Source organism: Ligilactobacillus saerimneri (assembly GCF_036689625.1).
Taxonomy (GTDB): Bacteria; Bacillota; Bacilli; order Lactobacillales; family Lactobacillaceae; genus Ligilactobacillus; species Ligilactobacillus saerimneri.
The window spans coordinates 650514-708184 of record NZ_CP144759.1 but is presented as its reverse complement, the minus strand read 5'-3'; the positions used below and the strand labels follow the sequence as shown (position 1 = coordinate 708184).

Below are 57671 nucleotides of genomic sequence, written 5' to 3'. Positions count from 1 at the left end.
CTGAATCACCATCAATCGGTGGTCAAACACCAATTACCGGGGCTTTAGGGATTATTGGGGCAACGGTTATGCCACATAATCTTTACCTGCACTCTGCTATTTCACAGACACGGGCCATTGACCACAACGATGAAGAAGATGTCGCAACAGCTGTACGGTTCTCTGCATGGGATTCCAATATCCAGTTAAGTTTTGCATTTATTGTTAACTCCCTTCTTTTGATCATGGGGGTAGCCGTCTTCAAGACTGGGGCTGTTAAAGATCCATCATTCTTTGGTCTGTACGAAGCTTTATCTAACACTTCAATGTTGAGTAACGGGGTCTTAATTGCCGTTGCTAAATCAGGTATCTTGTCAGTCCTCTTTGCCGTTGCTTTATTGGCTTCTGGTCAAAACTCAACGATTACAGGGACTCTGACAGGACAAGTTATCATGGAAGGCTTTATTCATATGCGGATGCCGCTCTGGGCACGGCGTTTAATCACTCGGTTACTATCCGTTGTTCCTGTGTTGATCTGTGTTGCGTTAACTTCGGGTGAATCAACTATCCAACAACACGAAGCAATTAATAACTTGATGAACAATTCCCAGGTATTCCTTGCTTTTGCATTACCATTCTCTATGTTACCGTTATTATTAATGACTAACAGTGAGCACGAAATGGGAGCACGGTTCAAGAACTCTCTATGGGTTAAGGTTGTTGGCTGGATCTCAGTTATTGGGCTAACTTTCCTCAACCTCAAAGGATTGCCAGAAAACATCACTGATTTCTTCGGCGATAATCCTTCTGCTCATGAGATTGCTTTGGCTCATAACATTGCATATTTCTTGATTGTTTTAATCTTGGCTTTACTTGTCTGGACTGTAATCGATATCATCCACGGAGACAGAAAACTAGCCGCTAAAAAGCAAGCAGCTATGCAAGCCCAACATTTAGCTGAATAATTGATACGATAAGATTAGTAAACAAAAATCGGACTGCGAGTTTAATCTCACAGCCCGATTTTTTATATTGATAATGTTTTTACAGACGTCCCTGTTTTAACAATTCTATTTCATCATGCTTTAATTCCCGGTACTCACCAGAAGTTAAACCCTTAAGCGTAAGGAAACCATATGTTTCTCGCTTCAGCTTCTTAACTGGATGTCCAATTGCTTGAAGCATTTTTTTCACTTGGTGATTTCGACCTTCATGAATTGTCAACGATACAATAGCTGTTTGCTTCTTCATGTCAGTACTCAATACCTTACTTTTAGCTGGGGCTGTCTTGCGCCCATCAATGATTATCCCATGCCGTAACTTCTCTAACTCGTCATTGGTAGGAATTCCCGCAACCTTAGCAACATAGGTCTTGTTAACCTTATACCGTGGATGCATCAACTTATTAGCTAAGTCGCCATCATTGGTCATCAAAAGTAGACCTGAAGTATCATAATCTAGACGTCCTACTGGGTAAAGGCGCTGCTGATAAATATCTTTAAAAAAGTCAGTTACTACTTTCCGCCCCTTATCATCTTTAGCTGCGGAAATGACCCCGCGTGGCTTATAAAACAAGATGTATACTTTTTGTTCGCGCTCAATTAACTGCCCATCGACAAGCACCACGTCCGCACCAGTTACTTTTGTACCTAGTTCCTTGACTACTTGTCCGTTAACTTGTACACGCCCTGCCTTGATCATCCGTTCGCTTTCACGCCGTGATGCCACACCGGCTCTAGCCATTACTTTCTGTAGTCTCTCTGCCATTCTTTTCTCCTTCTGTTTGTTCCAAAGAACTATTGAATAACTTCATAAAATCAGTAGAATTATTCCCCTCAGTCTGTAAAACTTGTTCCTCATCAATTGCTGGTAAATCACTTAGACTTGTGAGTCCAAAAAAATCTAAAAAATGATCTGTTGTCCCGTACTTAAAAGGTCGTCCGGGAATATTTAATCGTCCCTGTTCGGTAATCAGATCATATAATAATAACTTTTGAATCACACCTGCAGACTGTACTCCACGAATTTCTTCAATTTCCACCCTGGTAACAGGTTGTTTATAGGCAATGATCGCTAATGTCTCCAACGCCGCCTTAGATAAAGTCGTCATTGCTGGCGATTCAAAATATTCTTTAACTACTATTGCTAAGCTTTTTTTAGTTGCTAGGCGGTAGGTTTCTCCCGCAGTTAATAGACACAAGCTTGTGTCAGGATCAGCGGCATACTTCGCCTCTAACGCCGCTAATTGCTCCTTGACTGCTGGCTTCATCATATTGGTGAGTTGGGCTAACTGTCCTAACGTTATCCCTTCACTCCCACTCACAAACAGCAAACTCTCAATTTTTGCTTTATTCGATAACATTATTACCCTCACTAGTAATCATAATCGGTTCAAAGTTTGCCGCCTGTTGTACTCCAGCTTCACCTATTTTTACCAACTCCAGCAACGCCAAGAAAACCGTTACCAGGTGTTCGACAATATTATCTGGAAACAACCCTTCAAAAGCGACAACACGCTCCACCTTCAGACGTTGTCTAATGGTATTCATCTCAGATTTAATATTGTAACGTTCTGGATGTACCTGTGGTTGTGCAAACTTCACGAACTTTTTTCGTTGTAAGATTTTAACAAAGGCTGTCTGTAACTGTTCAACTGTTGTTGACTCTGGGCGCAGTTGCCCTAATTGAGCATCAAGAGGTGGCGCAGCCTGTTCACGCGAATAACTAAGTTCTCGTTCAGATGCCAAATCAGCCAACTTAACGCCTATTTCCTGATATAACTGGTGCACTAATAATTGTTGAACCAAATCATTCCGTGGATCCTCCTCATCTACATCAGCAGATGACGCCTCTTGCTCCTGCGGTAATAAAAGCCTACTCTTGATATTCATTAAAGTAGCTGCCATTACCAGATATTCACCTGCAATATCCAGACGTAATTCCTTCATTTGGTGAAGATAATCCATATATTGCGATGTGATCGCCGTCATTTGAATATCATAAATATTCATCTCGTTTTGGCGAATCAAATGTAATAGCAGATCTAATGGTCCTTCAAAACTGGTTAATTTGAAGGTTAACTTCTTTTCGTGGGATTCCAGTTTATTCACTACGCTTCTGCTCCCATTTAGTAACAAACGATGCTGTCTCCATATTACCCATCAATTTTAAATTAGGGAGACGTTCGCTCAAGGCAGTTAACATCTTATAAGTTACCCCTTCATTCCGTTGTGCTGGTGAAACAGCGATCTGCCGCACAATAATAAATTCATCGTTTAATTCGACCCCAATAATCCCTGTGAAATCTTCATCTTCGTTTTTCCACAAAAACAATGCCCGATTATCTTCAGCCTGATACCAGTCGATTTCTTGCTTTAGTCGTGCAAAATCTTTCAAATCTGGGATAAATGACAATAACCCCATCGCAATTTTTTGGTAGTCATTTTTATACTTATACAGCATTTTGACCTCCATACCCCGTTCATTAGTCAATATATAGTAATGTAACATAACTTTGCATCTCGAACCAGTTAAGCTCTGGGATGCGTCTCTTTATAAATCTCTGCTAGTCTCTTATGCGATAAGTGTGTATAGATCTGAGTAGTTGAAATATCAGCATGTCCTAGAAGTTCTTGAACAACCCGCAAATCAGCTCCATTTTCTAAAATATGTGTTGCAAATGAATGTCGCAACGTATGTGGTGTAACATCCTTCGTTATGCCAGCTTGCTGTGTATACTCCTTTATTTTTTTCCAGATTCCCTGCCGACTTAGCTTATTACCATGAAAATTAACAAATACGTATTCACTATTTTTGTTCTTCAATAGCTGCGGGCGCGCATCCTGTAAATATTTTTCAACCCAAGCACAAGCAGCATCTCCGATGGGAACGATTCTTTCCTTGTTCCCCTTTCCTAACGTTTGCAGTAATTGTAACGGCAGGTGCAAATCACTGAGTTTGAGATTAACTAACTCGCTTACCCGTAAGCCGGTTGCGTACATCAACTCCAAAAGTGCACGATCACGCATGCCTAATGTTCGGTTAACATCCGGCATTGCTAATAATTTATCCACTTCATCCGGTGATAATACAGCTGGCAAATGTTTTTGCTTTTTAGGCAAGTCCACTAGTACCATCGGATTAGTGGTAATTTTTTCTTCCTGAATCAAATACTGAAAAAAGCGTCGCAGACTGGTTGTACTCCGAATAATAGAAGAATTAGCCTTTCCTTGTTCTTGTTGCCTTTGCATGTAATCAACCACATTATGGTTGGTCACTGCTTCGAAAGTAGTTATTTTTTGCTGCTGTAAATAAGTAGCAAATTCTGCTAAATCATTCCCATAACTAGTTACAGTGTTGGTAGTTAATCCCCGTTCAACCAGTAAATAGTGCAAGTAATCTGCAATAACCTCTGTCAGCGCATCATTGTTGCTCATTAAGAATCAACTCGCCTTCACGTTGCTGAACCAATCCAGCTTTCATCAGGTGACCAACACTCCGCTTAAATTGCCCCTTACTAATACCAAAGTAAGCTTTGATAGCAGCAGGAGTACTCTTATCTGTATACGGCAGATGTCCTTGATTTTGCTTTAAGGCAGCCAGTATCATCTGTGCATCTTCACTAATCGCCTCATAAGCCCGGGGTTGAAGTGATAAATTGAGCCGCCCGTCAGCATGAACATCAATTACCCGTGCCTGAACAACTTGCCCCAAATACGGCTCTTGTTCCCGTTCTCCATGATAAATAAAACCTAAGTAATAATCACTAGTCAACACCAGGGTCCCTGCACGCTTAAGCCGGTATACCGTCGCTGTAACTTCACGATTCATCATCCGTTTATCGGCCTGCACACTTACTTGGCGGATCAAATCATCCATTGCCAGTTTACCCCAAATACGATCCTTGTCATCAACTGTCAATGCTAACAGTAACCGACTCCCCTTCTGAGGCCATAAATGCCGTAGAAGGGGCAAATCATCACTAGAAATAGCAATATCCTTATCAGGTAAACCAATATCAACAAAGACACCCAAGTCACCATGGCTTCCTACAACTGTTCCCCAAGCATATTGGTCACGCCCAACTTTAGGAACCTGTTTAGTCATCACCAATTGGTGGTGTTCATTTTGATAAGCAAATCCTGAAATAACTGCTCCCGGTCGTGGAACTTTCTTTAGTTCTTTTTTTGCAATTCGAAAAGTATGCCCATCAACCTGGGCGAAAACATAATTATCATTTTCATCCGTCACAGTTGCCCGGACCGTTCGTGCCAAATAATCTTTTAGCATCTTATCCTCCCTATGTAAAGCTCAAATGTAAAAAAGTAACAATATAGTAGGTGATTCCCGCTGCGATAATTGGTCCAGCAGCTACTCCCTTTAAAAAGACTACCCCAATGATAGTCCCTAAAACCAGGGCCACGGTCACTTGCGGTGTATCAGTTAATAGGTTTACTCCATGCCGTGAGAGAATAGCAACGGCAATGCCACATCCCACCGCAATCCATCCCGCTGGTGTTTTCATTGCATGCAAAAGATCAATAAAACGAATCTTTCCCGTTGCAATTGGAATTAATATTGCTATTGAAATTAACGTCACACCCCAGTTAATACCCTTACTTTGAATAAGTGGAAATAGCTTAGAACTTAACGGAGGTAATAACTTAATCCCCAGTACAATAAATGTGGCAATCAATAGGGAATTATTACGGCCAACAAAAGCTATCCCTAATATTGCCAGCAAAAATAACCAACTCTCCATATTTTTCCTCGCAATCATAATACATATGTTTTTATCATACCAAAAATATCCCTTAAAATCAGCTATCCAGTGCGGATATAAATAAAAATGGATGGCAGATAAATCTACCATCCATTTATTTTTAGTGTTGCTAATGAGCCAAACTCATTGATTCACTTCTAAAAATTAAAGTGTGTTAGATACACCGTTGTAAACAATACCACGACGACTATCAACAGTGATAGTTTCACCGTTACCGATCAAGCTAGTAGCGTTCTTTGCCCCAACGATAACAGGAATACCCATGGAAATACCTACAACTGCAGCGTGAGAAGTCAAGCCACCGTTTTCAACAACTAAAGCAGCGGACTTTTGAATAGCTGGAGTGTAGTCCTTATCAGTTGTTTCAACAACTAATACGCCACCCTCAACAGCATTTTCGTTAGCTTCTTGTGCTGAATGTGCAATAACTGCCTTACCAATAACAGTTTCATCACCAACACCTTGACCTTCAGCAAGCTTGGAGCCGATTAATTGGATCTTCATGATGTTAGTAGTGCCCTTTTCACCCACAGGTACACCAGCAACGATCAAGATCAAATCGCCTTCCTTAGCGAAACCAGACTTCTTAGCTTCTTCAGTAGCTAATTCGAACATGTCGTCAGTAGAAGCTGGAGTTTCAGCGATAACAGGGTGAACACCCCAGTTAACAGTCAAGCCACGTTGAGTCCGTTCATCGAATGTAACTGCTAAAATGTTAGCATTTGGACGATACTTGGAAATCATCCGTGCAGTGTGACCAGACTTAGTTGCAGCAACAATTGTCTTGATGTTCAAGTTGTCAGCAGCTTCAGCAACAGCACGACCGATGGCTTCAGTAACATCAGTCTTGTCAAAGTCGTTCAAGCTGATCCGTTGGTTGTGACGCAAAGCATTTTCAGCCTTGATGTCGATCCGTGCCATAGTAGCAACAGACTTAACTGGGTAATCACCGTTAGCTGATTCACCAGAAAGCATCGTTGCATCAGTACCATCCCAAACAGCGTTGGCAACGTCAGAAGCTTCGGCACGAGTTGGACGTGGGTTTTCTTGCATAGAGTCTAGCATTTGTGTTGCAGTGATAACTGGCTTACCAACAGCATTACACTTTCTAATCAATTCCTTTTGTACCAAAGGAACGTTTTCAGTTGGAATTTCAACACCCATGTCCCCACGAGCAATCATCAAACCATCAGAAACCTTAATGATTTCATCAAAGTTGTTGATACCTTCTTGTGATTCAATCTTAGGGAAGATTTGCACGTGTTCCATGTGCTTTTCTTCTAAGAGTTCACGAATATCTAAAACGTCTTGAGGCTTCCGTACGAATGAAGCAGAAATATAGTTGATTTCGTTGTCCAAACCGAAGCGAATATCACTAGAATCTTTTTCAGTGATACCAGGCAAGTTGATGGAAACGCCAGGAGCGTTAACACCCTTACGTGAACCTAAAGTCCCTTCATTAAGAACCTTAACAACTAATTCACGATTAGCTTCGTCCTTTTCTTCAACTTGCATATCAAGCAAACCGTCATCAAATAAAACGTGGCCGCCTACATGAACGTCATCATAAAGACCTTCATATGTAACAGCAATCTTTTCCTTAGTAGTTTCAAGGGATGAGTCCATTGAAATACGTACTACATCACCAATAGCATAAGTTACATTACCATTAGCTTGCTTAGTAGTCCGAATTTCAGCACCCTTTGTGTCAAGCATCAAACCTACAGTCTTGCCTGTCACTTTTTCAGCTTCATGAACTAACTTCATCCGACCTAAATGTTCTTCGTGGTCACCGTGTGAGAAGTTAAAACGGAATACGTTAGCACCTGCTTCAATCAGTTTAACAATTGTATCAAGATCGGAACTAGCTGGTCCTAATGTACTAACAATTTTGGTTTTCTTCATGAGTAAAACCTCTCCTTTGAAAAATATTAAAGATGACTTTTATGTCGCTCTTTACAAAAAATTAAAAACGTTAATCAAACCGTTGTTTATTTAAAACGTAAACGGTCATTCAAGTCTAACAGAGTTGTATCTGTATGATGTTTGTGATTTTCAAGCGTATCGATAATATCATGTGCTACAAGTTGGTTATCCTTGATACCAATTGCTAAACCACCCTTGCCTTCAAGTAATAACTTGATAGCATAGTCGCCTAAACGAGCAGCTAATACACGGTCCTTAGCAGTTGGTACACCCCCACGTTGAACGTGAGCCAAAGTGATTGCCCGACTATCGAAATCACCGTATTGGTCAAGTTGTTCCTTGAAGTCAGCAGCAGACATCACACCTTCTGCAATGACAATGATACCATAATCCTTACCGTGCTTACGGTTTTCTTCCAAGTGTTCAGCAATTGCTTTGATATCATATTCACGTTCTGGGATAACAATTGCATCAGCAGCTGTGGCAACCCCAGCCCATAAAGCAATATCGCCGGCCCCCCGACCCATCACTTCAACAACGAAATGACGTTGGTGAGAACGAGCAGTATCAGTAACCCGGTCCAATGCATCAACACAAACGTTAACAGCTGTATCGAAACCGATAGTAAAATCAGTCCCTGGAATATCATTATCAATAGTCCCTGGGATCCCGATAGAGTTGAACCCTAACTTAGTAAGCTTTTCAGCACCGTGGTATGAACCATCGCCACCAATCACAACTAAGGCATCAATTCCAAATTTCTTTAACTGTTCGATCCCTTTCAATTGTGTTTCTCTTTCAGCAAATTCAGGGAACCGTGCAGAGTATAGAATTGTACCACCACGGTTAACAATTGTATCTAAATCCTTTAAAGAATTCATGTTAAAGATATTACCTTCAACTAAGCCCTTGTAACCGTAGTTAATCCCAAATGCTTCTAACCCTGCATCCATTGCAGCCCGTGCGATCGCACGAACAGCTGTATTCATACCAGAGGAGTCGCCACCGCTGGTCATAATACCAATGCGTTTCATATTGTCCACCTCAAAAATTATTATTCTCTAATTTCTTTTCTTGTTCAAAAGTAATATTATCACTTTTATACGGAATTGTCTTGTATTTTTTATTCATAGTAAGCAGTTTTTCTGATTTATCTATCATTTATCCTTATTTCAAGACAACATTAGTTTCTCCTAAGATTTCTCTAAGCGCTTTCTGGGTTAAATGACTGGGATTCAACCATAATTTTCGCGCTAAAACTTGTTGCCGTTTACTTTGCTGGTCAACAACAATAACTGGTGTTTTCCCCCTATTTTCCTTCATCTTTGCGAATAGATATTGCCGTTGCTGCAAGCTGAAATCGGCTGGAAGCCGTAAATAATATACTTGTGGAACAACATTAGCTGCTAATTGAATATCATTAGCCACTAGCTTAAGACCATAATGTTGTTCTGCTTTACCTTCTATTAGATACACTTGATTAGCTTGCAAGTTCATCCCGATTCTTCGGAACAAATTAGGGAAAACTGTCACTGAAATATTGCCACTGCTATCACTTGCAGTTAAAAAGGCCATTTTCTCCCCCTTTTTAGTCAGAATTGTTTTAATTTGTTGTACATATAACAAAACCGACTGCTTTTGACCTACTATCAACTCAGTAATTGATACCAATGGATAAAATAAGCCCAAACGTTTGAACTCATCAACTGGATGTGCTGAAAGATAGACACCAAGATAATACTGCTCCTTAGCTAACTTTTCATTCAATGATAGGCGTTGGAAATCGGTCCGTTCTTTAGGACGCAAAGTTTGACTGTCAATTCTTTGCGCCTGAGGACTACTTTTATCGTGAATCATAATACTGCTGTTATCGACCAATTGTTGCAACCGTACTAGGAGCTTTTCACGTAGTGGTTCATTACTATCAAATGCTCCACTGTAAATCAGTGGCGTTATTGTCTCAACTTTCTGAAAATTCTGGTTAATTCGGTGGAAAAAGTCATCAAAATCACGATACATTCCCCCTGCTTTTCGCTGGCTAATGATTTCGGTAATAAAATCACGACGCAACCCCTGAATTGCTCCTAAACCAAAATATACTTGCTGGTTACGAATCACAAAATACATTTGCGATTGATTGATATCTGGCCCGTGCAATGGCACTCGTTGCTTACGCGCGGCAGTCACATATTCACGCATCTTTGGCCCTGAACCAAGTGCCGTATTCATAATTGAGGCATAGAAAGCCTGGGGAAAATGTGCTTTAATGTACGCTAACTCAAATGCCATCTTGGAGTATGCCAAGGCGTGGGACTTATTAAACCCATAATTAGCAAATTGTTCAATATATGAATATACATGTTCTGCTTCAGTGGTTGAGTACCCTTTTTTAGTTGCTCCCTCAATAAATTGGTTTTTCATTTGCGCAATCAAGTCTTTGTTCTTTTTGCTCATTGCACGCCGCAAAATATCCGCCTGACCTAAAGAAAAACCACCCATTGTGGCTGCCACGAGCATTACTTGTTCTTGATAAACAATAATGCCATATGTTTCACGCAAGATTGCTTCCAAACTAGGAGCAGGATAAGTTATAGGTTTTTGCCGGTGCTTACGAGCCACAAATTCTCCGATGTTTTCCATTGGTCCAGGACGATAGAGTGCATTAACGGCAACAACATCCTCAAAACTTGTCGGATGAACTTGACGTAAAACACTCCGAATACCATTCGACTCAAACTGAAAAACTCCGGTCGTAGCTCCCGCTTGGAACAAGTCCAGCGTTTTTTCGTCGTTGAAGTCAATCATATTCAAATCGAAATCAGCTTGGTAATTTCGTTTAACTAATGTCAGAGCATTATCCAAAATGCTCAAGTTCTTCAAACCTAAAAAGTCTATTTTGAGCAAACCTACCTGTTCAACCCCCAGCTTGGTATACTGGGTTAACAAAATGCCATCACTGCCCAGTTGCAAAGGAACTGATTGCGTTAGCGGATAATCACTCAAAATCACTCCGGCAGCATGTGTTGAGTAGTGTCGTGGAAGTCCTTCAATCATCATTGCCACCGTATACATCAGTTTATTTTTGTCGGTAGCGTTAACTAAATTTTGTAACGCTTGCGAATGCTGATACGCTGTTTGTAAATCTGTTGCGTTACGTACAGGTACTGCCTTGCTCCACGTTGCTAACTCGTCATTGGTCATTCCCATCACACGTCCAACATCGCGTAAAGCCTGCTTTACCCCGAATGTCCCAAAGGTAATAATTTGTGCAACATGGTCATGCCCATACATTTGATGAACATGGTCGATTATCAAACTCCGCTTCATATCAGGAATATCCAGATCAATATCCGGCATTTGCGCTCGTTCTTCGTTCAAAAAACGTTCAAACAGCAAATGATAACGTAAAGGATCAACATCCGTAATCCCTAGTGCATAAGCCACCAATGATCCTGCAGCCGACCCCCGGCCGGGACCAACCATAATTTGATTTTGGCGTGCAAAAGCCGTAACTTCCCAAACGATGAGAAAATAATCATCAAAACCCATACGATGAATAGTTGCTAACTCTTGTTCCAAACGTTTTTGATATACTGGGCTTTCTGTATTAGCAATAGCATTTTGGCGTAGCCGTCGGGCTAACCCTTGTTCTGCCTGCTGCCGTAAATATGACGTGGCTGTTTGTTTATTTGGCACCGGGAAATGTGGCAGTTGTGTTGGAGGAAAAGCAAGTTTCAGCTCTATGCCTTGAATCAACTTATCCGCCTGAGCATATTCACTGGCCAACCCATTAGCCTGATAAATTCGTTGATATTCTGCACTAGTCTTGAGGTAATCCAATCCTGCTGCCCGTTTACTCAGCTGTTCTTTCGTCAATTTTTGATCGTTTTTAACAGCTTGCAAAACTTCAACACTGAAATAATCGGTACTTTTAAGGTAACGTACTTGTGAACATGCCACCGTTTTAATCTCGGCTTGAGCACTTAGCGTCCGTGCTTCTGCCAATAAATCTGGATGGACTCGCTCATCTATTCCCAAAAATAATTGCGCACGTGCCGTTATTTTTTGCAAATCTGGTAAAATTTGCCGTGCATACATTAGTTGTGCTCCAGCAAAAATCCCGTCTTCCCGATTAGCATCAGGTAATAAAACGATTGCTAACCCCTGCAAAAAGCCACCGATATCTGCCACAGTTAACTCTCTAGTTGGGGTTTCTTCTTTGGTAATCATTTTCAGTGAAGATAACTCAAGTAAATTCTGATAACCTTGCTTATTTTTGGCTAAAAACAATAGGCGTTTGTTTCCTACTGAGTCCATTTCTAGTTCAAGTCCAAGTATTGGCTTGATTCCATAACGATGACACTCTTGATAGAAAGCTAACGCTCCATACATGACATTAGTATCGGTCAGCGCTAACGCCTGATATCCCATTTTTTTGGCTGCTTGCACGTACTCTTTTATGCGGAGAGTACTTTCCAATAAACTAAAGCAGCTTGTGACTTTTAATGGACTAAACATTTTTTCACTTCCTATCTTACCGAATGTTCTCTCCAACATTAATTATACAAAAACCTGTTCCTTCTTCAAAACAACGCTATTTTTTGAAAGCGTTATCTAATTATTATAGGGAATTCATTTATCCCTTATTATATACTCACGTTAAACAGCAAACTATCATTGTTATCAAGGCTTAAGATATGCTAAACTAAAGTTAATGTGAGGTGTTTCCACATGGGAAAACAAATTATTATTTTAGCTTGGAGTGTAATTTACGGTGAAGTTATGGGCTATGTTGCCGCTGCTTTAGCCGGATTCACTTTCGACGCCAAAATGTCAGCTATTGTTTCTGGGATTGGCGGTCTTGTTTTGATCAATGCTTTATTAGCATTCGTTAAGGATCCTAAGAAAGCTAAGAACTAAAACATCCTATTCCCAGGTAAACACAAAGCGGGGCAAGATCTTAATGATCTTACCCCGCTATTTTTTACTCTTGATGCTGTGCCGTTAGCTTAGCAATCGCAACAATTACATCACAAGCTTTCTCCATTACTTGTGTGGAAACAAATTCAAACCGTCCGTGCATATTTTCGCCACCAGCAAAGATATTCGGAGTTGGTAAACCCTTAAAGGAGATGATCGAACCATCAGTCCCACCACGAACTGGGAATATAGCTGGTTCAATATCCAATTGCTTCATTGCTTGCTCTGCAATTTCAACTACTGTCATATCTTTAGCAATGACTTCACGCATGTTGTAGTATTCATCCTGAACATCCACAATCACTCGCGGTGTTGGATACTTAGCATTCATTTTTTGTGCAATATCCAGCAGCATCTGTTTACGGTCTTCAAAGGCTTGTCGATCATGATCTCTAATGATATACATCATTTGCGCCTCTTCAACAGTTCCATTTAAACTTAATAGGTGGAAAAAGCCTTCCCGGCCATCCGTTTTCTCGGGAACCTCATTTGTTGGTAATTGACCATCAAATGCTTCTGCTAATTTAAGTGCATTGATCATAATCCCCTTAGCAGTTCCAGGATGCACATCTTTCCCCAGTAATGTAACTTTTGCTTGTGCAGCATTAAAAGTCTCGTACTGTAATTCACCTAGCGGACCACCATCAATAGTATAAGCAAAGTCTGCACCAAATTCATTAACATCAAAATGTTGTGCTCCTTGCCCAATTTCTTCATCAGGCCCAAAACCAATTCTAATCAGACCGTGCTTAATTTCTGGATGAGCAAGTAAATAAGCCGCTGCTGAAACAATCTCAGCTACACCCGCTTTGTCATCAGCCCCTAACAAAGTTGTTCCATCCGTCGTGATCAGATCATGCCCGGCATAGTTCTTGAGGTTAGGAAATTCTGCTGGATCTAAATGATATTTCCCGTCAGCATCAAGAGAAATAACCGCTTGCCCATCATAATTCTTCACGATTTGTGGGTTAACATTATGCGCATTAAAGTCTGCTGTATCAATATGAGCGATAAAACCTACAGTCGGGACATTGACATTCGGTGATAGGTTACTTGGGATACTTGCTAAAACATATCCACTTACCGGCGAGATTTTAACGTCGCTTAAACCCAGATCACGTAATTCCTGCGCTAATGCTTTGGCAAATTCTACCTGACTAGGCGTTGAAGGAACTGTATTTGAATCTTCATTTGACCGTGTTTCGGTTTTGACATATTTAATAAACCGTGTCACTAAATCTTGATATTTTTCCATTTTTACCACCTCTGTGATTTATTTAAATAAAGCTAAATGGATCAGTATTAATTTTAGATGAGACAACTTGAATTTGCCAATCATTCTCATCACTCCACTGCTCAAACATGCTTTGAAGATGTGATTTGCAAATGGCCTCAAAATGATGTCCTGGGTCAATTACACTCAGCCCTGAAGCAATAATATCATGTCCTGTATGATAAGTTACATCTGCTGTCACATATACATCAGCCCCTTGCCGCAATGCCTGCGGATAAAAGCGACTGCCACTTCCCCCTAAAACAGCTACTGTCCGTACTAAACGTCTAGGATCTGAAGTCACCAACCGTACATGATCCACTCCTAAGACGTTCTTGCAGAACTTCGCATACTCAGTCACTGTTGTTGCTTCAGCCAATGTACCAATCCGCCCCATTCCGTACGGAGTACCAAAATTTTCTAACCGATATAAATCAAATACTGGTTCTTCATAAGGATGGCTAGCATACATCGCTTGTAAAACTTTATTCTTGTCACGTGCTGCGACCACCACTTCAACTTTGATTTCAGATACTGCAGTTGCTTCATTTATATTGCCAATTGTCGGCTGCGCATCTTTTCCTGGCACAAAATATCCGGTTCCTGGTGCCGTATAGGCACAACCTGTATACTCGCCGATACAACCTGCGCCAGCAGCATTCAAAGCTTGACGAACATGATCTTCTGCTTTTACAGGAACATACACTGCCAGCTTATAGTAATCAGGATACCTCAGGGGCATCAAAGGCTTAGTATGCTCAATTTGCAAGAGTTCTGCAAGCCAGTCATTCATCCCGCCGTTGGCATTATCTAAATTAGTGTGTGCCCCGTATACGGTAATATCATGTTTGATTAATTCTGCATACATTTGATTTTGCGGAACACTTAAATCAAATTTTGTTATTGGCTTAAACATTGCGGGATGGTGAGCAAAAATGAAATCTACATCTTCTGCAATCGCTTCTGCAACTACTTCAGGACGCACATCCAATGTCACCATTACTTTATGAACTTCTTGCTCAAGACTTCCTAACTGCAAGCCAATGGGATCTCCCTTTTCTGCCCACGCTGGCGGAGCAAACTGTTCGAATCTTTGTACAATATCTTTGACTTTAATCATCGGTTCCGATCACCTCTGTTATTTTAGTCATCTCTTGTTCAAGTTCTTGAATACGCACACTATAATCCTTTGGTGCTGCTTGAAGTTGAGCAATGATCTTCTGTAATTTTTCCCTTTCTTTTTGCCACTTAGCAATAAAAGCAGCATTTTTATCCTTTAAAAGATACGGGCCAAAGGTCAATTCATCCGCGCTTAACTCCTGACGTTGTGGAACAAACCGCGCTACCAAGATTTCGTAAATATGTCCATCTTCCGCTAATATCTCTTCACTGATAAGTTCATATTGATTAGTCTGCAACCACAGCCGCACATCCTTGGAGCCAACATTGGGTTGTAAAATCAACAATGGATGATTAACAAGCTTGTCCTTGCCTTTTTCCAAAATATTAGCTATTAACGGTCCTCCCATCCCACAGATAGTTATAGTATCAATTTCATCATCTAGGTTAATTGCGGCCAACCCATCTGCCAAACGGGCCTCAACCAAGTCTTGCAATCCTTCTTGAAGAATCTCATGACGAGCGTTCTCATATGGTCCCTTAACAACTTCACCTGCAATCGCAAATGAGATCTGTTTTTGAAGTGCTAAATAAGCAGGCAAATAAGCATGATCTGACCCAATGTCCGCCAAACGTGCTCCCTGAGGAACATAGTTTGCAACCCGGATTAATCGTTGTGATAACTTATGTGCATCCATCTATATAAGTGTCCTTTCTATACCATCATATTTTCTTTACAATCAAGTATTAATAAAAAAGAGTAGAAAATATTGTTGCATCAATACTCTCCACTCCTTTATCACCGCGATCTTTTATTGTGAAATAAAGTTCAGCCTAAAGTTTTCATTAGCAACGGCTATGACAATCTTATAGGAAATCCTTCAACTGCTTAGAACGTGATGGGTGACGCAATTTTCTCAAAGCTTTAGCCTCAATTTGACGAATCCGTTCCCGAGTAACACCAAAGACTTGGCCGACCTCTTCTAGGGTCCGAGTCCGACCATCATCTAAACCAAAACGCAAACGTAAAACATTTTCTTCACGGTCAGTCAGTGTATCCAACACATTTTCTAATTGTTCTTTGAGCAATTCGTATGCAGCATGGTCAGCAGGACTAGTTGCATCCTGATCTTCAATAAAATCACCTAAATGTGAGTCATCCTCTTCCCCGATAGGTGTTTCTAAAGAAACTGGTTCCTGTGCGATCTTGAGAATTTCGCGAACTTTTTCTGTTGGCATATTCATTTCCGCCCCAATTTCTTCAGGAACTGGTTCTCTTCCTAAATCTTGGAGTAATTGGCGTTGAATTCGGATCAATTTGTTAATTGTTTCCACCATGTGTACCGGAATCCGAATAGTCCGTGCTTGGTCAGCAATAGCCCGCGTAATGGCTTGTCGAATCCACCATGTTGCATACGTCGAAAACTTAAACCCTTTCCGATAGTCAAACTTTTCGACCGCTTTCATCAACCCCATATTTCCTTCTTGGATCAAATCAAGGAATGACATCCCCCGGCCAACGTAGCGTTTAGCAATCGAAACTACCAGCCGCAAGTTGGCTTCAGCCAACCGTTGCTTGGCTTCTTCATCCCCTTCTTCAATCCGCAGTGCCAACTCAACTTCTTGGTCTGCCGTCAAGAGGTCAACCCGACCAATTTCTTTAAGATACATCCGAACTGGGTCATTGATTTTCACACCCGATGGAGCGGAAACATCCTTTTTCATAGTCTCTTCTTGCTTCTTAGCAACTTTTAGGCTGTGGGCACTTGGTTCACCATTCTCATCAACAACGGAGATTCCAGCATCTTCAACTTTTTCAATTAATTGATCCATTTGATCAGCATCCAGACCCAATGGTGCAGCAATTTTATCACTTAATTCTGAATACTTAACTTGTTTGGTCTTTTTGTACTTTCTAATCAAAGACCGCACTTCTTTTTCATAAATGACTTTGTCAAATTTCTTGTTCTCTTCTTTTGCCAATTAAAATGCCTCCTAGTTTGTTTGTTGCTTCTGTAGAAGCTTTATTAACTTTGCTGTTAATTCTGTTAGTGTTTCAAAATCACCTTGGCGTTCTGCATTTTTGATAGCCATTTGTGTCTGGCCGATCTCCTGATGAAGAGGGACCTCCATAATAATACGTAGACAATCTTCAACTTCTTCCATACTGGTTTCAGAAGTATAATCCGCCATTTCGATTGAAACGATAACTTGGCGTAAATTGTCATCCTGCAAATAATCTAGAAAAGTTGCACTTTCATATTGCTGATAAATGTTGAAATATCCCTCAGCTAGCGTATAGATCAACTGGTATTCTTGGTCTACAAAATTAAATGATGTCATAGCATGTAGTTTGGTCCATACCACATGATCATGCAAAGCGCGATAAAGTAACAAACGCTCAGCTTTCTCAACCTGAGAATACTGCCGATCACTGCCGCTGTCCATAGGGGGAGTGATCCTTACCTCCACGTCTCGTTGCGGAGGTGGATCCGGCGCTCCGACTTGAGAAACAACCTGGTCAAGTTGAGCTCTCAAATCAGCACGTTCCAAATGGAACTCATCTGCTAAACGATTCAAATATAAATCTTGCTGGATTCGATCATTTGTCTTTGCCAACTCAGGTAATACATCGTGTAAATAGTCAACCTGGTCATCCTCATTCCGCATGTTACGCCCTTGACGGTAGAGTTGCATGAAAAAAGCAATTGGACTAACTCGATTCTCTTGGAGAATTTTTGCAAAATGCTCAAGCCCGTACTTATGTAGCGTCTCATCCGGGTCCATCTGGTCAGGCAACATAATCACACCAAGTTCCATCTTACCATATGGTTTTAACAGATCTAAGGTTCGTTTTGTGGCACGCTGACCTGGCTCGTCGCCATCATAGCAAACCAATAATCGCTGTGCATGGCGCTCAAGCAAGTATATTTGATCTTCTGTGAGGCTTGTTCCCATGGAAGCAACCCCATTTTTTGCCCCTGCACGATAAGCAGCCAGCACATCCATGAAACCTTCAAATAAAATAACTTCTTTTTGCCGCCGAATTTCGGCTTTAGCCTTATCAAAGTTAAACAAGATTTTTCGCTTATTAAAAATATCAGTTTCAGGCGAATTTAGGTACTTAGGAACCTGATCATTTTTGACTAAAATTCGACCCGAAAATGCTACTGGTCTACCAAAAGCGTCTCTAATTGGGAACATCACCCGCCCTTTAAAGCGATCGAACAGTTGTCCTTCTTGACTAGTGACGAATAATCCCGATTTATGCAAAAGCTGGTAATCATCAAAGGCGCGATCTTTAAGATAAACCTCTAACAAATTCTCATCAGGTGCAAAGCCTATTTTAAACTCACGCAACAATTCATCTGACAATCCCCGAGTATGGACATAGTCTAAAGCTGCTTGTCCTGCCTCTGTTTCCATTAAAATATAATGGTACAAATCAACTGTTGTCTGATACATTTCCAGCAACTTTCTATTAGGTTCAGATACTTGCTGTTTCTGCCCTGTATGCCGATACTGGTCATCAATTGTAATATTGGCCGCTTCGGCCACCTGGAAAACTGCTTCTGGAAAAGACAATCCCTGTAATTCCATCAGGAACTTGAAAACGTTTCCTCCGCGTCCACACGAAAAACAATGAAAGATTTGTTTCTTTTCATTAACCGAAAACGAGGGTGTGTTTTCAGAATGAAAAGGACACAACCCAAACCAGTTGCTACCTGAACGATGAAGTTGCACAAATTGACTGACAATATCATATATATTGACACTACTACGAACTTTATCGATGACTTCTTCTGGAATCCGTGCCAACACTTCACTTCCTCACCTTTAAGCAATAAAGGGGATAAAATGGGTGTACTACCCCCAATGTTATTAGTCAAATCAAAATTAATTTTAGCTTACTTATTATCTTACTGCAAGTCCTTTACTCAAAAATAAATTTCCCATTGCCTCTTAATTCTTTGCATCCCCAATGAAAACTGCTACAATTTTTATATTCTATTGTTAAGTAAAGGAGTGTTTGTACACAATGTCCGCTCAGGAGAAGCCCATTTGGCAAAGAAATCTCTATGTTCTCTGGGTCAGCGTCTTTCTTGCCGGAATAGCTTTCTCAGAATTCAACCCTTTTCTCCCGCTTTTTATCAGTACATTAGGACACTTTTCGCATCAGCTTTTGACTTTTTATTCAGGAATTGTTTATTCTGCTACCTTCATCGTCTCAGCTGCAACTGCCCCATTCTGGGGAAAACTGGCTGATAAAAAAGGGCGGAAACCGATGATTCTGCGTTCTGCTGCGGGGATGGCAGTTGTTATTTTTCTAATGGGTTTAGTTACAAGCGTTTGGCAGCTAATCGCACTGCGCGCCTTTCAAGGTCTTTTTGCTGGTTTAGTCAGCAACTCTATCGCGCTAGTTGCAACTGAAACACCCAAGGCTCATAGCGGTAAGGCGCTAGGTAGTCTCACAGCATCACTTACTGGAGGCACATTACTTGGTCCCCTTCTAGGAGGAACCCTTGCCTCTCTTTTTTCTTATCGAATGACTTTCTTTATCACTGGAGTAATCTTAGCTTCAATCTTTTTTATCATAGCGTTTTTTGTGCATGAGAATGATTTCCACCCTGTTACAGAAAAGAAACTAAATTCTGTTCGCGGTGTCCTCAACGAGTTACGCGCTCCCCGAGTGATCATCGGCTTACTTATTACAACTATGATCATTCAGGCCACAAACTACTCTATCAATCCCATCGTTTCATTATACGTAAAGGACTTAATGAACGGTGCACACGGAGTTACCTTCGTTAGTGGGCTTGTTTCCGCTCTTCCTGGTCTAGCAACGATGTTAGTTGCTTCACGCTTTGGCGATTTGGGTGATCATATTGGTACTGCCAAAATCTTGATGCTCGGTTTTGTAATGGCAACAGTCTTTTTCACTGCAACTGCTTTCGTTCATCATGTTTGGCAATTAGCCGTGTTGCGATTCTTAGTCGGTGTTTCTGACGCTACGATGCTTCCTCAGGTTCAAACCCTGCTAACTAAAAATACGCCCGCTAAAATCACCGGACGTATTTTCAGCTGGAACCAAAGTTTTCAGTACCTGGGTAACATCTGCGGGCCACTATTAGGTTCAGTTGTTTCGGGGACATTTGGCTATAGTGGCGTTTTCCTTTTTTCAGCATTACTAGTCGTTTTAAACATGGTTCTGTTCCGGCAAAATGTTTACCGCCACCAAACAAAATAAATTCTAGAGATATAAAAAAGCAACGGTAATGAATGCCCGTTGCTTTTTCTTTACTTAACTTGAACTTCTTCTAGTGAACCGAATGAAGCAGTTAACGCTGCAATTTGTGCTAACTGCGCTAAACGGTTTTGCTTTACTGCTACATTGTCAACCATGATCATTGTTTCATCAAAATATGCATTAATTGCATCTTTTAGTGAATGTAGAGCATCAAATTGAGCGGCTAATGATTCATTAGCGTATCTAGCAGCTACATGTTCATATTGATCCGCCAACACTTGTTCACTTTCGTTTTCAAATAATGTTGGATCAATCTTTGTACTCATACCATCCTTTGATCCAGCTTTACTTGCTAAACGGGTAACCCGCGTCAAGGCTTCTACTGTGTCTTTAAAGTCAGTATCATCCTTGTGCGCCATCAGTACTTGTGCAGCTTGATCGACATGAACAAACGAATTGCTCTTATTGGCTAACACAGCCATCAAAATATCACGCCGGTAATCGGTAGTATCAGCTAAAATCTGGTGTAAGCGATCGAACAGGAAGCTCCGCACAGCAGTAGCCACTTTAGCTTCTGGTTGAATTTTAGTATACAAATCAGCTTTTTGCGCATATGCTTCTTGAATTGCTTCCTCTAATAATGGACCAGAAACCTCCCAATTATTTGCTAAAGCAATCCGGACAATCCCTGTCGCTTGACGGCGCAAAGCATATGGATCGTTGGACCCACTTGGAATCATTTCTGCAGCAAAGAATGCTTGAATACTATCAATCTTATCAGCAATAGACAAGATGGCCCCCACTTTGGTTTGTGGCAGTTCACCTTCAGCTAAAATTGGCATGTATTGTTCACGAATGGCAGTAGCCACTTGTGAATCTTCACCCATCAATTTGGCATAGATTTCACCCATGACCCCCTGCAACTCAGAAAATTCACCGACCATTTCAGTGACTAAGTCAAACTTATAGATCTGAGCTGCTCGGTCTAAAGCAGTAAGCTCTGATTCCATCAAGCCTAACTTCTTACCAAGATAGTCAGCGATCAAACGTACTCGTTCCATCTTTTGGGCAATGGAGCCAATCTTGTCATGGAACATTACGTCCTGCAAACGACCAACATAATAAGCAATATCATGCTTTTGATCTTCTTCATAGAAGAAAGCAGCATCTTCAAGCCGCGCTGTTAACACTTTTTCGTTCCCGGCAATCACATTCTCTAAATGATCAGTGTTCCCGTTACGCACGGAAACAAAGTTTGGCAGCAAATTACCGTCTTGATCTGTAACATAGAAGAAGCGTTGGTGATCCCGCATCGACGTGATGAGAACTTCATCTGGAATTTGAAGGTATTGTTCTTTGAACGAACCCGCAAAAACTGTTGGCCATTCTACTAAGTTATTGACTTCTTCCAGCAGATCATCTTCAACAACAATCTTCCAGTTGTTGGCCTGAGCAAGCTTTTCGATTTGCTGTACGATAGCATTTTTTCTCTCTTGTGCATCAACAATAACCTTTTCTTGACGCAATGCTTCCACATAAGCTGCTGGGTTGGAAATCGTTACAGGGTGCCCCAAGAATCGGTGTCCTTGTGATGTCCGGCCGGTTGTAATATTCAAAATATTGAACGGAACCACTTCATCATCCAATAAAGCGACCAGCCATTTGATTGGGCGGACATATTCAAAGTCATTAGATCCCCACCGCATCATAGTTGGAAATTTGAGACTCATTGCCACATCCTTCATTCCTTGCATAACTTCAGTAGCTGCCTTCCCAGGGATAAATTTCTTAGCATAAACATATTCTGTTCCCTTAAGCTCTTTAAAGAACAAGTCATCAACGGTTAACTTTTGGCCACGAGCAAATCCTTGAGCAGCTTTAGTCCAGTTGCCATCTGTATCCAGCGCAATCTTCTTGGATGGTCCCTTGGCTTCTTCTTCAATGTCATCTTGTTTATCAGCTAAACCAACCACTTCAACTGCCAATCGACGCGGAGTTGAATATGTCTTGATTTCTGCAAAGGCTAAGCGCTGTTCTTTAAGAAAAGCCGCCGTCTTAGTTGCTAATTGGTTAACACTAGGAGTAACTACGTGGGCTGGTATTTCTTCCAGACCAATTTCAAGTAAAAATGTATGTGTCATTTTATTACTTCTCCTCCTTTAACAATTCTGCTCTGAGCTTTTCGTCTTTAATTAATGGGAAACCTAATTTCTTACGTTCTGCCACAAATACTTTGGCAACAGACCGAGCCATATTCCGAATTCGGGAAAGATATCCAGCCCGTTCCGTAACTGAAACAGCCCCTCGTGCATCTAACAAGTTAAATGTATGGCTACATTTCAAAATATAATCATATGCTGGGTGCACTAACCCATTTTCCAATTGGCGTTTAGCTTCCTTTTCATACACATCAAACAGTTTCAACAACATGTCCTGGTTACTTTCTTCAAATGAATACTTGGATTGTTCGTATTCAGGTTCTTTGAAGATATCACCGTACTTAACACCATCAGCCCATTCTAGCTCAAAGACATTATTAACATCTTGAATATATGAAGATAAGCGTTCTAACCCATATGTCACTTCGGCCGCAACAGGTTTAACTTCTAAACCACCTACTTGCTGGAAATAAGTGAACTGTGTAATTTCCATTCCATCAAGCCACACTTCCCAACCAACACCGGCACAACCCATTGATGGGTTTTCCCAGTTATCTTCAACAAAGCGGATATCGTGTTCCAGCGGTTCAATCCCCAAAGCGCGTAAGCTATCTAAGTATAGCTCTTGGATATTACCTGGTGATGGCTTCATTAACACTTGGAATTGGTGGTGCTGATACAAACGGTTAGGATTCTCACCATAACGTCCATCAGCTGGACGCCGTGAAGGTTCAACATATGCCACGTTCCATGGTTCTGGTCCGATTGCCCGCAAAAAAGTATACGGACTCATCGTTCCCGCCCCCTTTTCAGTGTCGTATGATTGCATCAACATACAACCCTGTTGGGCCCAAAATTCTTGCAGAATCAAAATGGTGTCTTGCAAAGTTAATTTTTTCTTTGTCATTTCAAAGCTCCTTATCTTAAATAATTCGAAACTGACACTTATGACGCCATAAAAAAAGCCTATGCGACACAAATGCCACATAGGGACGATTTCGAAAATCGCGGTTCCACCCTACTTCTAGGATTACCTAGCAACTTAATTCGATAAAGCTCCGAAAGTGCCAATCATTAAGGTCCAGGATCTGCTCTCACCAACCAGACTCGCTTTGCCCTTTGCCAAAATGTCCTCTCTCATCATTGCTTCTTTAATATTATAAAACTAAGGATAATCTAGCCATTATCATTTGTCAATAACTCTAGCCACTTGTAAGCGTAAAGTTGTTCTGAACGATTAGAAAATTTTTGGCGATTAGATCTGCTTTTTCCCTTTTTCCGTTACTTTTTTAAAAAAATTTTAGCACATTTTTCTTGTGAAATTTATAACCATTGGCCAGCATCTGAGATTTCAGCTGACGATCCACTCTTTCGAATGCTTCTTTTACTTGCTTCATCTTTATTTCCTCCTCACAGCGTATCTAATCATCACTTTTACAAGTTCAGCTTACATTTCCACCTGTCCACCAGCTCAGAGAGCTCATGTCAAGGCTGGCAAAGCCACCGGAGGCTTGGTCTTGCATGAGTTCGAAGCTGGTGGTACTGGTTGCAAGGAGCAATGCGACGCGCCGGGAGCACAGCGACCAAAGTTTTGGCGCAGTCAAACAAGTGCAAGGGGACGGGCTGGCGCACCTAGGCGCTATCATGGGTGGTGATTAATTTTAGACACGAAAAAAGGCGCTACACTTTTGTGTAACGCCTGAGATTCTTTCTTAGTGAACTGCTTCTTTGTTATGCTGAGCAATTAAGTTTCTCGCTTGATTTTCATCGCCCAGAATATCTGTTAATAACTTTATTTTGTATTTGCTTGGTAAATCGTCATCATTTAAAATGAGCGTAGCAATTTTTATATCTCTTTTTTGTTCGATAGCTTTTTGTTCTTTCTCAGTAAAAAACATAAAATCGTTCCGTCCTTTCTCGTTGCCTTTGAGTTCCTTAAAATCTGCCATGAGTTGCTTACCTAGTTGGCTGTTTGAATTACTTGGCAATTCTTCTTTGAGAGCTTGAATAAAGCCCCGCAATTCACCACCAACATTTTGCAAGTCGCCATTCATGTTAATAAATACTACTCGCGTCTTGTCTGCCAGCTCTTTAGTCGGATTTTCAACGATCCTTCTTTCTAAGGTTGTTATAACCCTGTCCCCTTCTTCAAGCGGATCAAACTCACATAAGAAAATTACATAGCTATAATGCAAATCTCTGTAACTTTCCCCAGGGTTCAACATGTTAGTAATCATCATTGATTGATAGTACAATGACCACTCTAACAAGTTATGCTGGTTGACAATTTGCATTTCAATATTATAGTAATTGGCTTTTTCGTCAATTGCAAGAATATCGAATATCACTTTTTTATTGTGGCCGTTGTCTGTTTCATCTTGGGTAGTTATTTTCAACTTACCAAAATTCTTTCCCGGAATAACTTCGTTTAAAAATGCTCGGCAAAGAGCTTCTTGCCCCATTAATTGCTTGAAAAACCAGTCGTCAACTGGCTTCCCTTGCTCCCATTTTTCTAAGTATTTAGCATTAACCATTTTCCGCTTCCTGTTACATATAAAAAAAGACCCCCTTACAGGGATCCATCTATTTACTACTAGTCAAAAAGGTGACCCTGCGATAGGATCACCTTCTCGATCACTGAATTACTTGAAAAGCTTCTTCAGCAACTTTTTTACCAATTGTTTTATGTGCTTGGTGGGCACGAGCAAAAAAAATGATCGCAAAGGAAATGTGCATTAACTACACCTCCTTGTACTACACTTATTGGGTAACCAGCCCTGTGAAGCACTTATTTAGTGTACCAGATAAATAGTGTGTGGTATAATGTTTGTAGCAAAAAAGATCGCAGGAAGTTGCATTAAATTACACCTACCTGCCTGTAAGCACTCCCCCAACCAAGGAGTGCTTTTTTTATTTGTGATAAACAAAAAAGCGCTCCTGATTTAGGAACACTTTTCCGTTACTTACGTATCTCTCTTACTTTAAAATTCAACTTTCGCTTCTCAATTGTTTCAACCTCACCATTTTCATCTTTACCAGGTGGATTCCCTTCTACTACCACAGTAAACTCATAGAAAAGACCTGATTGTTTTGGTAGTACTACCAATTTCCGTGCAATTGGTGCTAAAACTACCCGATTAATCAAACGTGCTAATGGACGGGCACCATTGTAAACGTCAGTCCCATTATCGGCCAGATAGTCCAGGAGTTTTTCATCATAAATTAATGTAGCATTCTGCTGTAACATTCGTTCTTGCAGTTCTTCCAGATTCTTAATTACAATTTCCTTAATCACAGGCCTGGCTAGCATATTGAAAAGCTTCGACAGTTGGGAAAGTTTTTGTGGGAATAATAGCGTAGTGTTCTTGTACTTTTTGATCGTCTACATAACGTTTTGACGGTTTTATTCCCTCTTTGTTTCGTAGATCCATGCTGAAAATCTTTCCCTGTCATTTTACGTACTAATTCAACTGTATCACCTGAACTGCCTCGACTGAACCATGTCAACTACGCCCCGAATAAGATTCGGGGGCTTGTAGACTTCACCCATCAGTTCAGCGCTGAATAGGCTACTAGCTACAATTTGCTCAGATAAAGCCTTGCGGTCCATTGTTCAGATAGTTACCTATCATCGACAACGGGTTCGTCTTACAAGCTAAAACAGAGCCATTCGGGATCTTGCCCTGGACGCAAGTTGCCAAACGCCCAAGTAAATAATTACTGGTAGATGGTTGCTTTGTTCTCAGCAGGTTTTGCCAACAATAGTTGGCCTTTGGCCAAGATGTTCTGGGCAGCATTATGGTCTCGTACGTGGTGAGCATAACACTTAGGGCAATTCCACTGGCGATCCCTTAAGGTCAATCGTTGGGTGCCCTGACTACCCATCACGAAGCCACAATCGTAGCAGGTCTGGGTCGTGTAAGCCGGATTAACTTCAACGAAGGTACGACCATATAAGGGAGCTTTGTATTCCAACATGCCGAGAAACATCCGCCACCCCACATCGGAAATGCTCATCGCTAATGCATGGCTCTTCAACATGTTCTTTCCTTTCAGGTTTTCAGCGACAACCAAATCGTGGTTCTTGATAAGTGCTGTCGAGGTCACATGCAGGAAGTTCTGCCGTTGGTTACGAACCTTACGGTGTAACTGGGCAACTAGTTGGCGTTGCTTCTGGTAATTATGACTCTTACGCAAAGAACGGTGCTCTTTCTTAGCCCTACGGGCCCGTCGAGATAAGATTCGTTGGTACTTTGCTAGACGTTTCTTAATTGTCCGGTAGTAACGAGGATTTTCTACTACTTCCGCATCACTTTGCGTCAAGAAGTTGTCAGTATTCAAGTCGATTCCAACTACTTTGCCTGTTTTAGGCAAGCTAATCTGGAAAGGTTCATCACTCTTTAATAGCAGTGAAACGAACCATTCACCAGATGAAAGGTGCTTAATTGTTACGGTTGCGATTCGGACCAACCGATTGGTTGGTAACGAGCGGTGTAGCTTCACCTTAATTGTCCCAACCTTAGGTAAGCGAATATGCTTCCGATCAATGAATCGCACCGAAGTACCGTTGTACAACGAAGGTAATTCACCCTTTTTCTTTAGTACTGATGGGGCGTAACGATTAGAAGTCGAGTAAGACTGAACCGGCCGATCCTTACGCTTAAACTTAGGGCCCCCCGTAGGATGAACCTTACGAAACATGTTCCAAGCGTGCTGGTAGTGGACTTGCGTGTTATTAAACATGTCACTATCTAGATCAGCATCGCCTAACCATGGATAACGGTCGGCCGTAATGCGGTCAAGCCCAACCGGGCGATTCTGGCTCTTTTTAATAGGATTACCCTGTTTGTTATACCGCCAGTATTCAGCTGGAATTGGATACTTTTCATCCAGCTTATTACGCCTAATAGCACTGTCTACGTAGCTATTAGCTAGTAATTGATTGTAGATGAAACGTGAAGCGTTGATGTTCTTCCACAAGATAATTTCCTGCTTGTGGTTGGGAAACATGCGTAGCTTCAACCCCATCATATATGGCAATGAGCTCTTCTTTGGCATTGGTTTTCACCTCCTTTACCGATTACCATTATATAACTAAAATAGGGATAGTGTAACTATGATAATAGGATAGAGAGGTATTACTAATGAGTAAATTAACTGATGCCGTTTATGAGCGAGGGTACGTATATAATTTTCATTTCCATCTGGTATGGGTTACCAAGTATCGTCGTCAAATCTTTACTACACCAGAATTGGTAACTGAAATGAAGAATACTCTCACGTACATCGCTGAACTACACAACATCAGCATCGAAAAGATGGAAGTGATGCCAGACCACGTCCACATGTTAATTAGCTTCAAACCAAAACGCTCAGCCACTAACGTGATCAAGGCTCTGAAAGGTGGAAGTGCAAGATTGTTTCTTCATAACCACCCCGACATCAAAGCTAATAAGTGCTGGGGTGGTCACTTATGGTCAAGAAGTTATTACATGGGGACCCTCGGCAACATGAGCAAAGAAGTGGTCAAGCAGTACATCGCCAGCCAACGAACTACTAAGAGTAGCGCTGGACGGCCCCCAATGAAAAAATCCGGAAACTAAAAGCAGCGCCAAAGGCGCTGTTGGATGGGCATTCCTCCCCCGATTGAGAATCGGGGGATTCCTGCCTAAACACTAATTGAAAAACCACTGATTATGCTTAGTTTTCGGATTATATTTCATAAATAGCTTCAAACTATCATGCCGTTCCGTCATGTAGGTTCGTCCTTCACGTTTTACGCCTAACCCTAAAAATTCAGCCACCTCGCGAATGTCTAACTCTCTTGCCCATGCTGCAACAGCAGGATTAATATACTTCTTTTTTGCCATACTTCTTCACCCCTACATACTAATGCCTCTTTCCAGATTTTGTTGCGGTGCAATCACTCGTTCGTTCATACGTAACCCGTTAACTGACTTATCAACCTCGCTACTTACACCACTAACAATGTTTTGGATCCGATTAGAATGCCGTCTAATGTCTTTCTCCACTTGTGTGTATGCTTTTAGACGCTTTGTCCATTCCCGATCAGAAAGTGGTTCATCGCCAAGTCCGTACCGCTTATCAAGAACATAGTTAATCATTGCTTCGTCAGTCGCAGCCTTCTTTTCAAAATCTGCACGAACTTTATCACCGACGTTAATCTTAGAGTTTTGAGGTGCACCATAATCAGCTGACGCTTTAGCCAAAAGTTTAAACTCTGTTCTAACCAGGTCTCTTGGACTATCATTTGCATTTAGCCGAATAAGTCTGAGGTTATCTTTGACTTCGTATCGTCCAGGTTCACCTGGTTTAAGTTTCTTATCGTCCATGATCCTGATAGCAATTGGTTCTGAAACTCGGTCACTATACTTTCCACTGCGATTTAAATTATTCTTTTCAATGTTGGCATTAATTTTATCTTCAAGGGACATTGCGTAATTCATCAAACCTTTGCGAACAGCATGTACTTGTGCTTCATCATTGAAGTCAATCTTGTTATCCGGGAAGAAGCTATCATGTAACTCAGGTTTAAGGTTTGTTTGATCAAGCGTAAATACCTTATATGACTTACTACTTGTACGATAATACGTCTTTAACTCGCCTCTCATAGCTCGCTGACGCTCCCACTTTGTTGCAACTCTCCACGGCTTATTGCCTACAAATCTTTCAGTTGTGTGCTTATACAGCTCAATGTTACCTTGTTGTCCTTTGGCCACAGACAATGCTTTGTCACGTTCCTTAATAAAGTCACCTTGTTTGAAGCCCATCTTTTGGCCAATAGCTTTCAGTTCATCAAAGCGGAATACTTTTCTAGCTTTAGGGTTAGTTTCTTTAATCGTAATGGCATTAATCAGTGATTCCGTAGGATTATCACTGATGTAATCTAGCGCTTGCTTAAACTTGTCAGTATCTCCTAGATAGTCAACTGTCAATTTCTCCATAGCATTGTTAAAGATCTCGCTTGCAACTTCCTCGTTCTGTTTCCGTCTGTCAACTACGCCCCGAATAAGATTCGGGGGCTTGTAGACTTCACCCATCAGTTCAGCGCTGAATAGGCTACTAGCTACAATTTGCTCAGATAAAGCCTTGCGGTCCATTGTTCAGATAGTTACCTATCATCGACAACGGGTTCGTCTTACAAGCTAAAACAGAGCCATTCGGGATCTTGCCCTGGACGCAAGTTGCCAAACGCCCAAGTAAATAATTACTGGTAGATGGTTGCTTTGTTCTCAGCAGGTTTTGCCAACAATAGTTGGCCTTTGGCCAAGATGTTCTGGGCAGCATTATGGTCTCGTACGTGGTGAGCATAACACTTAGGGCAATTCCACTGGCGATCCCTTAAGGTCAATCGTTGGGTGCCCTGACTACCCATCACGAAGCCACAATCGTAGCAGGTCTGGGTCGTGTAAGCCGGATTAACTTCAACGAAGGTACGACCATATAAGGGAGCTTTGTATTCCAACATGCCGAGAAACATCCGCCACCCCACATCGGAAATGCTCATCGCTAATGCATGGCTCTTCAACATGTTCTTTCCTTTCAGGTTTTCAGCGACAACCAAATCGTGGTTCTTGATAAGTGCTGTCGAGGTCACATGCAGGAAGTTCTGCCGTTGGTTACGAACCTTACGGTGTAACTGGGCAACTAGTTGGCGTTGCTTCTGGTAATTATGACTCTTACGCAAAGAACGGTGCTCTTTCTTAGCCCTACGGGCCCGTCGAGATAAGATTCGTTGGTACTTTGCTAGACGTTTCTTAATTGTCCGGTAGTAACGAGGATTTTCTACTACTTCCGCATCACTTTGCGTCAAGAAGTTGTCAGTATTCAAGTCGATTCCAACTACTTTGCCTGTTTTAGGCAAGCTAATCTGGAAAGGTTCATCACTCTTTAATAGCAGTGAAACGAACCATTCACCAGATGAAAGGTGCTTAATTGTTACGGTTGCGATTCGGACCAACCGATTGGTTGGTAACGAGCGGTGTAGCTTCACCTTAATTGTCCCAACCTTAGGTAAGCGAATATGCTTCCGATCAATGAATCGCACCGAAGTACCGTTGTACAACGAAGGTAATTCACCCTTTTTCTTTAGTACTGATGGGGCGTAACGATTAGAAGTCGAGTAAGACTGAACCGGCCGATCCTTACGCTTAAACTTAGGGCCCCCCGTAGGATGAACCTTACGAAACATGTTCCAAGCGTGCTGGTAGTGGACTTGCGTGTTATTAAACATGTCACTATCTAGATCAGCATCGCCTAACCATGGATAACGGTCGGCCGTAATGCGGTCAAGCCCAACCGGGCGATTCTGGCTCTTTTTAATAGGATTACCCTGTTTGTTATACCGCCAGTATTCAGCTGGAATTGGATACTTTTCATCCAGCTTATTACGCCTAATAGCACTGTCTACGTAGCTATTAGCTAGTAATTGATTGTAGATGAAACGTGAAGCGTTGATGTTCTTCCACAAGATAATTTCCTGCTTGTGGTTGGGAAACATGCGTAGCTTCAACCCCATCATATATGGCAATGAGCTCTTCTTTGGCATTGGTTTTCACCTCCTTTACCGATTACCATTATATAACTAAAATAGGGATAGTGTAACTATGATAATAGGATAGAGAGGTATTACTAATGAGTAAATTAACTGATGCCGTTTATGAGCGAGGGTACGTATATAATTTTCATTTCCATCTGGTATGGGTTACCAAGTATCGTCGTCAAATCTTTACTACACCAGAATTGGTAACTGAAATGAAGAATACTCTCACGTACATCGCTGAACTACACAACATCAGCATCGAAAAGATGGAAGTGATGCCAGACCACGTCCACATGTTAATTAGCTTCAAACCAAAACGCTCAGCCACTAACGTGATCAAGGCTCTGAAAGGTGGAAGTGCAAGATTGTTTCTTCATAACCACCCCGACATCAAAGCTAATAAGTGCTGGGGTGGTCACTTATGGTCAAGAAGTTATTACATGGGGACCCTCGGCAACATGAGCAAAGAAGTGGTCAAGCAGTACATCGCCAGCCAACGAACTACTAAGAGTAGCGCTGGACGGCCCCCAATGAAAAAATCCGGAAACTAAAAGCAGCGCCAAAGGCGCTGTTGGATGGGCATTCCTCCCCCGATTGAGAATCGGGGGATTCCTGCCTAAACACTAATTGAACTGGCGACACTTTAGGCTTATTTTGAGTTGGTGCCGTTCTTTCAGCAGTCGTTGCCCTGTCGGTTTCTTGCACTTGTTCTTGTCGTACAGTCTCTTGTGTTGCTGATGGTGTCTGAGTTACTGAGTTCTCTCTGTTCTCGTTAAAGCTATCTGCTGGCTTGTAAAGGGCCGTCTCTACGTCTTTAAACAACGGAGAAATCTTTTTCTCGTTTCCATCAACAGCAAAAGTATTCACTATTTCAGGGGCATTATTTTTTTCAATAAAGCCGTTAATTGTATCAATAATTTCTTGCTTCCGATTTTCTTGAACAAGTGAGATTCTTGTACCAGGTAAGTCTTGTGTTAATGAAAGACCATTACTCTTCAACTCATGAAGGTATTTCCACCAACTCATTGAACGCTGCCCCAAGCCTTTTGGTGGCATATCTAAGTCAAGACCTAGTTTTGGATAATTCTCATGTAAACGCTGGTAAAATTCCAATCCACGATCATTATTTCTAACGGCAAGGGTTACTTCACCTTGGCCAGTGTAAATGAAGTAGTGATCGACAAACTGATCTACGTCGTTTGTTGATCTCTCCGTGAACTTTGCAAAGGAAGGATCATCTTTGCGAATTGTTCCGTAGACCTTGGCTAATTCTTTCTCACTTAAATCATTCAAATTTACTAATGAAACATCTCTAAGGTTTCCCCTAGCATTTTGAATTTCGTAATAAGCCATCATATCGCTTGCAGATTCAAATGCTACTAAACGTTTTGGTTCACCAAATGTCACTACACCTTGGTTAGCAGCTGGTTGGCCTTGTACCAAACCGTTTTGTAAAACACCTTGCTCAACAAAGAAGTCGACTGTCTCTGGAGCATAATTGAGATTATTAACCAAATAATTTTGCAATTCCTCATTCGCAGCATAACCTACAACTGCCCCTGCACCGATTTCTGCATTTTCCCTAGCTGTTTGTTCTTCTTTCACTTGTTCATTGTCTGTGTCAGAAGTGGACTCTGCTTGAGATTGCTCATTCTGCTCAGTTATTTGTTCGTTGATCTCGTATTGCATTTGTAACAGTTCATCTACTCGTCGCTGCTGTTCCCCATTCTTTATTTTTGACCTTGGACTCACCACAAATTCACCATCAGCAGTTTGTTCCAAAGCAACACCCCGAAGTCCCTTCACGTAATAAGTATTTGGCCACTTTGACCATTGATTCAGCAATCCATCATCAACATGTGCTCCTGGCATTAGTGGTTCTTCTGAGATTTCTTTGGCTTTTTTCAGTTCGGAAACCATTTTTCGATACCAAGTAATTTCTCTTTTTGCGTATTTTGATTCCCCATTGTTTGCTTTTTCGATTTCAGCTTCAATTCTGGGAAGGTTCTGAACACTAATTTCTAGCCCTTTGCCGTCCTTATTCAGTCCTTTAGCCTGATTTTCTGCTTCTCTTTCCAGTTTTTTGATTCGCTTATTTTGCGCCTGAATTTCTTTGTTAATGTCAGCCACGTCATTTTCAAGCTTTTCTAACCGTTTAGTGTTTTGCGACTGATCAGCTGTTTGAGTGCGTTGTTTTTCCAATTCTTCAACTGTTACTCTCAAAGCTGTTTCTAACCTTTCCAGCTTTTTTCTGGCCCGCCTTAGGTCACGGCTCTCTTCCTTGCCCTGTTGTTTCTCGCCTTCATTAGCACTATCATTTTTATTTGCCGATTGTGTTTCTTCTTGAGTGGCAGGTTCTTCAGCTACAAGTTCAGTTTGTTCATTTTCTACTGTTTCTTGTTGCTCCGGTTGATTTACACCTAAAGGAGGCATTTCGTTAGATTCTATTGTTTCTTCGCCTTCTACGTTTGTAGCTGAAGCCTCAACCACCTGTTCATCTTCTTGATCAACTTTAGTTGAGTTATTGTTCTCTGCGCTTACCTCTGGTTCCTCCTTTACAACTGGAGAAGGTTCTGGCTCTTCAGCTTGTTGTTCAATAATTGGAGTAATTTTACCTTCATCAACTAATCCGTCGATCACTTCAGTTGGTGTTACTTGGGCTTCTTGATCTTGTATCTCCTCTCTATGCTCATAGGCATAGTTGCTCAGTGCATTTGAAATAACAAAAGCTTCACTCGGATTAATGTACTTATCGTTCATATCCAATGGAACCATCATAGGCAACCCTTGTGCATTACGCTCTGCCACAATTGCAACAATTTCATTTTCAGGAACACGTAAATATTGCGAAGATACTTTATTTTTGTTATCTAAATTCAGTAATGAAACAGGAGAAAATACATCTAAATCTGTATTTCTAAGTGCCAGTAATAAATTTTCATCTGTCACTTTGATTGCTTCAGTGAAATTTAAACGTCTTGCTTGCCCAATATCATCGAACTTATTCAATTCCATTGCGTTAGTATTTGCTAGTTGTTTAATTCCACCAATAACTCCAAGCTTTTCAAATGTAGTCCCATCATTTTTGACGAAAATATTCTTTTGAGCACCATTACTTTTCACCAAATCATTTAACAATTCTTTTGGTGACTTTCCTTCAAAAATAAGCCCTGTTAAATGAGCAAAATTCTCTTTTCCGAATCTTACGCGGAGTGTTTTCACTTGTTGATCTTCAACGTAGATATAGTTAACAATTCCTGAACTTAACGTATCATTATAAAATCTGGCCGTATCCAATAGTTCGTTAGCTACTCCATTAAGTCCATGTAATTCGTGTTCAGTAATTGCATGATAATTAGTTGGTATTCTTTGTGTTCTCTCGTTAGTTACGGTAAAATGTAGAAAAGAGGGATCCGCAAATTCATGGGCCAGGTTCTCCTGGTCGGGTAGCCCGCTGCCTGCAGTTTCGGACTGCGAAGAGGGCGCATACTTGGATCCCTCTTTTTGTGTGCCCTCATCTTCTACAGGCATTTCATTTTGTTTTTCGCTCTTTCTATTTGCTTCTTTTGGACTACTATCCTGTTGCTCAGTTTCGTTATCTAACGACAATTCCTCTTGAACAGCAATCCCTTCTTCTTTCTCTTGTTCTTTGCTTTCAATTTGTTTTTCGCTTGCTTGAACTTCTTGCTGATTTTCAGCTTGTTCTTTCTGGAATTCTCGAATTTTTCCCGCTAACTCAGGGAACTCTCCCTGGAAAAACGTATTGATTTTGTCTTGTAAATCCTCGTCAAAAATTGCGTACTCTGCGCCCTTAAATCTCTCGTCAGGCGCTAATAACGAAGTATCGAACCCTTGATTTTTTACGTAAAGTTCAAATGCTCGTGCAAAAATCTCTGTTGGTACGCCGTAATAATCTATTGCTTTAACCAATTTTTTTCATTGGGTAAATTCTTTGTTCTTTCTTCTAAAGCAATCACTTTATTACGATATTCAGCAGCAATTGGTTTGAAGTTATCGCCTATGCTGAGAGGTAGTCCCTCATTCTTATATCTATAATCCAAGTAATGAGCTAATTTCACCTTCTAAACCTAAGCCTTGTAAGGCTTCACCATACTCGTCTTGCTGATTTCTAAACTAACACATTAGCGTATTTGCCACCATAGTTACCAAGTTTTCGTAGCCGTAAAATAGACGCAATATTTTTTAACAGTAGAATAAAACGGTATAAAAAAGACACTGGATTTTTTAAATCTTCAGTGCCTTTCTAACAATTATTCTTTTGTTTTTTGCTTTTTTAACTTGTCATGACGTATGGAAGCTATCATTGTAGTCGATAAAATTGCAATCGCAAGTGCAACATTTGGATTCCACACTTGATCTAATAACCACAATAATAATCCAATCAAAATTAACGTAACTATTCTTCCCAATATAGAATTAGGGTCACAAAGCTCTAACATCTTGTAAAAGAATTTTTCCATACTCTATACCTCTGGATCTAAAAAAGGTTGTTTGCTTTCTTGCTCAATATTTTTTGCCTGTTGCCTAGCTTCGTTTATTTTTCCATCAAGAAAATCACTCAGCTCTCAATAATCAACTTCTGGATTTTCGATCTTGGCCAACTCAATAAATTTCTTTCCAAGAGAAGAAATGCACCTCTACTTTTTCTCCCTTTTTTCTTGCTTTAACTTCTCAATCTGTTCTTATTTCGTATTAATTTTGTTGTCAATCGCTAAAAGCTCGTCCTTAATTTTATGGGCCATTTTTCACTCCTACTACGTAATCTCTACTCCATTCTATATGTTTTTTTGTTCGAATCAAAATCAAATTTTCCATGTTCAACGTCAAACTTCTTCTGAATTAACAATGCAATTCTGTCAACTGCGCTCCGAATAAGATTCGGGGGCTTGTAGACTTCACCCATCAGTTTAGCGCCGAATAGGCTACTAGCTACAATTTGCTCAGATAAGACCTTGCGACCCATTGCTCAGATAGTTACCTATCATCGACAACGGGTTCGTCTTACAAGCTAAAACAGAACCATTCGGGCTTACACCCCGTTTCTTTTTCTAGAAACGAAAAAAAGATCGTGTAAGCGGATTTAACCGCCTACACAATCTTTTCTAATCTATTTTCAATCTCATCAGGAATACTTTACGCTTACAGCCACTTAATTCTTACACATTAATCCGTGGTATTGTTCTTTGTGCGTGGTGCAAGTGGTCGGATGTGAGTTCGCATCAACTTACTCAAAAAACGTTTAGCCGGAATATAGATTCCTACCATGTCATAATAAATCTGGTCCAAAGCATGGTGTAGATCTGCTTTTGTTTCTGGGCGGACTCGAATTGCAGACACCTTATGCAGATTAACCGCAGCTAAACGTTGCATAAAAAGTACAGTTCTTGGCGTTAAATGAAGGCGATTAGGATCTAATTGCCAATGCCGTTGGCACAAAAGCCCCCCATATTCTTCAGAAAAATCCATTGGTCGATCATTTTGCTGACAAATTACACAATGTTTTAACTCCGGTTGAACCCCAAACAGTTGCAACATTTGTAACTCGATGACGCTAGTTATGATTAAAGGATCTAATCCTTGATTGATCAAAAACAGGGCTTGCTCAATAGTTGCGTACCATTTGATGGCTAATTGGTCATCATCACCAACAGCCACCCGACTTAATTCCAAAATGTAGGTTGCATATGCATTTAATGTAATGTCTTCTACAATGTTCTGGTACTGTTCAGCATCAGATACGTTAGTGATAAACGATAACCCAGTAGTACTAATATCCCCAATATAGGTTGCCTTCGTGAAGGGAATAATACATGCTCCCCATTTAAATCCACGTTTACGAACTCCACGCACAAAGAAGGTTTTGAATCCGAATGATGATGTCAGAATACGTACTAGCATATCACGTTCTTTATAATTTTTCCGTGATACCACAATACCTGTAAATGTTTGTCCGCGGAAAAGTGCCATGATACCCTCCATTCCCAAATAAAAAGGGAAGTTTTTCTGACTTTCCCTAATAAACTATCAATAGTCGTCTTGCTTGTACCCGAAAGCTGCTAAATCTGCTTGCTTATCTTTCCAGTTAGGTTGGACTTTAACCCAAAGCTCCAAATAGACTTTATCTCCTAACATCCGTTCAATATCTTTTCGAGCCTGAGTCCCGATTTGGCGGAGCATTTTACCCCCTTTTCCGATAATGATTCCCTTTTGACTTTTGCGTTCAACAATTATTGTCGCTTGGACCAAAACTTTTTCATCATCTTCTCGTCTGATTCGTTCAACCACCACTGCAACTGAGTGTGGAACTTCCTCCCGGGTAAATTCCAATACCTTTTCCCGAATCAATTCACCAGCAATGAACCGTTCAGGATGGTCAGTAATCTGATCACTTGGATAATACTGTGGTCCTTCAGGCAAATCAGCTATTAACTGTTGAATCAGTTCTGGAACATTATTGCCATTCAATGCCGAAATAGGGAAAACATCCTTGTACTCGAGGCTATCGCGATAATCATCCATAATTTCAAGTAGATGGTCTGGATGTACTTGATCAATTTTGTTGATAATCAAATAGATTGGTTTCTTAACATCTTTAAGACGGTTGATAATAAAATCATCACCCCGACCACGCTTTTGGGTTGCATTAACCATAAACATCACTGCATCCACTTCATTTAAAGTTGATAGAGCAGAATCAACCATAAAATCCCCCAAACGACTGTGAGGCTTATGGATACCAGGAGTATCAATAAACACAATTTGTGCATCGTCCGTAGTATAAATCCCTTGAATCTTATTCCGGGTAGTTTGTGGTTTGTCGCTCATAATGGCAATTTTATCGCCTACCGCACGATTTAAAAATGTGGATTTACCAACATTAGGACGCCCTACAATAGCAATAAATCCTGAATGAAAATTGTTTTCCAAATTTTTTCCTCCTAAAGTATCTGTATGAGTTTTGGCCCTAAAATTACGATTCCGATAATCGTCGCTAGCCAAGCAGTTAGTAATACTAAACCTGCTGCCATATCTTTAGCTTTTTTGGCTAAGGGATGATAGCGGTCACCTGTTGCCAAATCAACAATATTCTCAATAGTTGAATTTAAAATCTCGGCTCCCAAAACCATGAAAATCGCTAATAATAGCCACAAGCCTTCTTGCCATGACAGTCGCAAATAAGTTGTTAGAACTAAAACTACTAAAGCCGACCAACAATGAAAACGGAAATTTCGTTCTTCTTGGTAAACTGTTACCAGACCCGCCATAGCATGAATCACAGCTTGATAAAAATGACGGTTTTGCCAACGTGAACGTTTTTTTCTATCTTTTAAGGCCATAACCGCTAAGAATCTCCTCTTGCAATCCAAACATTTTCTTTTCGTCTTCCGCCCGCATGTGATCGTAACCATTTAGATGTAAAAAACCATGAACCAAGAGAAAGCCTAGTTCACGATCTTGTGAGTGCCCTAAGTATTCCGCTTGTTCAACGACTTTATCCATTGAAACCATCAAGTCACCTAAACTCTGGGGAATTTCATCTTTTAATTCATCCGGAATAATAATTGGCAATTCATTCGGATCCTCTTCTTCCATTGCAAAACTGATAACATCAGTCGGTTTGTCAACTCCGCGATACTCTTTGTTTATCTGATGAATATGTTCATTATCCATTAGAGTGACCGCTAACTCAATATTATCTGGTAGGTGTAAATAGTCAGCTGCATACCGCAAAATATGATCAGCTAGTTCCATTTGATGAGGAGATACTTGTTTTGTTTCATCAAAAATCGTTAATTCCATTTAATTCTCCTTTGTTCCCTGGGCATTTGTAGGGCGAGAATATGCCCGAATGATTTCAGAAACCACAGGATGCCGCACTACATCAGCTGCATCAAAATTAATAAAGGCAATGTGTGGTAACCCTGTTAAAATCCGCTGTGCATCAATCAACCCACTTTGCTTATGTCCCTTAGGCAAGTCAATTTGGGATGGATCACCGTTGACGACCATCTTGGAGCCAAAACCTAAACGTGTTAAAAACATCTTCATTTGGGCCCGTGTTGTATTCTGCGCCTCATCTAAAAGCACAAATGCATTTTCTAAAGTCCGTCCCCGCATATATGCCAAAGGTGCAATTTCGATTGTTCCTCTTTCAATCAAACGTTCCGTATGTTCAACTCCCAAAATAGCATGTAACGCATCATATATTGGACGTAAATATGGATCGACCTTCTCTTTTAAATCACCTGGCAGAAAACCCAACGACTCCCCAGCTTCGACTGCGGGTCGCGTCAGGATCAAACGTTCCACTTGATTTTTCTTTAAGGCCGCCACCGCCATTACAACTGCTAAGTATGTCTTACCAGTCCCTGCCGGCCCAATCCCAAACGTCAAATCGTTACTCTTGATAGCCTGAACATACTGCCGTTGACTATAATTCTTTACCCGAATTGACCGTCGTCTAGCGTCTTTGATTAGAACATCTGTATAAAGGTCTTGAAAGTATTGTAAAGTCCCGCGGTCAGCCATTTTCATTGCTGATATAATGTCAGGACTACTGATGCTGATACCGTTATGTAGCAGTTTCACTAATTCATCGAGTACTCTGCCAGTCTTTTGGACATCTTCTTGGTCACCTGTAATTCTAATCACTTCACCAAAGGGATTGAGAATGACATTATTTCCTTCTTCCAGCAGACGCAAATAATCGTTGTTGATCCCAAATAATACGGCTTGATCATCAATATTATTTAAGCGATATTCAATTTCAAATTGCTTGTCTGTCAAATTGCCGTCTCCTTTGTGCACATTTAGTAAATTATATTATACCATTGCATGTATACTTTAGTATATTATCAGGCACATCGTTTAAAGCTGATAAGCTTTTACAAAGCAATAAACAAAAAAACGTATGTACCCTCGTGGTACACACGTTCTTTAATTCAACTACTAGTCTTATTAGTGTAATAATTCTTTGACAGTTGAGTTAACCAGCTTGCCATCAGCCTTACCCTTAAGTTTCGGCATTACGGCACCCATGACTTTACCAAAATCAGCCTTGGAAGTAGCACCAATTTCTTCAATGGTTGTTTGAACAACTTCCTTAACTTCTTCTGCACTTAATTGTGCTGGCATATACTTTTGAACGATCTTAATCTCGTTCTTAAGCTTTTCTACGGCTTCATCACGTCCAGCTTCTTCGAATTCTTGGAGCGAATCCTTGCGCTGTTTCAACTCATGGGAAAGAACACTAATCTCTTCATCAGCAGAAAGATCATGTCCTAGGTTGATCTCTTCGTTAGCAACCGCAGCTTTCAGCATACGTACTGTGCTCAATGTAGCCTTATCTTTGGCCTTCATTGCAGCAATCATATCTTTTTGTAATGAATCCTTTAAACTCATCACATTAGCCTCCTCTAGAAACTAGAAACGACGCTTGTTCTTACGTTTTCTGGCTGCTTCTGACTTTTTCTTACGCTTTACGCTTGGTTTTTCGTAGAATTCACGTTTGCGGTATTCGCGCAAAGTACCTGTTCTTGAAACGGAACGTTTGAAGCGACGAAGAGCGTCATCAAGAGATTCGTTTTTACGAACGACTGTTTTTGACATTGTGTTTCCCTCCCTCCGAGCTTAAATGTAACCGTTATAAATGCAAAAAAATAGCATAAATATCAACAGTTCTTATACATTATAACGAATGCTATATAAGACGTCAATAAACACTTTAGCTAAAATTTACCATTCTCCATTTATCATGATCATTAGCACATTACCCATCATGACTAGGCGATCCAATTACCTAACTCAATTCAAATTCAATAAAGTGTTCTAATAACGTTCTTCCTTTAATTTCTATATTCATGATTACCTCGGGATCTTCCGAAGGAATATATGTTATATCATCAGAATAGAACTGATATAATACCCAACCTTTTTTATCCTTATACCCGCGATTACTAGAGGTTGGTCCTAAATACCAATAATGTGAGCCGATTTTAAACTCTAACTCTTCATTTACCCTTAAAGCTAGACGAAATCAGTAAGTTCATTACGAGTCAAATTTCTCACCATCCTTTTATAGACTCTTTTTAAGATACAACACAACTATAAATAGATTATTCCCCCACGTATGTGGGGAATACTACCAGTAAAATATACACGTGAATTTAATACAGATTATTCCCCCACGTATGTGGGGAATACAGTTCTTCGAACTGCTTCAATTCGGCTTTGAGAATTATTCCCCCACGTATGTGGGGAATACTTAAGACACGGGAAACTTCGGGATTGGTCATAGAATTATTCCCCCACGTATGTGGGGAATACGCGACCCCGACTTTGCCTACGTGGCGGTGTTTGATTATTCCCCCACGTATGTGGGGAATACAGTAAAATATCCCTGTAAGTACAGCATTTCTAGACATTAATAGTATCAAAAATCATTACTTAAACACTTAATTCAAGTAAGATTTTCCACGCTGTAATTCAGCTTTATTTTTATTATACCAATACATATAAAACATTTGATGAAATCAGCAAAAATTTATACAGGACACAATCTACGATTAAATAATCTTCCAGATTATTGGTCCAACTTTCGTATCAGTCATGTTTTGTTTACAAAGTATGTCTGACTCTTTCTATAAAGTAATTCGTGGACATCACTAGATCAAGTTAATATTCTAGCCTTTTCGTCAAAAATATTACTAAAAAAGCCCATCCACACACATATGGATGAGCAATAAAACACTAGTTTTCTAGTGAATTACATATTCATTTGGGCTGCGACTTCAGCTGCGAAATCTTCTTCCTTCTTTTCGATACCTTCGCCCACTTCGTAACGAACAAAGTCAACGACTTTACCATTCTTAGAAGCTACGTACTTAGCTACAGTTTGGTCTGAATCCTTAACAAATGCTTGATCTTCAAGAACGATTTCAGCAAAGAACTTGTTTAAGCGACCAGCAACCATCTTTTCGATGATCTTTTCTGGCTTGCCTTCGTTCTTAGCTTCTTCAGTCAGCACAGTCTTTTCGTGTGCAACTTCTTCTGCAGGAACAGCATCCCGGTTAAGGTACTTAGGATTAATAGCAGCGATGTGCATTGCAACATCCTTAGCTGTTGCTTCATCAGCACCTTCAAGTAAAGTTAAAGCAGCAATCTTGCCACCCATGTGCAGGTATGCACCGAATACTTGGTCTGCAGTCTTTTCTAAAATAGCGAAACGACGTAAAGTGATCTTTTCACCGATAACCTGAGTTGCTTCAATGATGTCATCATTCAAAGTACCCTTGTTGCCAGGAAGCTTCAATGCTTCTTCTACGTTAGCTGGCTTGTTTTCTGCAACAGCAGTTGCAATTTGCTTTACCAATGCCTTAAATTGATCGTTTTGAGCAACGAAGTCAGTTTCAGCGTTAACTTCAACGATTGCAGCTGTGTTACCATTTACCACAACATCAGCCAAACCTTCAGCAGCGATGTTACCGCTCTTCTTAGCAGCCTTAGCAATACCTTTTTCACGTAAGAGGTCGATTGCCTTGTCCATGTCGCCATCGCTAGCAACAAGAGCTTTTTTAGCATCCATCATCCCTACGCCAGTCTTATCACGTAATTCTTTAACTTGTTTTGCAGCAATTTTTGCCATTTTATTCAAACTCCTTTAGCTAAGGTTATCTATATCTATAAAAAAACTGACCCAAACCTAGGCTTTCACGCCTAACCTGAGCCAGCCTAAGTGATTAACTATTCAGCATCTTTGTTATCGTTGTTGCCTTCAACTGCTTCAACGATATCTTCGATTGAGTCAACCTTTTCATCATCATTTGCAAATGATTCTTCAGTTACAGGTGCATCTTCTTGATCTTCACCTTGGTGACCTTCGATCACTGCATCAGCCATCTTAGCTGTGATCAAACGAACGGCACGAATTGCATCGTCGTTTGATGGGATCTTAACGTCGATTTCATCTGGATCAGCGTTAGTGTCAACCATAGCAACAATAGGAATGTTAAGCTTTTGTGCTTCCTTAACAGCAATCCGTTCCTTACGTGGATCCACGATGAACAATGCATCTGGAATCCGTGGCATATCTTCAATACCACCTAAGAACTTTTCAAGACGATCGCGTTCCTTGATTAACTTAGCAACTTCCTTCTTTGGCAATACGTCAAAAGTACCATCTTCAGCCATAGCCTTGATTTCCTTCAAACGCTTAATCCGCTTTTGGATAGTCTTCCAGTTAGTCAAAGTACCACCAAGCCAACGGTGATTTACGAAGAATTGACCAGCACGCTTTGCTTCTTCTTCGATTGCATCTTGTGCTTGCTTCTTAGTACCAACAAACAATACGATACCACCGTTTGCTGCTACATCCTTAACATAATCATATGCTTGGTCGATCAACTTCACAGTCTTTTGTAAGTCGATAATATAGATACCGTTACGTTCTGTGAAGATGAAAGGCTTCATCTTAGGGTTCCAACGACGTGTTTGGTGACCGAAGTGGACACCAGCTTCAAGTAATTGTTTCATGGTAATAACTGCCATTACAATTTACCTCCAAAAAAATAGTTTTTATCCTCCTCCACATTCAACGGCCAAAAGACTTGAACTAATCAAGCACTCTTTTTCCATCCTGTGGAGTGTGATTTTCGTGCATCACAGCACTCATTCAAGTATACTTAATAAAATATCTCCTGGCAACAATTTGTGCTTCATTTTTATGATATTTTGAGTAAATGTAATCAATTTGTCAAAATCATCCATAAATAATAACTCCTATATCTTGACTTTATGCTGCCGTAAGTAAGCTAACTTTTTCTGGCGCGACTGGTGTTTAAACTGATACTCTGCCTTCAGTGCTGATGATTTATCTGCAAAATTTTCATGATATATCATTTGGACTGGGCGGCGACTCCGCGTATATTTAGCTCCCTTTCCTTGATTATGCATCAATAGCCGATGTTCTAAGTCGGTAGTATAACCGCCATACAGTGTTCCATCTGCACAAAGCAACACATAAAAGTACGCCTCATTTTTCTTCCCCATACAAAATCCTCTTTACTTCAGCTGTGTATTCATTCATTTCATTATATGTGATTAGGGGTGGCAAGAAATGGATTCCACCTTTCTTACCATCTTTAAGTGCTTCGATTAACACAATGTTAGCTTCCCGATCCTTTTTGGGGTGCACTAATTGAACCCGTTTGGGTTGAAGCTTATTTTCCTCCATATAATAAAAAATCTCACCCAATCGTTCAGGCCGATGGACAAAGAATGCTCGACCATTACTCTTTAACAGGCGTCCTGCCATCTTAATTGTTTGTTCTAATGTAACTTTAAGTTCGTGACGAGCAATGGCCAAATACTCATTAGGATTCTTTTGACTGGCAGGCAAATCAACAAAATAAGGGGGATTACATGTCACATTGGCAACACTTCCTGGCTGGATATATGCCAGACAATCATTCAAGTCAATGTTCAAAACCTGCATCCGATCATCCAAACGATTAAGGACCACACTTCGCTGTGCCATATCTGCCAACCGCTCTTGAATTTCTACGGCATATATAGGTCCTTGAACTTTTGTACTAAGAAATAAACTTACAGCTCCATTTCCAGCGCAGAGGTCAACTGTTACTGCGCGCGCATTTCTAATCGGATTGGCAAAGTGTGCCAACAAAACTGCATCTAGTGAAAAAGCGAATACCTCTGCGCTTTGAATAATATCAATGTCTTGTGCGTGTAAACGGTCAATACGTTCACTCGCCTTCAATAAGTCTTTGTTCATTCATTATTCCTCTGTGTAGTTATTATTGTTTATACCAACTATTCAACTATTATTTTAGCATGCTAAAATATTCACCAATTAATATGCTGGTTAAAGCCCCTATTGCTTTTAATGACTAAATCTTGCATACTTAAACCATTAAGAAAGGATGATGAAGATACAATGTTTTATTCTTTCGTTAGGGGGCTTTGTCGTTTCCTGCTTGCTCTGATCAACGGCAACGCCCACTACCTGAATCGTGAAAAACTTCCCGAAGGAAACTATATCTTAGTCGGACCACATAGAACATGGTTTGATCCAATTTACTTTGCGTTAGCCGCAGCTCCCAAGAAATTTAGCTTTATGGCAAAAAAAGAACTATTTGCCAATCCTATCCTCCGTTGGATTCTCACTCGGGCTAATGCTTTCCCAGTAAATCGTCAGGATCCTGGTCCTTCAGCGATCAAAATTCCTGTTAAAAGTCTGCGCAAATCTGATCTGTCTTTGATTATGTTTCCGTCAGGAACCCGGCATTCGCAAGAGTTAAAGGGTGGCGTTACGCTAATCGCTAAACTTAGTGGCAAACCTATTGTTCCTGCTGTCTATCAAGGACCACTGACTTTCAAGCGATTATTTAGTCGTAAACGGGTAACTGTTGCATTTGGGGAACCAATTTATCTTGATCGTAAACGTAAGCTGGATGCTGCTTACCAACAAGAGATCATTCAGCAAATGGAACAACAATTTGTCCAGTTAGATCACGCTATTGATCCAAACTTTCATTATACTGACCCACACCCTAAAAAATAGTGCTAAATTTCCAACTTTGTGTAGCTATATAGTTAGCACATAGAGATTAATCATTTGCCAAAAGTTAAAGAAAGGCTGGCGAGAAAACAATGTTTCTCCCAGCCTTTTTGTTACTTATCATTCTTACCATAGTTGCTCTTCATAGAGTTAACCATTTGGCGTAACTTCTTTTCAGATGGCTTTTGCCCCATTTGAATCATCATTGTTCGTAACATTTGTTCGTTGATTGGTGGATTGTTCTTCAAATAGTTTTCCTGTGCCCGCCGAGCAACAAAGAAACCAATTACAGTTCCGGCAATCAATGCAATAATAACTAATACGATCCAGACTCCTGTTGACATGTCCTAGCTCCTTTCCACTTTCTTCCCTACAATTTTACAAAAAATTAGCAAAAAAATAAAGCGCCGATAATATTTAATCGCGCTCATCAAATACCTAATCTTCCCGCAACCCTTTTTTTCGCTGAATATCACGAAGCTTAGTTGGGGTAACTTCATTGCCTTCATCATCATAAACACGTAACATTTCGATTCGATCACGAAAACCTTGACGGAATAACCGCAAATAGCGTTGTCGCAATTCCTTTTGCTCAGCTGATTCAGCTTCTGTTAACCCATTAGCTTTTTTCTTACGTGCAAGTTCATTAATTCGATCTATTAATTCTTGTGGAATACCATTATTTTCTGCCATAGTGCTCCTCCTTTATCGTTTTTAATCATACCTAAAAATTACTATGATTTCAAACTACAAGCGAACGTTAGTTTGAAAAATTAATTTTTTTATGCTAAAATGAAAAAAATACTACTGATTGAGGTGTCATAAATGACCAAAGCATCAGAGAAGCGTCAGTTGGCCGTGCTCCAATATATTTATGACTGTGTTGAAGAACGAGGATATCCACCTACCGTTCGTGAAATTGGTAAGGTGGTTAATCTTTCCTCCACTTCAACCGTTCACGGTCACTTATCGAAATTAGAAAAAAAAGGATTAATCAAACGTGATCCAACCAAACCACGAGCAATCGAAGTGACTGCTCAAGGTAGAGAAAAACTTGGTGTGACTACAACAGCCACACCTGATAACTTCATCCCTCAAATTGGTACCGTCACAGCTGGTGAACCCATCCTAGCAGAACAAAATGTCGACGGCTTTTTCCCGTTGCCACCAGATATTGAAGACAATAATGATCTTTTTATGCTCACTATCAAAGGAGAAAGCATGATTAATTGTGGCATCCTAAACGGTGATCAAGTCATCGTCCGGCGCCAAAGCACAGCTGACAATGGCGATATCGTTATTGCCATGACTGATCTTAATGAAGCAACTTGTAAGCGATTCTTTCTTGAAGACGGGTATATTCGCCTTCAACCGGAAAATGATTCATTCGAACCGATTATCCTGTCTGATGTGACTATATTAGGCAAGGTCATCGGACTTTACCGTAATATGCTATATTAACGAAATTTAAAAGGCTGTGAGAAAATTCGGTTTTCTCACAGCCTTTTATTTGTTTGCTCACTAAATAACACATAGATAACAGAGAAAATGACCGCAAATCTAGTAGCTAAGTACAAACAAAGGTCACCATACTTTGCACCAACCATCGTCCTAGTTTAGCTCAACGCCTTGTTGTGGAAGCTATTTATTTAATTCCGTGTTTGCTGACGAATTTCTTCTGCCATGCGCAACAACTCTACCGCATGACTTCGCGTTAGTTCAGTAACCTCCGCTCCAGACAACATCCGTGCTAACTCATCAACTCTTTCAGCTGGTGTTAGCTTATGAATACTTGTCTCAGTCCGCCCATTAATGACTTTTTTCTCAATATGGTATTGATGATCAGATATTGCAGCAACCTGAGGAAGATGTGTGATGCAAAGAACCTGCGAATAATGTGCCACTTGACTAATCTTTTCGGCTATTGCTTGTGCAACTCTTCCAGAAACACCAGTATCCACTTCATCAAAAATGATTGACGTAACTCCTTGATGTTGCGCGAAAATTGTTTTTAAGGCCAACATTATACGCGATAGTTCCCCTCCTGAAGCAATTTTGGCAAGCGGCCCCATATTTTCACCTGGATTTGTCTGAATATAAAATTCAACTTGGTCAATTCCATTAGGTGTAAGATCTGTTGGGGACATAAATTTAACTGCGAAAACAGCTTTATCCATGTAAAGTGCTTGTAGTTGACGATGAACTTCTGTTTCTAGTTCGTGGGCAACATGTTCTCGTTGTGTATGGAGTTTCTTAGCCATGTCCAAAGCTTCTTTATGAGCCTGAGCATTTGCTTCTTTCAGGTCAGTCGATTCAGCTCCTGCTTGTTGCATCTCATCCAATTCGGTCTTAATTTTATGATAATAGGTTAAAATTTGCGGAATGTCATCACCATATTTGCGTTTGAGCATACTGATAGTTTCCAAACGTTGTTCTACCTCATCTAAACGATTAGGATCCCACTCCATATCACTCAGTTCACCTGAAATATCATGGGCAATATCCTGCAAGTTATAGAAGGCATCAGAAATCTTATTATAAATTGTAGCTAGTTCAGATGAATATTCCTGGGCTTCTTCCAGAGCATCCATCGCAACGCCTAATTTACCAACCACATCTTCTTCATCATTTGTTAGTGTTTGGTAGCTTGCTTCAAGGGCGGTATGGATTGTCTGAAAATTATCTAACTTAACCTTCTCTTCTTGGAGACGTTCCTCTTCATCAGTCTGAAGATTTGCAGCCTCGATCTCATCAATTTGAAATTGGAGCATATCTAAGCGCTGCGCCCATGCTTTTTCGTTACGCTCCATCCGCTCCAGCAGATCTTTTTGTTTTAAAAAAATATGATATTTATTCCGATATTCCTCAGCTAAAACAGCAATTTGCGGTTCATATTCATCAAGTAGACCCAAGTGTCGCTCAGGATGCATTAGTTCCTGATGTTCATTTTGTCCATGAATGTCAATCAACGTTTCGCCTACACGCCGTAACGTCGTGAGATTTACCATGATCCCGTTGATACGACAGATATTGCGTCCACTCCGATACAAATCACGTTCTAAAATAAGCCCATCTGATGAATATTCGATCCCTAAATCTGCCAGTAAATCTAAAGTTGCCGACTTTTCTGGAAGCGTAAACAGTCCTTGAATAACTGCTTTTGTAGCTCCCTTTCGAATATATTCGCTCGCACCACGACTACCAGCTAAAAGGCCTAGGGCATCAATGATGATCGACTTTCCGGCCCCAGTTTCCCCGGTTAACACTGTCATCTGAGATTGAAAAGCAACGTCCATCTTTTCAATAATTGCAAAATCACGAATCGTTAGCTCTTGTAACATAACTCTCCTCCTGCTACAGCATCATGAAACCAAGCGAATAATCTCATGATAAATTTTGCGTGCTTCACTTGCGGTACGCATAAAAATCATAATTGTATCATCGTCATCCAATGTTGCGAAAAAGCCTGGATACTCCATCTTCTCGACTAAACCGGATACAATTGGCCCATTGCCTGGTAAAACTTTTATGACACACAGCTTATCATTGTAATCTGCTAGGACAAAAACATCACGCAAAACTTCTTGCAACTTCTGCTCTGCGTTACTTGTATGCTCATGCGGTAAAATGTAGCGGTACTTCCCCCCTACTACTGGCAGTTTCATTAACTGCAACTCATTGATATCCCGTGACACAGTTGCTTGCGTCACCTTGACTTTGTGCTCTAACAAAAGTTGCACGAGTTCTTCTTGACGGTAAATTTCATTATTAGTAATTAATTCTTTGATCAATTTTTGCCGATCATGCTTATTCATAACTCTCACCGCCTCGCTTAATCTTTATGGTTTCAATGTTGCTTGCGCTTGCTTGACCACTGTTGCCAGGTCAATTTCTGGTGCAATTGTCCCTTCAGCAGTGGTCCGTGCAACTAGGTGCGCTAAAAACTCAATATTCCCTTCACCGCCAGTAATAGGTGAAAAGTCTAGTCCTTGAACATCATATCCATTGGCAACTGCAAAAGAAACAATCTCTTGCAGAACTTCCAAATGTGTTTGTGGATCGCGAACAATTCCGTGCTTCCCTACTTTTTCTCGTCCAGCTTCGAACTGAGGTTTTATTAATGCAACAACATCCCCGTTCTCTTTGAGAATAGAATGTAAATTAGGCAGAATCAAACGTAATGAAATGAAACTAACATCAATTGTTGCAAAATCAGGCTGCCCATGTGTGAAATCTTCTGGTTTAGAATAGCGGAAATTAGTATTTTCCATAACAACTACCCGCGGATCCTGCCGCAGTTTCCAAGCTAATTGATTTGTTCCTACATCAAGAGCATAGCTTAGGGTTGCGCCATTTTGTAAGGCAACATCGGTAAACCCACCGGTAGATGAACCAATATCCAAAACATGCTTATCTTTGATTTCTACCTCAAACACTTTCAGAGCTTTGGCTAACTTTAAGCCACCGCGACTAACATAGGGCATCTTTTTCCCTTTAAAATGCAATTTAATCGCCGGGTCTATCTTTTGGCCCGGTTTATCCAAACGTTCTTCGTTCTCGCCTAAGATTTCGCCGGCCATAACTGCACGCTTAGCCTGTTCCCGCGTGTCAAATAAGCCTTGTTGAACTAATAAAACATCAACTCGTTCTTTTTTCATACTTTACCTCTTGAAATACTCTAAAAATTCATTTAATGTGCTTGGTTCTTGTCCCGTAATCTGCTCTAACTGCAACAAGTCAGACCGACAAATGGCTACCATCTTTGTTAAGTGTTCTTGTGCTCCCGCAAGTCCTAACAATCCTGGATAAGTATTTTTATTGTGCGCTTGATCCTTATGAACTTTCTTGCCCATCTTAGCTGTTGTTGAAACTACATCCTGGATATCATCATAAATTTGAAAGGCTAGCCCAAAGTTTAACCCAAAATGCGCCACTATTTCTTTTACTGTTGGGGGTTGAGCAGCTAAAATCGCACCCGCTTCACAAGCATACTGTAACAATGCCCCTGTCTTTCCTTCGTGAACCAATTGCAATTCAGCCAAAGTTAGTTGCTCTTGTTCCCCTAAAATATCGCCAACTTGACCGCCTACCATCCCCTGTGCACCGGCTGCCAACGCTAATTTATGCGTCAACTCAACAATTACTGCTGGGGCCAAGGAAATAGTTGACAACCGCTCAAAAGTAGTTGTCAACAAACCATCGCCCGCTAAGACCGCCATTGCTTGTCCAAACACTTTATGATTAGTTGGTTTTCCGCGGCGTAAATCATCGTTATCCATCTCGGGTAAATCATCATGAATTAGCGAATACGTATGAATCATCTCAATGCACGCAGCAACATCAATATCGGTCGTTGTCACTTCGCCTGTAAAGTATTCTTTAAAAGCCAAAGTTAACAATGGTCTAATTCGCTTACCTCCAGCATCAAGAGAATAGCGCATAGCTTCTTGTAATTTAAGTGGTGCTTGCAATGTTGCTAAATATTGATCCATTGCTTGCTCTAATTGGTCAATTTGATCGCTCATTTTTCCACTAGCATTAGTCATTTTCTTCGCCACTATCCCGACTAAATTCAATTTCATTACCCTGAGCATCAATCACCTTTGCTACAGTTCGTTCTGCTTGGTCGAGGGTCTTCTTTAGATCCGCACTTAGCTTAACTCCCTTTTCAAATTGGGTTAAAGCCTCTTCTAATGGAACATCGCCTCGTTCTAATTGCGAAACAATCGCTTCCAATTGTTGCATTTTCTGTTCAAATGTTAATTCCTCTGCCACTATTTTTCAGCTCCCTTAATTTTTCTTACCTCTACATCTGCTGACCCATCTTGAAAATGAAGGCTGAGTTTTTCTCCAACGTTAAGCTGACTAACCGTTTTAATCACTTGATTATCTTTCTTAACATAAGTATAACCCCGGCCTAAAACTTTAAGTGGGCTCAACATATCCAATGAAGTAACCGCCTGGTATAGCCGATCCTGGTGCTGCTTGAGATATGCATTCATTCCAGTACCTAGATTGGTTGCAAGAGTGTTGTACTTGTTAGTTGCTAATTCTAATTGCTGTTGTGGACTAGCCGCCTGTATTCTCCCCTGCAAGCTAATCAGCTCTGTTTTTCTTTGAGCCAAACAGTGTTTGAAATTTTGCTTTAGACTATTATCTAAATAATCAACCTTTTGTAAATAACTATCGTATAACCGCCCCGGTTGCTTAAAAATATACGATTGCTGAATTTTCTGCCAATTACGTAAGTGCTGTTGCAATACCATATGGATTATATTAAATAAGGTTTGCTGATTACGAACAATCTGAATAAGCACTTCTTCCAAAACAGGAGTTGCCAACTCGGCCGCTGCTGTTGGCGTAGCAGCCCGCCGGTCGGCTACTAAGTCCGCAATCGTTGTATCGGTCTGATGTCCAACTGAAGATATGACTGGAATAGCACTAGCAAAAATAGCTCGCGCAACTTTTTCTTCATTAAATGGCCAGAGATCTTCAATTGAACCCCCACCACGCCCGATGATAATCGTATCGAAATCACCACGCAGGTTGACTTCTTTCAGGCGTGCTACTAAGCTGTCAGCTGCTCTTTCTCCCTGGACTTCAGCTGGAAAAAGAACAATCTGTGCAATGGGATACCTTCTACGAGTTGTCGTAATAATATCTTTAATTACTGCTCCGCTCGGACTTGTAATAACAGCTATCCGCTGGGGAAATTGTGGAATAACTTTTTTGGGGGCAGAGAACAAACCTTCTTGCTCTAACTTGTGCTTAAGTTGCTCATAAGCTTGGTACAGGGCCCCAACCCCATCTGGTTCCATTGTTTTAATATAAAACTGGTACCTACCTGATGCTTCATAAACATCTACATAGCCACTAACCAGCACCTTCATTCCTTCTTCAGGAACAAATTTGATCTTATTAAAATCACTCGCAAACATGACAACGTCGATTTTAGCCCGCTCATCTTTAAGGCTAAAATATTGGTGCCGGGATCGTAACCTAAAATTTGAAATTTCACCACTTAGATATATTTTTCCTAAGTATGGGTCGGCCGTAAATTTACGCTTAATATATTTGTTTAATAACGAAACCGTTAAGTATCTATCACTCATAATTTTAACTTCTCTCTGCAAACTCTACGGTTTGTTGCATTAGCATCGCAATCGTCATTGGTCCAACACCACCAGGAACAGGAGTTAAATATGACGCATGGTCTAACATGTCATCGCGCTTAACATCTCCAACCAGCTTACCTTCTGCATTATGATTCATTCCGACATCAACCACTACAGCGCCAGGTTTAACGAAATCCTTGGTAACAAACTCACCCCGACCAATTGCTACGACCAGAATATCTGCTTGCCGCGTTATTGCCGCTAAATTCTGGGTCTTACTATGAGTGATTGTTACTGTTGCATCATGGTTGATCATCAGGGCTGCCATTGGTCGCCCAACGATATTAGAACGCCCAATAATCACGACATTTTTGCCGGCAACTTCAATATCATATGCTGCCAATAGTTCCATGATACCGCGTGGAGTACAAGGCAAGGCTTGCGGTGTTCCCATAAATAATTGCCCCACATTCATTGGGTGAAAACCATCAACATCTTTTAGGGGGGAGATAGCCTGTGTAACTACTTTTTCATCTATTTGTTGGGGAAGGGGCAACTGCACTAAGATTCCATGAACTTTTGGATCTTGGTTATATTGATCAATCAAAGCCAATAATTCATCTTGACTAGTTGTTACAGGAAGATGTAAATCTACAGCCTCAATTCCCACTTCAGTAGCCGCTCTTTTCTTATTTCTGACATACACAGCACTTGCTGAGTTATCTCCTACCATGATTACTACTAACCGTGGAATGATTCCCTTTGCACGTAATGCCGCAGTCCGTTCTTTTAATTTTGAACGCACCGTAGTCGCCAGTTTTTTCCCATCCAATAATACCGTCATGTTATCTCCTCCATTCGTTCTTACCTTTCTAATGTTAGCATAGGCGCTTAGTGAAAAAAACAACGTTTCTAAGTGAAACTTGGATATTAAAAAATCATCCTAGCCAGCCGCTTACGCTGCTAAACTAAGATGACTGTTTAATCAATTAAATTAAGTTTGCCAATACACCATTGATAAATCCACGCGACTTATCATCACTAAATTCCTTGGCCAATTGTAATGCTTCGTTAATTGAAACCTTGGCTGGAATGTCAGTTACATACTTAATTTCAAATACTGCAATTTGCAGAATCAGCAAGTCTGTCTTGTTCAGACGTTTTACTGTCCACCCTTTTTTCAGGTAATTACTAATAGCATCGTTAAGTTCATCTTCGTGCTTAATTACCCCTTCAACAAGAGTTACTAAGTATTCTGGCAGGGCTGAATCAGTTTGTTCTTCTGCATCCAACACCTGTAACATTACTTGCTTAGGATCAGCATCGGCATTGCTTCTTACCGCAAAAAGCGTCTGAAATGCCGCTTTTCTAATATCATGTCTAGTTAAAGTCACTGTTCGTCACCATTGTCCTCTGCAAAGATATTGTCAGGATCAACAACCTGTTCTTCTTTTTGGGAGATAACACCCTCGATATGCACGTTAACTGTTTGTAGCTTCAATCCAGTCATGAACAACACTTGTTGGACAACTTTATCTTGAATTGCAACCGCTACTTTAGGAACAGAAACCCCATAATCTAAGAAGGCATAGAGGTCAACGATGATTCCATCAGCACTATTTTCTAGATGAACACCCTTACTGTGTGACTTCCGTCCAAAAAACTCGGAAACATTATTAGCAAATGACCCCTGCATTGAATACACGCCTTCTACCTGGCTTGCAGCAATCCCAATGATAATTTCAATAACCTCTGGTGCAATTCTAATTTGCCCCAAGTTAGGCTCTTTGTTTGCTAACAGAATACTATTATCTTCTGCCATCGTTCCAACCTCCTATCGTGTTATCACACATTAAGCACGTGAGATGTATGTCCCATCGCTGGTATTGATCTTAAGCACGTCCCCTTCGTTGATGAAGAATGGCACTTGTGTTACCAAACCAGTTTCCATAGTTGCTGGCTTGGATCCACCAGAAGCTGTATTCCCCTTAATAGTTGGTTCAGTTTCAGTAACTGTTAATTCAACTACGTTTGGCAATTCAATCCCTAATGTTTCTGAACCAAACATGATTACAGAAACTTCCATGTTTTCCTTCAAGTACTTCAATTCATCTTGCATATTAGCTGCTGGAATAGCAATTTGTTCATAAGTATTAGTATCCATGAAGACATAGCTATCTCCATCATTATAGAGGTATTGCATGCTCTTGGTGTCAATTTGAGCTTGTTGTACTTTTTCACCAGCACGGAAAGTTTTTTCTTGAACAGCACCATTACGCAAGTTCTTCAATTTAGAACGCACAAATGCTGAACCTTTACCTGGCTTAACGTGTAAGAATTCAATTACCCGCCATAATTGACCATCTACTTCGATCGTTAAACCGTTTTTAAAATCATTTACAGAAATCATATACTTCTTCCTCCTAAAACAACGCTTAGCTTGATTTCACTACAAGCTACACCCATTGTACTTAAATATATTCTCACATGTAGAACCGCCCTCGTCAAGTTAAAGTCCAGGACAAACACTTTCCCAAACGGTTATACTTCCGTATATACCTTAGAAAAAGGGGTTAGATTTTCATGACCCGTAGGCGTAATCAAAATATCATCTTCAATCCGTACACCGCCGACACCTGGAACATAAATCCCTGGTTCAATTGTCACCACTTGTCCTGGCATCATCTGGTCTGAATAGGAGCGCCCAACGTTCGGCAACTCATGGATTGACAACCCAATTCCATGGCCCATCCCATGATTAAAATACTCTCCATATCCTTTTTGTGCTATGTATTCACGACCAATGGCATCCAATTCACGCCCAGTTATCCCTGGCTTGATTGCTGCGATTGTTCGCTGATTAGCTTCAAGAACCGTTTCATAAATATCCTTGACCTGAGCATTGACTTGCTTACCTAAACTAAACGTTCTAGTGACATCAGAAGTATAATCTTGATAGTAATATCCAAAATCAAGCGTTATTAAGTCACCATCATTTAACTTTTTATTGGTAAACGTCCCGTGAGGCCATGTAGTCCTTTCGCCACTCGCAACAATCGTTTCAAAAGACCACTGACTTGCACCGTTCATTTTCATGAAATAGTCTAATTCTGTTGCTACTTGTGCTTCGGTTTGCCCAGGATGAATTGTATCAAGGATATATTGATATCCTTTTCCTGCTAGGATACAGCTTTGCTTGAGGAGCGCTACTTCGTCATCATCCTTAAAGGAACGCAAACGTTCAATCACACCTGTAAATGGAACAATATCACAGACAGCATTCTCATCTAAAAAATCATAGCTAGCATAATCAATGTTGCTTTCAAAGGCCATAGCAACTAGGTGCTTTTGGGCAGCAATCTTTAAAGCTGAGCCTAAATAATCGCGTGTGTTACAAAAATTCCACTCTGGATTATCTGTTTTAACTTGTTGTTCAAATCGACTATCTGTAATAATATACTGCTGGTTCTCTGTCACTAGCAATATTCCATCGTCACCGGTAAAGCCACTAATATATTTAATGTTGGCCCTATCTGTTACCAAAAAAGCATCAACCTTTAATCGTTGCATTTCTCGGCGTAATGCAACAACGCGTTTTGCGTTATATAACATAGTTTTCCCTCCTCAATCAATATTTCAGTATGGAAAATAAAAAGCTATGCTCATATGAACATAGCTTACTAATTATTATTCAGCAACTGGGTAAACAGAAGCTTTGCGCTTAGAACGACCCATACGTTCGAAACGAACAACGCCAGCAACCTTTGCGTAAAGAGTGTTATCCTTACCCATACCAACGTTTTCACCTGGGTAGATCTTAGTACCGCGTTGACGGTATAAGATTGAACCACCAGTTACTTCTTGACCATCAGCAACTTTTGAACCCAAATACTTAGGATTGGAGTCACGACCGTTAGTGGAAGAACCGCCACCCTTGTGCTTTGAGAAGAATTGTAAATCCATTTTTAACATATCAATTCACCTCCGCATGTTAATTTTTTATCGTAATAAAATCTTTATATTGTTCTGCAGTGGTTTTAATGCCTAGTTTGAAAGACGCTAAAAGTAAAGCAATGCGTTCATCCTGAGCCTGAGCGGCAGTCAGTTTAAACTTAATATCGCCACCATCTTTCTGATTGGCATAATACTGCTGAAAATCATCGGGGTTGATCCCAGCCAACTCCTCAATGCTATTAATCGTATTGATTGTTAGCATTGAAACGGCTGCACACACAATATCTTGTCCATATGGACCCGAATCAGCGTGACCCCGCAATTGGAAGCCAGATAATTGCTTTTCATGGTAATAAAATTTAACCCGAATCATTGCAATCACCTTGCCTTTTCATTAAGCATTGATCTTGTTAACAACCAACTTAGTGTATGGTTGACGGTGACCTTGCTTAGTGTGTGAGTGCTTCTTTGGCTTGTACTTGTAAGTTACAACCTTCTTAGCACGACCTTGCTTTTCAACAGTAGCTTCGACACTAGCGCCTTCAACAACAGGAGTACCGATAACAGTCTTTTCACCGCCAACGAATACTACTTGGTCAAAAGTAACCTTGTCACCTGCGTTAGCATTAAGCTTTTCAACGTAGATAGTTTGGCCTTCTTCAACTTTAAGTTGCTTACCGCCAGTTTTAATAATTGCGTACATCATGTGCACCTCCTTATAATTGACTTAGACTCGCCGTAATTTAGTGGTCTCCTGATAACCAGAAGACACTTCAAACTTAAAACGTGCGGTTGCAGTTGTGGTATGCACAAATACAACGATAATATATTAGCAATTAAAACAATCCTTGTCAATGAATTTTATCGTGATAATAACAATTAATGTTGGCCTAATACCAGAAAATAATTGACATTGTTTACCCAAGCCAATATAATAATATCTGTTGTTGGTTCGGTAGCTCAGCTGGATAGAGCAA

59 protein-coding genes, 1 tRNA gene, 1 CRISPR repeat array and 1 other annotated feature (2 of these 62 cut by a window edge) are annotated in these 57671 nt (G+C 40.6%); of the genes, 8 read left to right on the top strand and 52 right to left on the bottom strand.

Annotation, left to right across the window (positions count from 1 at the left end):
• Positions 1-944, top strand: the 3' portion of a protein-coding gene (locus V3C97_RS03430; protein ID WP_338434459.1) for an Nramp family divalent metal transporter. Its footprint begins 640 nt before the window's first position; 944 of the gene's 1584 nt are visible here — the last part of the coding sequence; its start codon lies off the left edge, out of view; it ends in the stop codon at positions 942-944.
• Between the two features lie 79 nt (positions 945-1023).
• On the opposite strand, the gene V3C97_RS03425 is transcribed toward V3C97_RS03430, so the two are convergent.
• From V3C97_RS03425 to V3C97_RS03380, 10 genes are all read right to left on the bottom strand, one after another.
• A complete protein-coding gene (locus V3C97_RS03425) occupies positions 1024-1746 on the bottom strand; it encodes a pseudouridine synthase (protein WP_027826749.1) in 723 nt (240 codons plus the stop codon).
• A complete protein-coding gene (scpB, locus tag V3C97_RS03420) occupies positions 1715-2341 on the bottom strand; it encodes an SMC-Scp complex subunit ScpB (protein WP_338434458.1) in 627 nt (208 codons plus the stop codon). The genes V3C97_RS03425 and scpB overlap by 32 nt, the downstream gene beginning before the upstream one ends.
• Positions 2328-3089, bottom strand: coding sequence for a segregation and condensation protein A (locus V3C97_RS03415; protein ID WP_283590191.1), 762 nt, complete (start codon positions 3087-3089; stop codon positions 2328-2330). The genes scpB and V3C97_RS03415 overlap by 14 nt, the downstream gene beginning before the upstream one ends.
• Positions 3082-3441 carry a GNAT family N-acetyltransferase gene (locus V3C97_RS03410; RefSeq protein WP_027826752.1) on the bottom strand — a complete coding sequence of 120 codons (360 nt, stop codon included), beginning with the start codon at positions 3439-3441 and terminating at the stop codon, positions 3082-3084. Before V3C97_RS03410 ends, V3C97_RS03415 begins: the two co-directional genes overlap by 8 nt.
• 68 nt (positions 3442-3509) lie before the next feature.
• A complete protein-coding gene (xerD, locus tag V3C97_RS03405) occupies positions 3510-4415 on the bottom strand; it encodes a site-specific tyrosine recombinase XerD (protein WP_338434457.1) in 906 nt (301 codons plus the stop codon).
• Positions 4402-5268, bottom strand: a complete 867-nt coding sequence (locus V3C97_RS03400) for a CvfB family protein (RefSeq protein WP_338434456.1) — start codon at positions 5266-5268, stop codon at positions 4402-4404. The genes xerD and V3C97_RS03400 overlap by 14 nt, the downstream gene beginning before the upstream one ends.
• A gap of 10 nt (positions 5269-5278) precedes the next feature.
• Positions 5279-5740, bottom strand: a complete 462-nt coding sequence (locus V3C97_RS03395) for a DUF441 domain-containing protein (protein WP_009554553.1) — start codon at positions 5738-5740, stop codon at positions 5279-5281.
• Between the two features lie 165 nt (positions 5741-5905).
• The gene (pyk, locus tag V3C97_RS03390) at positions 5906-7666 is read right to left on the bottom strand and encodes a pyruvate kinase (protein ID WP_009554555.1); all 1761 of its coding nucleotides are present in this window, start codon (positions 7664-7666) and stop codon (positions 5906-5908) included.
• 86 nt (positions 7667-7752) lie between these two features.
• Positions 7753-8721 (bottom strand): 6-phosphofructokinase, encoded by a 969-nt coding sequence (pfkA, locus tag V3C97_RS03385; protein ID WP_009554557.1) that lies wholly within the window; start codon positions 8719-8721, stop codon positions 7753-7755.
• A 133-nt stretch (positions 8722-8854) separates the two neighbouring features.
• Positions 8855-12205 carry a DNA polymerase III subunit alpha gene (locus tag V3C97_RS03380; protein ID WP_338434455.1) on the bottom strand — a complete coding sequence of 1117 codons (3351 nt, stop codon included), beginning with the start codon at positions 12203-12205 and terminating at the stop codon, positions 8855-8857.
• A gap of 213 nt (positions 12206-12418) precedes the next feature.
• Between V3C97_RS03380 and V3C97_RS03375 the strand changes: the two genes are divergently transcribed.
• Positions 12419-12607: a DUF2929 family protein gene (locus V3C97_RS03375; protein WP_009554561.1), complete on the top strand. Its 189-nt coding sequence runs from the start codon at positions 12419-12421 to the stop codon at positions 12605-12607.
• Between the two features lie 64 nt (positions 12608-12671).
• Here the strand turns inward: V3C97_RS03375 and pepT are convergent, their stop codons facing one another.
• The 5 genes from pepT to dnaG all read right to left on the bottom strand — a co-directional run bounded on the left by pepT (position 12672) and on the right by dnaG (position 18881).
• A complete protein-coding gene (gene pepT, locus V3C97_RS03370; protein ID WP_338434454.1) occupies positions 12672-13922 on the bottom strand; it encodes a peptidase T in 1251 nt (416 codons plus the stop codon).
• Positions 13923-13944: 22 nt separating this feature from the next.
• Positions 13945-15060: a Nif3-like dinuclear metal center hexameric protein gene (locus V3C97_RS03365; RefSeq protein ID WP_338434453.1), complete on the bottom strand. Its 1116-nt coding sequence runs from the start codon at positions 15058-15060 to the stop codon at positions 13945-13947.
• Complete coding sequence (locus tag V3C97_RS03360; RefSeq protein WP_027826756.1) at positions 15053-15757, bottom strand: tRNA (adenine(22)-N(1))-methyltransferase; 705 nt, start codon at positions 15755-15757, stop codon at positions 15053-15055. The genes V3C97_RS03365 and V3C97_RS03360 overlap by 8 nt, the downstream gene beginning before the upstream one ends.
• Before the next feature lie 169 nt (positions 15758-15926).
• On the bottom strand, positions 15927-17042 hold the full coding sequence (rpoD, locus tag V3C97_RS03355) for an RNA polymerase sigma factor RpoD (protein ID WP_009554569.1): 1116 nt from the start codon (positions 17040-17042) through the stop codon (positions 15927-15929).
• Between the two features lie 12 nt (positions 17043-17054).
• Positions 17055-18881 carry a DNA primase gene (gene dnaG, locus V3C97_RS03350; RefSeq protein ID WP_338434452.1) on the bottom strand — a complete coding sequence of 609 codons (1827 nt, stop codon included), beginning with the start codon at positions 18879-18881 and terminating at the stop codon, positions 17055-17057.
• Positions 18882-19098: 217 nt separating this feature from the next.
• Between dnaG and V3C97_RS03345 the strand changes: the two genes are divergently transcribed.
• Positions 19099-20307, top strand: a complete 1209-nt coding sequence (locus tag V3C97_RS03345) for an MFS transporter (protein WP_338434451.1) — start codon at positions 19099-19101, stop codon at positions 20305-20307.
• A gap of 50 nt (positions 20308-20357) precedes the next feature.
• On the opposite strand, the gene glyS is transcribed toward V3C97_RS03345, so the two are convergent.
• From glyS to V3C97_RS03320, 5 genes are all read right to left on the bottom strand, one after another.
• Entirely contained in the window at positions 20358-22448 is a 2091-nt protein-coding gene (gene glyS / locus V3C97_RS03340) for a glycine--tRNA ligase subunit beta (protein WP_338434450.1), read from the bottom strand.
• A 4-nt stretch (positions 22449-22452) separates the two neighbouring features.
• Complete coding sequence (gene glyQ, locus V3C97_RS03335) at positions 22453-23373, bottom strand: glycine--tRNA ligase subunit alpha (RefSeq protein WP_338434449.1); 921 nt, start codon at positions 23371-23373, stop codon at positions 22453-22455.
• An 805-nt stretch (positions 23374-24178) separates the two neighbouring features.
• Positions 24179-25000 (bottom strand): Rpn family recombination-promoting nuclease/putative transposase, encoded by an 822-nt coding sequence (locus V3C97_RS03330; RefSeq protein WP_338434448.1) that lies wholly within the window; start codon positions 24998-25000, stop codon positions 24179-24181.
• Positions 25001-25425: 425 nt separating this feature from the next.
• Complete coding sequence (locus V3C97_RS03325) at positions 25426-25761, bottom strand: hypothetical protein (RefSeq protein WP_338434447.1); 336 nt, start codon at positions 25759-25761, stop codon at positions 25426-25428.
• Positions 25762-26183: 422 nt separating this feature from the next.
• Positions 26184-27524: a transposase gene (locus tag V3C97_RS03320; RefSeq protein WP_338434444.1), complete on the bottom strand. Its 1341-nt coding sequence runs from the start codon at positions 27522-27524 to the stop codon at positions 26184-26186.
• A gap of 86 nt (positions 27525-27610) precedes the next feature.
• On the opposite strand from V3C97_RS03320, the gene tnpA (V3C97_RS03315) reads away from it, so the two are divergent.
• Positions 27611-28069 (top strand): IS200/IS605 family transposase, encoded by a 459-nt coding sequence (gene tnpA / locus V3C97_RS03315; protein WP_338434443.1) that lies wholly within the window; start codon positions 27611-27613, stop codon positions 28067-28069.
• A gap of 72 nt (positions 28070-28141) precedes the next feature.
• Here the strand turns inward: tnpA (V3C97_RS03315) and V3C97_RS03310 are convergent, their stop codons facing one another.
• From V3C97_RS03310 to V3C97_RS03300, 3 genes are all read right to left on the bottom strand, one after another.
• The gene (locus tag V3C97_RS03310) at positions 28142-28336 is read right to left on the bottom strand and encodes a hypothetical protein (protein WP_338434446.1); all 195 of its coding nucleotides are present in this window, start codon (positions 28334-28336) and stop codon (positions 28142-28144) included.
• Positions 28337-28348: 12 nt separating this feature from the next.
• Positions 28349-29587 carry a hypothetical protein gene (locus V3C97_RS03305; protein ID WP_338434445.1) on the bottom strand — a complete coding sequence of 413 codons (1239 nt, stop codon included), beginning with the start codon at positions 29585-29587 and terminating at the stop codon, positions 28349-28351.
• 107 nt (positions 29588-29694) lie between these two features.
• The gene (locus tag V3C97_RS03300; RefSeq protein WP_338434444.1) at positions 29695-31035 is read right to left on the bottom strand and encodes a transposase; all 1341 of its coding nucleotides are present in this window, start codon (positions 31033-31035) and stop codon (positions 29695-29697) included.
• An 86-nt stretch (positions 31036-31121) separates the two neighbouring features.
• On the opposite strand from V3C97_RS03300, the gene tnpA (V3C97_RS03295) reads away from it, so the two are divergent.
• A complete protein-coding gene (tnpA, locus tag V3C97_RS03295) occupies positions 31122-31580 on the top strand; it encodes an IS200/IS605 family transposase (RefSeq protein WP_338434443.1) in 459 nt (152 codons plus the stop codon).
• Here tnpA (V3C97_RS03295) and V3C97_RS03290 read toward each other — a convergent pair.
• The 13 genes from V3C97_RS03290 to V3C97_RS03230 all read right to left on the bottom strand — a co-directional run bounded on the left by V3C97_RS03290 (position 31534) and on the right by V3C97_RS03230 (position 44839).
• Positions 31534-34959 carry a PBECR4 domain-containing protein gene (locus V3C97_RS03290; protein ID WP_338434442.1) on the bottom strand — a complete coding sequence of 1142 codons (3426 nt, stop codon included), beginning with the start codon at positions 34957-34959 and terminating at the stop codon, positions 31534-31536. The two genes, tnpA (V3C97_RS03295) and V3C97_RS03290, sit on opposite strands and share 47 nt — an antisense overlap.
• 341 nt (positions 34960-35300) lie before the next feature.
• A complete protein-coding gene (locus V3C97_RS03285; protein ID WP_338434441.1) occupies positions 35301-35510 on the bottom strand; it encodes a hypothetical protein in 210 nt (69 codons plus the stop codon).
• Between the two features lie 703 nt (positions 35511-36213).
• Entirely contained in the window at positions 36214-37017 is an 804-nt protein-coding gene (gene recO, locus V3C97_RS03280; RefSeq protein ID WP_338434440.1) for a DNA repair protein RecO, read from the bottom strand.
• A 57-nt stretch (positions 37018-37074) separates the two neighbouring features.
• On the bottom strand, positions 37075-37977 hold the full coding sequence (gene era, locus V3C97_RS03275) for a GTPase Era (protein WP_338434439.1): 903 nt from the start codon (positions 37975-37977) through the stop codon (positions 37075-37077).
• Between the two features lie 11 nt (positions 37978-37988).
• The gene (locus V3C97_RS03270; protein ID WP_009554586.1) at positions 37989-38387 is read right to left on the bottom strand and encodes a diacylglycerol kinase family protein; all 399 of its coding nucleotides are present in this window, start codon (positions 38385-38387) and stop codon (positions 37989-37991) included.
• A complete protein-coding gene (ybeY, locus tag V3C97_RS03265) occupies positions 38371-38850 on the bottom strand; it encodes an rRNA maturation RNase YbeY (RefSeq protein WP_338434438.1) in 480 nt (159 codons plus the stop codon). Before ybeY ends, V3C97_RS03270 begins: the two co-directional genes overlap by 17 nt.
• Positions 38851-39837, bottom strand: coding sequence for a PhoH family protein (locus V3C97_RS03260; RefSeq protein WP_338434437.1), 987 nt, complete (start codon positions 39835-39837; stop codon positions 38851-38853).
• Positions 39838-40008: 171 nt separating this feature from the next.
• Positions 40009-40452, bottom strand: a complete 444-nt coding sequence (locus V3C97_RS03255; protein WP_180849604.1) for a GatB/YqeY domain-containing protein — start codon at positions 40450-40452, stop codon at positions 40009-40011.
• 21 nt (positions 40453-40473) lie between these two features.
• Entirely contained in the window at positions 40474-40659 is a 186-nt protein-coding gene (rpsU, locus tag V3C97_RS03250) for a 30S ribosomal protein S21 (protein WP_009554594.1), read from the bottom strand.
• Positions 40660-41164: 505 nt separating this feature from the next.
• Positions 41165-41437: a CRISPR direct-repeat array (repeat unit 28 nt; unit sequence ATTATTCCCCCACGTATGTGGGGAATAC).
• 378 nt (positions 41438-41815) lie between these two features.
• Positions 41816-42694, bottom strand: coding sequence for a translation elongation factor Ts (gene tsf, locus V3C97_RS03245; RefSeq protein WP_338434436.1), 879 nt, complete (start codon positions 42692-42694; stop codon positions 41816-41818).
• 98 nt (positions 42695-42792) lie between these two features.
• The gene (gene rpsB, locus V3C97_RS03240; protein ID WP_283146649.1) at positions 42793-43596 is read right to left on the bottom strand and encodes a 30S ribosomal protein S2; all 804 of its coding nucleotides are present in this window, start codon (positions 43594-43596) and stop codon (positions 42793-42795) included.
• Positions 43597-43827: 231 nt separating this feature from the next.
• Positions 43828-44097 (bottom strand): GIY-YIG nuclease family protein, encoded by a 270-nt coding sequence (locus tag V3C97_RS03235; RefSeq protein WP_009554606.1) that lies wholly within the window; start codon positions 44095-44097, stop codon positions 43828-43830.
• A complete protein-coding gene (locus V3C97_RS03230; protein ID WP_338434435.1) occupies positions 44081-44839 on the bottom strand; it encodes a tRNA1(Val) (adenine(37)-N6)-methyltransferase in 759 nt (252 codons plus the stop codon). The genes V3C97_RS03235 and V3C97_RS03230 overlap by 17 nt, the downstream gene beginning before the upstream one ends.
• Before the next feature lie 162 nt (positions 44840-45001).
• Between V3C97_RS03230 and V3C97_RS03225 the strand changes: the two genes are divergently transcribed.
• The gene (locus tag V3C97_RS03225) at positions 45002-45628 is read left to right on the top strand and encodes a 1-acyl-sn-glycerol-3-phosphate acyltransferase (RefSeq protein WP_338434434.1); all 627 of its coding nucleotides are present in this window, start codon (positions 45002-45004) and stop codon (positions 45626-45628) included.
• Between the two features lie 110 nt (positions 45629-45738).
• On the opposite strand, the gene V3C97_RS03220 is transcribed toward V3C97_RS03225, so the two are convergent.
• Positions 45739-45969 carry a YneF family protein gene (locus V3C97_RS03220; RefSeq protein ID WP_009554609.1) on the bottom strand — a complete coding sequence of 77 codons (231 nt, stop codon included), beginning with the start codon at positions 45967-45969 and terminating at the stop codon, positions 45739-45741.
• A gap of 94 nt (positions 45970-46063) precedes the next feature.
• A complete protein-coding gene (locus tag V3C97_RS03215) occupies positions 46064-46318 on the bottom strand; it encodes a DUF896 domain-containing protein (protein ID WP_009554611.1) in 255 nt (84 codons plus the stop codon).
• A 132-nt stretch (positions 46319-46450) separates the two neighbouring features.
• On the opposite strand from V3C97_RS03215, the gene lexA reads away from it, so the two are divergent.
• Complete coding sequence (gene lexA / locus V3C97_RS03210) at positions 46451-47086, top strand: transcriptional repressor LexA (RefSeq protein ID WP_338434433.1); 636 nt, start codon at positions 46451-46453, stop codon at positions 47084-47086.
• 188 nt (positions 47087-47274) lie between these two features.
• Here lexA and recN read toward each other — a convergent pair whose 3' ends face one another.
• The 14 genes from recN to rplU all read right to left on the bottom strand — a co-directional run bounded on the left by recN (position 47275) and on the right by rplU (position 57397).
• Complete coding sequence (recN, locus tag V3C97_RS03205; RefSeq protein ID WP_338434432.1) at positions 47275-48966, bottom strand: DNA repair protein RecN; 1692 nt, start codon at positions 48964-48966, stop codon at positions 47275-47277.
• 21 nt (positions 48967-48987) lie between these two features.
• Positions 48988-49440, bottom strand: a complete 453-nt coding sequence (locus tag V3C97_RS03200) for an ArgR family transcriptional regulator (RefSeq protein ID WP_338434431.1) — start codon at positions 49438-49440, stop codon at positions 48988-48990.
• A gap of 24 nt (positions 49441-49464) precedes the next feature.
• The gene (locus tag V3C97_RS03195) at positions 49465-50283 is read right to left on the bottom strand and encodes a TlyA family RNA methyltransferase (protein WP_009554623.1); all 819 of its coding nucleotides are present in this window, start codon (positions 50281-50283) and stop codon (positions 49465-49467) included.
• A 3-nt stretch (positions 50284-50286) separates the two neighbouring features.
• A complete protein-coding gene (locus V3C97_RS03190) occupies positions 50287-51171 on the bottom strand; it encodes a polyprenyl synthetase family protein (RefSeq protein WP_422392858.1) in 885 nt (294 codons plus the stop codon).
• Entirely contained in the window at positions 51164-51400 is a 237-nt protein-coding gene (locus V3C97_RS03185; RefSeq protein ID WP_317294094.1) for an exodeoxyribonuclease VII small subunit, read from the bottom strand. Before V3C97_RS03185 ends, V3C97_RS03190 begins: the two co-directional genes overlap by 8 nt.
• The gene (gene xseA, locus V3C97_RS03180; protein WP_317294095.1) at positions 51400-52737 is read right to left on the bottom strand and encodes an exodeoxyribonuclease VII large subunit; all 1338 of its coding nucleotides are present in this window, start codon (positions 52735-52737) and stop codon (positions 51400-51402) included. Before xseA ends, V3C97_RS03185 begins: the two co-directional genes overlap by 1 nt.
• A 4-nt stretch (positions 52738-52741) precedes the next feature.
• Positions 52742-53584, bottom strand: coding sequence for a bifunctional methylenetetrahydrofolate dehydrogenase/methenyltetrahydrofolate cyclohydrolase FolD (folD, locus tag V3C97_RS03175; RefSeq protein WP_338434429.1), 843 nt, complete (start codon positions 53582-53584; stop codon positions 52742-52744).
• A gap of 145 nt (positions 53585-53729) precedes the next feature.
• Positions 53730-54134, bottom strand: coding sequence for a transcription antitermination factor NusB (nusB, locus tag V3C97_RS03170; RefSeq protein WP_180849600.1), 405 nt, complete (start codon positions 54132-54134; stop codon positions 53730-53732).
• Complete coding sequence (locus tag V3C97_RS03165; RefSeq protein ID WP_009554640.1) at positions 54131-54562, bottom strand: Asp23/Gls24 family envelope stress response protein; 432 nt, start codon at positions 54560-54562, stop codon at positions 54131-54133. The genes nusB and V3C97_RS03165 overlap by 4 nt, the downstream gene beginning before the upstream one ends.
• A gap of 30 nt (positions 54563-54592) precedes the next feature.
• On the bottom strand, positions 54593-55150 hold the full coding sequence (gene efp / locus V3C97_RS03160) for an elongation factor P (protein ID WP_009554642.1): 558 nt from the start codon (positions 55148-55150) through the stop codon (positions 54593-54595).
• A 131-nt stretch (positions 55151-55281) separates the two neighbouring features.
• Positions 55282-56352, bottom strand: coding sequence for a Xaa-Pro peptidase family protein (locus V3C97_RS03155; RefSeq protein ID WP_338434428.1), 1071 nt, complete (start codon positions 56350-56352; stop codon positions 55282-55284).
• A 75-nt stretch (positions 56353-56427) separates the two neighbouring features.
• Positions 56428-56712: a 50S ribosomal protein L27 gene (gene rpmA, locus V3C97_RS03150; protein ID WP_009554645.1), complete on the bottom strand. Its 285-nt coding sequence runs from the start codon at positions 56710-56712 to the stop codon at positions 56428-56430.
• Positions 56713-56731: 19 nt separating this feature from the next.
• A complete protein-coding gene (locus tag V3C97_RS03145) occupies positions 56732-57067 on the bottom strand; it encodes a ribosomal-processing cysteine protease Prp (protein WP_338434539.1) in 336 nt (111 codons plus the stop codon).
• Between the two features lie 21 nt (positions 57068-57088).
• Positions 57089-57397: a 50S ribosomal protein L21 gene (gene rplU / locus V3C97_RS03140; protein WP_009554647.1), complete on the bottom strand. Its 309-nt coding sequence runs from the start codon at positions 57395-57397 to the stop codon at positions 57089-57091.
• 16 nt (positions 57398-57413) lie between these two features.
• Positions 57414-57498 (bottom strand) — a sequence feature (ribosomal protein L21 leader region).
• A gap of 145 nt (positions 57499-57643) precedes the next feature.
• Between rplU and V3C97_RS03135 the strand changes: the two genes are divergently transcribed.
• Positions 57644-57671 (top strand) — tRNA-Arg (locus V3C97_RS03135); it runs 46 nt beyond the window's last position.

What these genes read in the sequence shown, in the direction of transcription:
- V3C97_RS03310 (WP_338434446.1), bottom strand. Translation starts at nt 28,336, where the DNA reads ATGGCAAAAAAGAAGTATATTAATCCTGCTGTTGCAGCATGGGCAAGA.
- V3C97_RS03365 (WP_338434453.1), bottom strand. Translation starts at nt 15,060, where the DNA reads ATGATTAAAGTCAAAGATATTGTACAAAGATTCGAACAGTTTGCTCCG.
- tsf (WP_338434436.1), bottom strand. Translation starts at nt 42,694, where the DNA reads ATGGCAAAAATTGCTGCAAAACAAGTTAAAGAATTACGTGATAAGACT.
- V3C97_RS03225 (WP_338434434.1), top strand. Translation starts at nt 45,002, where the DNA reads ATGTTTTATTCTTTCGTTAGGGGGCTTTGTCGTTTCCTGCTTGCTCTG.
- V3C97_RS03195 (WP_009554623.1), bottom strand. Translation starts at nt 50,283, where the DNA reads ATGAAAAAAGAACGAGTTGATGTTTTATTAGTTCAACAAGGCTTATTT.
- V3C97_RS03360 (WP_027826756.1), bottom strand. Translation starts at nt 15,757, where the DNA reads ATGGATGCACATAAGTTATCACAACGATTAATCCGGGTTGCAAACTAT.
- V3C97_RS03305 (WP_338434445.1), bottom strand. Translation starts at nt 29,587, where the DNA reads ATGGACCGCAAGGCTTTATCTGAGCAAATTGTAGCTAGTAGCCTATTC.
- V3C97_RS03200 (WP_338434431.1), bottom strand. Translation starts at nt 49,440, where the DNA reads ATGAATAAGCATGATCGGCAAAAATTGATCAAAGAATTAATTACTAAT.
- efp (WP_009554642.1), bottom strand. Translation starts at nt 55,150, where the DNA reads ATGATTTCTGTAAATGATTTTAAAAACGGTTTAACGATCGAAGTAGAT.
- V3C97_RS03235 (WP_009554606.1), bottom strand. Translation starts at nt 44,097, where the DNA reads ATGGGGAAGAAAAATGAGGCGTACTTTTATGTGTTGCTTTGTGCAGAT.
- V3C97_RS03190 (WP_422392858.1), bottom strand. Translation starts at nt 51,171, where the DNA reads ATGACTAATGCTAGTGGAAAAATGAGCGATCAAATTGACCAATTAGAG.
- V3C97_RS03330 (WP_338434448.1), bottom strand. Translation starts at nt 25,000, where the DNA reads ATGGTTAATGCTAAATACTTAGAAAAATGGGAGCAAGGGAAGCCAGTT.
- rplU (WP_009554647.1), bottom strand. Translation starts at nt 57,397, where the DNA reads ATGTACGCAATTATTAAAACTGGCGGTAAGCAACTTAAAGTTGAAGAA.
- scpB (WP_338434458.1), bottom strand. Translation starts at nt 2,341, where the DNA reads ATGTTATCGAATAAAGCAAAAATTGAGAGTTTGCTGTTTGTGAGTGGG.
- V3C97_RS03425 (WP_027826749.1), bottom strand. Translation starts at nt 1,746, where the DNA reads ATGGCAGAGAGACTACAGAAAGTAATGGCTAGAGCCGGTGTGGCATCA.
- V3C97_RS03145 (WP_338434539.1), bottom strand. Translation starts at nt 57,067, where the DNA reads ATGATTCGGGTTAAATTTTATTACCATGAAAAGCAATTATCTGGCTTC.
- V3C97_RS03410 (WP_027826752.1), bottom strand. Translation starts at nt 3,441, where the DNA reads ATGCTGTATAAGTATAAAAATGACTACCAAAAAATTGCGATGGGGTTA.
- V3C97_RS03395 (WP_009554553.1), bottom strand. Translation starts at nt 5,740, where the DNA reads ATGGAGAGTTGGTTATTTTTGCTGGCAATATTAGGGATAGCTTTTGTT.
- pepT (WP_338434454.1), bottom strand. Translation starts at nt 13,922, where the DNA reads ATGGAAAAATATCAAGATTTAGTGACACGGTTTATTAAATATGTCAAA.
- V3C97_RS03345 (WP_338434451.1), top strand. Translation starts at nt 19,099, where the DNA reads ATGTCCGCTCAGGAGAAGCCCATTTGGCAAAGAAATCTCTATGTTCTC.
- V3C97_RS03300 (WP_338434444.1), bottom strand. Translation starts at nt 31,035, where the DNA reads ATGCCAAAGAAGAGCTCATTGCCATATATGATGGGGTTGAAGCTACGC.
- V3C97_RS03255 (WP_180849604.1), bottom strand. Translation starts at nt 40,452, where the DNA reads ATGAGTTTAAAGGATTCATTACAAAAAGATATGATTGCTGCAATGAAG.
- recO (WP_338434440.1), bottom strand. Translation starts at nt 37,017, where the DNA reads ATGGCACTTTTCCGCGGACAAACATTTACAGGTATTGTGGTATCACGG.
- ybeY (WP_338434438.1), bottom strand. Translation starts at nt 38,850, where the DNA reads ATGGAATTAACGATTTTTGATGAAACAAAACAAGTATCTCCTCATCAA.
- V3C97_RS03215 (WP_009554611.1), bottom strand. Translation starts at nt 46,318, where the DNA reads ATGGCAGAAAATAATGGTATTCCACAAGAATTAATAGATCGAATTAAT.
- V3C97_RS03230 (WP_338434435.1), bottom strand. Translation starts at nt 44,839, where the DNA reads ATGAACAAAGACTTATTGAAGGCGAGTGAACGTATTGACCGTTTACAC.
- V3C97_RS03270 (WP_009554586.1), bottom strand. Translation starts at nt 38,387, where the DNA reads ATGGCCTTAAAAGATAGAAAAAAACGTTCACGTTGGCAAAACCGTCAT.
- xseA (WP_317294095.1), bottom strand. Translation starts at nt 52,737, where the DNA reads ATGAGTGATAGATACTTAACGGTTTCGTTATTAAACAAATATATTAAG.
- tnpA (WP_338434443.1), top strand. Translation starts at nt 31,122, where the DNA reads ATGAGTAAATTAACTGATGCCGTTTATGAGCGAGGGTACGTATATAAT.
- V3C97_RS03285 (WP_338434441.1), bottom strand. Translation starts at nt 35,510, where the DNA reads ATGGAAAAATTCTTTTACAAGATGTTAGAGCTTTGTGACCCTAATTCT.
- rpmA (WP_009554645.1), bottom strand. Translation starts at nt 56,712, where the DNA reads ATGTTAAAAATGGATTTACAATTCTTCTCAAAGCACAAGGGTGGCGGT.
- tnpA (WP_338434443.1), top strand. Translation starts at nt 27,611, where the DNA reads ATGAGTAAATTAACTGATGCCGTTTATGAGCGAGGGTACGTATATAAT.
- folD (WP_338434429.1), bottom strand. Translation starts at nt 53,584, where the DNA reads ATGACGGTATTATTGGATGGGAAAAAACTGGCGACTACGGTGCGTTCA.
- rpsU (WP_009554594.1), bottom strand. Translation starts at nt 40,659, where the DNA reads ATGTCAAAAACAGTCGTTCGTAAAAACGAATCTCTTGATGACGCTCTT.
- lexA (WP_338434433.1), top strand. Translation starts at nt 46,451, where the DNA reads ATGACCAAAGCATCAGAGAAGCGTCAGTTGGCCGTGCTCCAATATATT.
- glyQ (WP_338434449.1), bottom strand. Translation starts at nt 23,373, where the DNA reads ATGACAAAGAAAAAATTAACTTTGCAAGACACCATTTTGATTCTGCAA.
- V3C97_RS03380 (WP_338434455.1), bottom strand. Translation starts at nt 12,205, where the DNA reads ATGTTTAGTCCATTAAAAGTCACAAGCTGCTTTAGTTTATTGGAAAGT.
- V3C97_RS03375 (WP_009554561.1), top strand. Translation starts at nt 12,419, where the DNA reads ATGGGAAAACAAATTATTATTTTAGCTTGGAGTGTAATTTACGGTGAA.
- pfkA (WP_009554557.1), bottom strand. Translation starts at nt 8,721, where the DNA reads ATGAAACGCATTGGTATTATGACCAGCGGTGGCGACTCCTCTGGTATG.
- rpsB (WP_283146649.1), bottom strand. Translation starts at nt 43,596, where the DNA reads ATGGCAGTTATTACCATGAAACAATTACTTGAAGCTGGTGTCCACTTC.
- V3C97_RS03220 (WP_009554609.1), bottom strand. Translation starts at nt 45,969, where the DNA reads ATGTCAACAGGAGTCTGGATCGTATTAGTTATTATTGCATTGATTGCC.
- pyk (WP_009554555.1), bottom strand. Translation starts at nt 7,666, where the DNA reads ATGAAGAAAACCAAAATTGTTAGTACATTAGGACCAGCTAGTTCCGAT.
- V3C97_RS03155 (WP_338434428.1), bottom strand. Translation starts at nt 56,352, where the DNA reads ATGTTATATAACGCAAAACGCGTTGTTGCATTACGCCGAGAAATGCAA.
- recN (WP_338434432.1), bottom strand. Translation starts at nt 48,966, where the DNA reads ATGTTACAAGAGCTAACGATTCGTGATTTTGCAATTATTGAAAAGATG.
- xerD (WP_338434457.1), bottom strand. Translation starts at nt 4,415, where the DNA reads ATGAGCAACAATGATGCGCTGACAGAGGTTATTGCAGATTACTTGCAC.
- V3C97_RS03400 (WP_338434456.1), bottom strand. Translation starts at nt 5,268, where the DNA reads ATGCTAAAAGATTATTTGGCACGAACGGTCCGGGCAACTGTGACGGAT.
- glyS (WP_338434450.1), bottom strand. Translation starts at nt 22,448, where the DNA reads ATGACACATACATTTTTACTTGAAATTGGTCTGGAAGAAATACCAGCC.
- V3C97_RS03165 (WP_009554640.1), bottom strand. Translation starts at nt 54,562, where the DNA reads ATGGCAGAAGATAATAGTATTCTGTTAGCAAACAAAGAGCCTAACTTG.
- V3C97_RS03320 (WP_338434444.1), bottom strand. Translation starts at nt 27,524, where the DNA reads ATGCCAAAGAAGAGCTCATTGCCATATATGATGGGGTTGAAGCTACGC.